The sequence below is a fragment of the Domibacillus sp. A3M-37 genome (assembly GCF_024213455.1).
Lineage (GTDB): Bacteria > Bacillota > Bacilli > Bacillales > Domibacillaceae > Domibacillus > Domibacillus tundrae.
In genome coordinates, this window is record NZ_JANAVL010000019.1 from 1 (window position 1) to 54,801 (window position 54,801).

Consider the following 54,801-nt stretch of genomic DNA (forward strand, 5'->3'; position numbering starts at 1 on the left):
AGCGCCGATGGTAGTTGGGGGTTTCCCCCTGTGAGAGCAGGACGCCGCCTGGCACGACAGGACAACTTGAATATTCAAGTTGTCTTTTTTGTGTTTAAAAGCAAAATCATTGCAATGAATACATACTTTCCTTTATAATTATCGTCAAATATAGTCAAGGTCAAGGTGGGGAAACCAATGAGAAACGTTTCTGATATTATTGAACAGTATTTGAAACAAGTACTCGCACTTAATGGAAGCGAAATCGTGGAAATTAAAAGAAGCGAAATCGCTGATAAATTTCAATGTGTCCCTTCTCAAATCAATTATGTCATTAATACCCGCTTTACTATTGAACGTGGATATGTAGTTGAAAGCAAAAGGGGCGGCGGTGGCTACATCCGGATTATTAAAGTGACGGTCCATGAACAAAGTGACTTACTCGATCAGTTGCTGGCACTTGTAGGCACAAGGCTTTCACAAGCCAGCGCGGAAAATTTTGTTTATCGCCTTCTTGAAGAAGAGGTAATTTCTACTCGTGAAGCGAAGTTAATGGTAGGAGTAATGGAACGTTCTGTGCTCAATACTGAATTGCCTGAACGGGATGACTTGAGGGCGAGAATGATGAAGTCGTTTTTAGTATCACTTAAATATGTGTAAAGCAGGTGAGCAAGTTGATATGTCAAGAATGCCATGAGCGGCCGGCGGCCCTTCATTTCACCAAAACGGTGAATGGAAAAATGACGGAAGTTTACTTGTGCGAACATTGTGCACATGAAAAAGGAGAGCACTTATTTAGTGGGCATCCAGCTTTTTCTTTGAACAACTTACTAGGTGGATTATTTAACCCTGAGCCTCATTTTGCTACAAACCCTCCATTTCAGGAACAAGAAACGCATTGCGAAAAATGTCATATGACATTTCAGCAGTTTTTGCAAAGTGGCAAGTTTGGCTGTGCTCAATGTTACAAATCATTTGATTCAAAGCTGGCATCTATTTTAAAACGTCTCCATGGTGGCAATACTGTCCATCAAGGAAAGATTCCGGCACGTATGGGCGGCGCTCTTCATTTACAAAAAGAGCTGCAGGAATTACGTGAAAAGCTTCAGGAAATGGTGACAAGCGAACATTTTGAACAAGCGGCAAATGTTCGCGATCAAATTCGTGCTCTAGAAAAGAAACAGCTGGATGAAGGAGGCGTTCAGTAATGTCTCTTGAGCGGTTTATAAATCAACAAACGAGTGCATGGATGAGCGGGACGGGTCCTGATTCGGATGTCGTGCTCAGTACTCGTGTGAGGCTGGCTCGTAATTTAAATAACGTTATGTTTCCAACAATCTTGCCGGTAGAAGAAGCGAAAGCAGTCGTGACGCAAATGGTTGAAGCTGCTGCTGATAAATTATCTCTTGAGCTTTTAAAAATGGAAGATTTATCTTCGCTTCAAAAAAGAGTCCTTGTGGAAAAGCATTTAATAAGCCCCTTTTTAGCGGAAACATCTTTTTACGGTGCAGCGCTTATTTCGGAACAAGAAGACGTGAGTATTATGGTGAATGAAGAAGACCACTTGCGTATTCAGTGTATGGCTTCAGGTTTGCAGTTACATGAGACGCTGGATAAGGCAAATCGGATCGACGATGTGATTGAACAACAAGTACAATATGCATTTGATGAAAAAAAAGGTTATTTAACGGCGTGCCCGACAAACGTTGGGACAGGGCTTCGCGCATCGGTGATGATCCACTTACCCGGTTTAGTGCTGACGCGTCAGATGAACCGGATTATCCCGGCAATTAGCCAATTGGGACTTGTTGTTAGAGGGATTTATGGGGAAGGCAGCGAAGCTTTAGGGAACATCTTTCAAATTTCAAACCAGCTGACACTTGGCAAATCTGAAGAAGATATTATTAATGATCTTGATAGTATCGTCCATGAGTTAATGTCTCGTGAGCAATCTGCTCGTGATGCATTAATGCAGACGTCCCCTACTCAGCTGGAAGACCGTATTTTTCGGTCGTATGGAATTTTGTCCAACAGCCGTGTTATCGAAACAAGTGAAGCATTTCAATGTTTGTCAAATGTTAGATTAGGGATTGATTTGGGGTATATTACTCATATATCAAAAAGCATTTTAAATGAGTTAATGTTTTTAACACAGCCGGGCTTTTTGCAGCAGTATGCAGGAGGGCCACTTAAGGCGGAAGATCGGGATATTCGCCGGGCAGCGTTAATTCGTGAACGGCTTGAATTGGAAGAAACGAATTGAGATAAGGGGGAAATGGATATGATGTTTGGACGTTTTACAGAGAGAGCACAAAAGGTATTGGCACTGGCGCAGGAAGAAGCAATTCGTCTCGGCCATAATAACATTGGAACAGAGCACATCTTACTCGGCCTCGTTCGTGAAGGCGAAGGAATCGCCGCCAAAGCACTGTATGGTTTAGGTCTTAGCGCAGAAAAGATCCAGGAAGAAGTAGAAGAACTGATTGGAAAAGGCGACGGTGCTTCTAAAACCGTTCATTATACACCGCGTGCGAAAAAAGTCATCGAGCTTTCAATGGATGAAGCGCGGAAATTAGGTCACTCTTATGTAGGTACAGAGCACATCTTGCTTGGTCTTATTCGTGAAGGCGAAGGTGTGGCGGCGCGGGTACTTGGCAATCTCGGTGTCAGTTTGAACAAAGCGCGCCAGCAAGTGCTGCAGCTGCTTGGAAGCAGTGAATCTGGCGGAAGCCAAGGAGGTCAGGCTTCGAATGTCAGCACACCGACACTGGATGGTCTTGCCCGTGATTTAACGGTCATTGCTCGTGAGGGAAGCCTTGATCCGGTCATTGGACGCAGCAAAGAAATTCAGCGTGTCATTGAAGTATTAAGCCGCCGCACAAAAAACAATCCTGTTTTAATCGGTGAGCCGGGGGTCGGTAAAACAGCGATTGCTGAAGGTCTGGCCCAACAGATTATTAACAATGAAGTACCGGAAACACTTCGCAACAAACGAGTGATGACACTTGATATGGGAACAGTTGTAGCGGGAACGAAATATCGCGGTGAATTTGAAGACCGTCTTAAAAAAGTAATGGATGAAATTCGCCAGGCAGGCAACATTATTTTGTTCATTGATGAACTGCACACATTGATTGGTGCTGGTGGAGCAGAAGGCGCAATTGATGCGTCAAATATTTTAAAACCATCGCTTGCACGCGGGGAGCTTCAATGCATCGGGGCAACAACGCTCGATGAGTATCGGAAATACATTGAAAAAGATGCCGCGCTGGAGCGCCGGTTCCAGCCGATTCAAGTGGATGAACCAACGCTTGACGAATCTATTCAAATTTTAAAAGGGCTGCGTGACCGCTACGAGGCGCATCACCGTGTAGCGATTTTAGACGAAGCGATTGAAGCAGCTGTTAAAATGTCTGACCGTTATATTTCTGACCGGTTTCTGCCGGATAAAGCGATCGATTTAATTGATGAAGCTGGCTCAAAAGTCCGTCTTCGCTCGTTTACAACACCGCCGAACTTAAAAGAGCTGGAAGTGAAGCTTGAAGCATTAAAGAATGAAAAAGATTCTGCGGTTCAAAGCCAGGAATTTGAAAAAGCAGCGTCGTTGCGTGATTCAGAGCAAAAACTTCGTGAAGAACTTGAGCAAACAAAAAATAGCTGGAAAGAAAAACAAGGCACAGAAAACAGTGAAGTGACGATGGAAGATATCGCGATGGTAGTCTCAAGCTGGACCGGAATTCCGGTGTCGAAGCTTGCACAAACGGAAACCGACCGCTTGCTAAACTTGGAAGAAATTCTTCATTCCCGTCTAATTGGCCAAGAAGAAGCGGTCACGTCCATTTCAAAGGCAGTCCGCCGCGCACGTGCCGGACTCAAAGATCCAAAACGTCCAATTGGTTCCTTTATTTTCCTTGGACCTACAGGCGTCGGGAAAACGGAACTCGCTAAAGCGCTCGCTGAATCAATGTTTGGCGATGAAGATGCGATGATCCGTATTGATATGTCTGAGTATATGGAGAAACATTCAACGTCACGTTTAGTCGGCTCGCCTCCGGGTTATGTAGGATACGAAGAAGGCGGTCAGCTGACGGAGAAAATCCGCCGCAAGCCTTATTCAGTGGTGCTGCTTGATGAGATTGAAAAAGCACACCCGGATGTATTCAACATTTTGCTTCAAGTGCTTGAAGACGGCCGCTTAACAGATTCCAAAGGCCGGACCGTTGATTTCCGCAATACGGTGCTCATTATGACATCAAATGTTGGCGCGCAATCGCTGCAAAAAAATAAATATGTTGGCTTTAATATTCAAGACGCAACGCAGGATCATAAAGATATGAAAGGAAAAGTGATGGAGGAATTGAAACGCGCATTCCGCCCAGAATTCCTGAACCGTATCGATGAAATTATTGTGTTCCATGCGCTTGAAAAGAAACATTTAAAAGAAATCGTTACGCTTATGGCAGATCAACTGACGTCACGCTTGAAAGAGCAAGACATCAATGTCGAGCTGACAAATAAAGCGAAAGAAAAGATTGCGGATGAGGGGTACGATCCGGAATACGGTGCACGTCCACTTCGCCGGGCGCTTCAAAAGCAAGTAGAAGACCGGTTATCAGAAGAATTGCTAAAGGGCAATGTGTTAACCGGGCAGCAAGTTGTCGTTGATATAGATGAGAAAGGTGAATTTATCGTTCGCACAGCAGCTGGCTCAGCTTCGTAATGTAAGACAAATGGTTCAGCGGGTCTATTATGGACCCGCTGTTTTTTATGGAAAGGAGCAGGAATTTGGCTAAAGCAAAAACGAAATTTGTCTGTGGGTCTTGTGGATATGAATCACCTAAATGGATGGGGAAATGCCCAGGCTGCGGTGAGTGGAATCAAATGGTCGAAGAAACAGAAATCACGGGGAAGCCGAAGCGGACCTTTATGCATTCAGACACCGTCATGTCCAAGCCATCCCGGCTGATTGACGTAGAAACGTCCCAGGAGCCGCGGGTGGAAACGGACTTAAAAGAATTAAACCGAGTACTGGGCGGCGGTGTTGTACCCGGCTCACTTGTTTTAATTGGCGGTGATCCAGGTATTGGAAAATCCACTCTTCTTTTGCAAGTTTCTTCTCAGCTTTCCTCAAAAGGAAGCAACGTGTTGTATATATCCGGTGAGGAGTCGGTAAAGCAAACAAAAATGCGGGCGTCCCGTATGGATATTAATGATAAGAGTTTATACATTTATGCGGAAACAAACTTACAGCTTATTCATTCAGCGATTGAGAACATGAAGCCGGAATTTGTTATCATTGATTCGATTCAAACCGTCCATCATCCGGAAGTAACGTCTGCACCGGGGAGTGTATCGCAAGTGCGTGAATGTACGGCCGAATTAATGCGCATCGCGAAAATGAATAACATTGCCATTTTCATTGTCGGGCACGTTACCAAAGAGGGAGCTATTGCCGGACCTCGTCTGTTGGAGCATATGGTCGACACAGTCCTTTATTTTGAAGGGGAGCGCCATCATACGTATCGTATTTTGCGGGCGGTGAAAAACCGGTTCGGCTCGACAAATGAAATGGGTATTTTTGAAATGAAAGAAGCCGGTCTTGAAGAAGTAGCGAATCCATCCGAAATTTTTTTAGAAGAACGGACGAAGGGCACATCTGGTTCAACAGTTGTAGCCTCCATGGAAGGAACACGGCCAGTGCTCGTGGAAATACAAGCGCTCATTTCGCCAACCGTATTCGGCAATCCGCGGCGGATGGCAACGGGCATTGATCATAACCGGGTGACGCTTATTATGGCGGTGCTTGAAAAGCGGGTGGGTCTTCTTCTGCAAAATCAAGATGCTTATTTAAAGGTGGCAGGCGGTGTAAAACTTGATGAACCAGCGATTGACTTAGCTGTGGCGGTAAGTATTGCCTCCAGTTTTCGTGATGAGCCGACGGGTGCGTCCGACTGTTTAATCGGTGAAGTTGGCCTGACTGGTGAAGTGCGGCGCGTTTCACGGATTGAGCAGCGCGTGAATGAAGCAGCAAAACTTGGGTTTACCCGCATTATTGTCCCAGCCAATAATATCGGCGGCTGGATAGCACCCGCAGGCATAGAAATCATTGGTGTTTCAACGGTGAATGAAGCGCTAAAAACTGTGTTTGGCAAATAGAAACTGAAACAAAACGTATTCGAGTCTCGTATTAATAGCGCGAGACTCGAAACGTGTTTATAATAAAAAGAATAGGGAGGTGAAACAAACATGTTGAAGCGTCTTGTACAAGGTGGGTTCATTATTTTAGGCGGTACGCTTGGCGTATTTCTTCTTTCGGACTTATTCCTTTATCTTCATTTTGATTATCCATTTATTAATAACCCATATGTAACAGCGCTTTTAGGGGTACTCCTTTTCTACTTGCTTACCTTTTGGGCAGTAGACTACATCGTGGAGTTTATTAAGTGGATTGAAGATCGGATTGTAAATGCGCCGCTGACGGATATCGTCACAGGCGGCCTTGGTTTGTTGATCGGCCTTCTTGTAGCTATGCTGGTTGGCATCCCGCTCTCACAGCTCCAGCTGCCAATTGTCAATACAGTCGTTCCCATTCTGCTGACCATTGGCCTTGGATATCTGGGCTTTCAATTCGGGTTTAAGCGCCGGGATGAGCTGACGTCTCTTTTTTCATCCAGCAAAGCATCAAAGCGGAAAGAAGTTCAGACAGAAGAAGTATTGCCTGCGCTGCCAGCCAAGTCGTTTAAAATCTTGGATACAAGCGTCATTATTGACGGACGGATTGCTGATATTTGTGAGACAGGCTTTTTAGATGGAACGATTATCATCCCGCAATTTGTTCTAGAAGAATTACAGCATATCGCTGATTCTTCTGATACACTGAAGAGAACGAAAGGACGCCGCGGCCTTGATATTTTAAACCGCATGCAAAAAGACGTCCCGATTGATGTGGAAATGACGGAAAAAGATTACGAAGACGTTCATGAAGTGGATTCAAAGCTTGTGAAGCTGGCAAAAGATATTGGCGGCATCGTCGTGACGAATGATTTTAATTTAAACAAAGTGTGTGAATTTCAAAAAGTGCAGGTGCTCAATATAAACGACCTTGCGAACGCGGTAAAACCGGTCGTGATTCCGGGAGAAGAAATGCACGTACTGGTCATTAAAGATGGAAAAGAGCAGCGTCAGGGCATTGCGTATCTTGATGATGGAACGATGATCGTCGTAGAAGACGGCCGTGATTTTATCGGCAAACAAATTGACGTAATTGTTACAAGTGTTCTGCAGACATCTGCCGGGCGAATGATTTTTGCCAAACCGAAGCATGCATGATGAGAAAGGAAAGGTTTAAACGAATGGACTATTATGTCGTGATCCCGGCAGCTGGAAAAGGAAAGCGCATGAAAGCAGGCATGAACAAAGTGCTGCTTGAGCTTGAAGGACGGCCGCTTATTATTCATACGCTCGCTGTGTTTGAAATGGACACTTCCTGCAAAGGAATCGTGTTGTCCGTTCATCCGGATGAACGGCCGGAATTTAAGCAGCTTTTGACTGCGCACCGGATTACAAAAGTATACGCATTCGCTGATGGCGGCAAGGAGCGTCAGCACAGTGTCTACAGCGGCTTAAAAGCGCTCCCGCCGGAATCAGACATCGTCCTCGTTCATGATGGGGCAAGGCCGTTTATTACAAAAGAAACGATCACCATGCTCGTCGACAGTGCTCAAAACACCGGGGCCGCTATCGCGGCTGTTCCGGTGAAAGATACGATTAAAAAAGCGGAAAGCGGCACAGTGTCTAAGACGGTGGACCGGGCGAGCCTCTGGTCTGTACAGACACCGCAAGCTTTTCAAAAAGAAGTTCTGCTTGCCGCACAGCGAAAAGCGGAAGAAGAAGAATTTTTAGGAACAGACGAATCATCGCTTGTTGAAAGGACAGGTTATCCTGTACAAATTGTTGAAAGCAATTATGACAATATTAAATTGACGACGCCGGAGGATTTATATTTTGCCCGGGCGATCATAGCGAAAAGAAACGAAAGTCAGGTGTGAATAAAATGTTTCGAATTGGACAAGGATTTGATGTACACCAGCTGACAGAAGGGCGGCCGCTTATTATTGGCGGTGTAACGATTCCTCATGAAAAAGGATTGCTCGGCCACTCGGATGCAGATGTACTCCTTCATACTGTAGCGGATGCCTGTCTCGGCGCGATTGGCGAAGGTGATATCGGCCGTCACTTTCCGGATACAGACGAAGCGTTCAAAGACGCGGATTCCGCAAAGCTGCTTGAGCATGTCTGGAAGCTCGTAAAAGAAAAAGGCTATGAGCTCGGTAATATTGACTGTACGATCATTGCCCAAAAGCCGAAAATGGCGCCTTACATTGGCTCGATGCAGGAACGGATTGCCGAGCTGCTTGAAGCACAAACAGACCAAGTGAATGTAAAAGCAACAACGACCGAAAAACTTGGATTCCCGGGACGGGGCGAAGGGATTGCTTCGCAGGCCACTGTCCTATTGGTGAAAAAACAAAGGTAAAAAAGCATCGGAGGAAAAAAGCTATGACAAATAACGTGCGTGTTCGTTACGCGCCGAGCCCGACTGGTCATTTACATATCGGGAACGCGCGGACGGCGCTTTTTAATTATTTATATGCCCGCAATCTTGGGGGAACATTCATTATCCGTATTGAAGATACGGATCAAAAGAGGAATATTGAAGGCGGCGAAAAAAGCCAGCTGGATTATTTAAAATGGCTTGGTGTTGATTGGGATGAAGGCCCGGATGTTGGCGGCGATTATGGACCATACCGCCAATCGGAGCGTAACGATTTATATAAAAAATATTACGAACAGCTTTTAAAAGAAGGCAAAGCGTATAAATGCTACTGCACAGCGGAAGAGCTTGAAGCAGAGCGTGAGGCACAGCAGGAACGGAACGAAATTGCCGGCTACTCCGGAAAATGTCGTCATTTAACGAAAGAAGAGCAAGCTGCATTAGAAGCGGAAGGACGTCGTCCAAGCATCCGTTTCCTCGTTCCGTCAAGTGAAACCATTTCCTTTAACGATGTGGTCAAAGGGAACGTATCATTTGACTCTGATGGCATCGGCGGTGATTTTGTCATTGTAAAGCAGGATGGGATCCCGACGTATAACTTCGCAGTAGCGGTGGACGATTATTTAATGAAAATGACACATGTTCTTCGCGGTGATGATCACATTTCCAATACACCAAAGCAGTTGCTTATTTATAAAGCGCTTGGCTTTGAACCGCCAGTATTCGGCCATATGACGTTGATTGTCAATGAAAGCCGGAAGAAATTAAGCAAGCGTGACGAGTCGATTATTCAATTTATCGAACAATATAAAGAACTCGGTTATTTACCGGAAGCACTCTTGAATTTCATTACGCTGCTCGGCTGGTCGCCGAAAGAAGAAGAGGAAATTTACACGAAAGAGCAGTTTATCGAACAGTTTGACGCGGACCGCCTATCAAAATCGCCGGCATTCTTTGATAAACAAAAGCTTCTTTGGATGAACAATCAGTACATGAAAGAGCAGTCGGTAGAACGCGTCGTTGAGCTTGCCCGCCCGCACCTTTTAAAAGCAGGCTTGATTGAAGAAATCCTTTCTCCTGAGCAGGAAGAATGGGTAACAAACTTAATTACGCTATACCAGGAAAAAATGAGCTATGGTGCGGAAATTGTCGAATTGTCTACGCTGTTCTTTAAAGAAGATGTTTCTTATGAAGGCGAAGCGAAAGATGTTCTGGCAGAAGAGGAAGTACCGGAAGTGCTTCGGTCTTTTGCAGACAAAGCGGCTGTTCTTGAACCGTTTGAAGCAGACGGTGTGAAGAAAGCAATGAAGGACGTGCAAAAAGAGACTGGTCATAAAGGGAAAAAACTATTTATGCCGATTCGAGCTGCGGTCACCGGGCAAACGCATGGACCGGATCTTCCAAAAGCGATCGAACTGCTGGGCCGGGAAAAAGTACTGCAAAGACTAAATGCCGTTCTTGATTAAACGGCTGTTCGGTATATAATAGAGTATATATACAAAAAACGTTGAAGAGGAAAAGTAAGCGGGCAGATGCCTTTCAGAGAGAACCGCCACGGCTGCAAGCGATTCAGGCCTCTCTGTCCGCAGAAGTGCCCCTCTGAGTCTGCGGCTGAACAAAAGTAAGCGGCAGCGGGTACATCCCGTTATCAATTTGGAGTTGGGAAAATGGCGCTGCCGTTTTTCAAACAGAGTGGAACCGCGTGTACAAAACGTCTCTGTCTTTCAGAGGCGTTTTTTTATATGTCTAAAAAAGGGTTTGAGAGGAGTGGCAAGGCAATGTTTAAGGTGTTAAAGCAAGATATTGATACAATTTTTGAGCAGGATCCGGCAGCGAGAAGCTACCTGGAAGTGATTTTAACGTATTCAGGCCTCCACGCTATTTGGTCGCACCGGCTTGCGCACGGATTTTACAAACGGAAATTTTATTTTATTGCCCGGGTCATTTCACAGATCAGCCGCTTTTTTACGGGCATCGAAATTCATCCCGGCGCCCGGATTGGCCGCGGTCTTTTTATTGACCATGGCATGGGTGTCGTTATTGGTGAAACATGTGAGATCGGTGATAATGTGACGCTGTATCAAGGGGTCACGCTTGGCGGAACTGGTAAAGAAAAAGGGAAACGCCACCCGACTGTTCTTGACGGGGCATTAATTGCAACGGGTGCTAAAGTACTTGGTTCAATTACCGTTGGAGAATGTGCTCGGATTGGCGCCGGATCAGTTGTTCTAAAAGATGTCCCGCCGAATTCAACGGTCGTTGGCATTCCGGGAAGAATCGTCGTACAAAATGGAAAAAAGGTGGAGCCAACCGTGAAAGACTTGAACCACAGCAACATGCCCGATCCGGTGGCCGACCGCTTGAAAAGCCTGGAAGCAGAAATTGTTCGATTAAAAGAAGAAATCAAGAGAGGGGAACACACAAATGTCCGTTAAATTGTACAATACGCTGACGCGCAGTAAAGAAGAATTTGTCCCAATTGAAAAGGGAAAAGTAAAAATGTATGTGTGTGGTCCAACCGTTTACAATTACATTCATATCGGCAATGCGCGGCCGGCGATCGTGTTTGATACGGTACGCCGCCACCTTCAATACCGGGGATATGACGTCACGTACGTATCGAATTTTACGGATGTCGATGACAAGCTGATCCGGGCAGCAAATGAACTTGGAGAAGAAGTTCCAACTGTTGCAGAACGATTCATCAATGCGTATTTTGAAGACACGCATGCGCTCGGCTGCCAAAAAGCGGACGTACATCCGCGCGTGACAGAAAATATTGAGCTGATCGTTGATTTTATTTCAGAACTGGTCAACAAAGGATTCGCATATGAGTCCGGCGGGGATGTTTATTACCGGACGCGTAAATTTAACGGCTACGGAAAGCTGTCCCACCAATCGGTTGACGAATTGAAAGTTGGCGCCCGCATTGGCGCCGGAGAAAAGAAAGATGATGCGCTCGATTTTGTTTTATGGAAAGCGGCAAAAGAAGGAGAGATTTCATGGAACAGCCCATGGGGGAAAGGACGCCCGGGCTGGCACATTGAATGCTCCGCGATGGCACGCAAATATCTTGGTGACTCTATCGATATTCATGCCGGCGGCCAGGATCTCACATTCCCGCATCATGAAAATGAAATCGCCCAATCAGAAGCACTGACAGGCAAGCCATTCGCCCGTTACTGGCTGCATAATGGATACATTAACATCGACAACGAAAAAATGTCGAAATCACTCGGCAACTTTGTCCTTGTGCATGACATTATTAAAGAAATCGACCCGCAGGTGCTTCGTTTCTTCATGCTTTCTGTTCACTATCGCAATCCGGTTAATTACAACAAAGAATTACTCGACAGTGCGGCTGCGTCGCTTGACCGGCTGAAAATTGCCTATAAAAACTTGAAGCACCGGAAAGAATCAAGCACCAATTTAACAGAATATGACGATCAGTGGCTTCAAAAAACAGCGGCACATCATACCCGCTTTTTGCAGGAGATGGATGATGACTTTAATACGGCCAATGCCATTTCTGTTCTGTTCGATTTATCGAAAGACGCCAATGTGTATTTGCTCCAATCGCATACGTCAGCTGTCGTTATTGATGCTTTTTTGTCGAAATTTGAAGATATGTTTTTTGTGCTCGGTTTGCAGGTGCAGCAGGAAGAATTGCTTGATGAGGAAATTGAAGCATTGATTGAACAGCGGAACGAGGCACGTAAAAATCGAGATTTTGCCCGCGCAGACAGCATTCGCGATCAGCTGAAAGACTTAAATATTATCCTTGAAGATACGGCGCAGGGAATTCGGTGGAGACGCGGATGATGAAACAATTAGCAGAACCGTTAAAAGACGCAAGACAGCTGAATGGGCTGGCACTTGCGTATATGGGAGATGCTGTATACGAAGTATATATACGCAAATTTTTGCTGGAATCAGGCCGGGTAAAACCGAATGACCTGCATCGGGCTTCGACAAAATTCGTATCAGCGAAAGCGCAGGCAGCTCAGCTTCACCGCTTGCGCGAAAATAATTTTTTAACCGAAGAAGAAGTAACGGTGGCAAAACGCGGCCGTAATGCAAAATCAGGTCATATTCCTAAAAACACCGATGTACTGACATACAATCACAGCACTGCGTTTGAAGCGGTCATCGGTTTTTTGTTTTTGACCGGTCAGCTTGAACGAATGGAAATCATCATATACGACATCTTAGAGAACGGAGGGACCAAAGGATGACACAGGAACAGGAACAGGAATGGATCGGGGGCCGGAACCCCGTCATGGAAGCGCTGCGTGCCGGTCGAGATATTAATAAGCTATGGGTGCAGGAAGGTGCGCAAAAAGGGTCGATTCAGCAAATTTTAACGAAAGCAAAAGAGCTGGGCATTCCGGTACAAGTTGTGCCAAAGCGGAAAATTGAGCAAATGGTGCCGGAAAATCATCAAGGGGTTGCAGCTTCAGTGGCGGCGTATCAATACGCAGAATTGGATGACTTGTTTGTAAAAGCGGAAGAAAGCGGCGAACTGCCATTTTTTCTTCTGCTGGATGAACTGGAAGATCCGCATAATCTCGGTTCGATTATGCGGACAGCTGATGCTGTGGGTGCGCACGGTATTATTATTCCGAAACGCCGGTCGGTCAGTTTAACCGCAACAGCTGCAAAAGCATCTACGGGCGCAATTGAATACGTCCCGGTTGTGCGCGTGACAAATCTTGCCCGCACGATAGAAGAATTAAAAGAGCGGGGTGTTTGGATTGCTGGAACAGATGCCTCGGGGGCCGATGATTACCGCCGTTTTGATGGAACGATGCCGCTTTGTCTCGTTATTGGCAGCGAAGGCCGCGGTGTAAGCCGTCTCGTCAAAGAAAAATGTGATTTTCTCATTCAGCTGCCAATGAGTGGTCACGTTACGTCACTAAATGCTTCAGTGGCGGCGGCCTTGCTCATGTACGAGGTATACCGGAAGCGTCATCCGCTGGGGGACTGACGATGGATATTCTCCTCATCGATGGCTATAACATGATCGGTGCGTGGCCTGAGCTTCGCCAGTTGAAAGACACAGACTTTGCCGGCGCCCGTGACCGCCTTGTCACACTAATGGCAGAATATCAGGGCGTGCATGGCTGCCGGGTTATCATTGTGTTCGATGCGCATTTCGTTAAAGGAACGGAAAAAAAATACCGGGATGCCAAAGTGGAGGTCATTTTCACGCGCGAAAATGAAACGGCGGATGAACGAATCGAAAAAATGGCGATTGAATTAAATAACGTGCGTGATCAAGTGACGGTAGCCACATCTGACTTTACAGAGCAATGGGCTGTGTTCGGACAAGGGGCTCTTCGAGTCTCAGCGCGGGAACTTTTAACAGAGCTGTCGATCACACAAAAAGCGATTCGGAAAAACCTCGGTGAGATCAGTCATGTCAAGCCGCAGGCAAGAATTCCGCTCAGCAAGGAAACCGCAGAAACATTTGAGAAGTGGCGCAGAGGAAAAAAATGAAAGATTGACGAAGAAAAAAATGGTACTGTATACTAATCCTAGCGAAGATTGCCAGGCGGAGGGATGTGTAGCATGAACCGTTCGATAACTGCAGAGATGGATATGCTTATTCTTAGTGACGAACAAATAGTAGAGCTTGTGCACAACGGAAACAGCGAAGCCCTCGATTTTGTCATTCATAAATATAGGAATTTTGTCAGGGCAAAAGCCCGTTCTTATTTTTTAATTGGAGCCGACAAAGAAGATATTGTGCAAGAAGGCATGATCGGGTTGTATAAAGCCGTCCGCGATTTTAAAGGGGACAAGCTCAGCTCGTTCCGGGCTTTTGCAGAACTGTGCATTACCCGGCAGATTATTACCGCTATTAAAACGGCGACCCGCCAGAAACATATCCCGCTTAATTCCTATGTATCGCTCGATAAGCCGATTTATGATGAAGAATCAGACCGGACGCTTATGGACGTGCTGACGGGAACAAAAGTGAGCGACCCGCAGGAATTAATTATTAATCGCGAGCAATTTTCAAGCATTGAAGGAAAGGTGAACGAGCTTTTAAGCGATTTAGAGCGGCAAGTGCTCGCTCTTTACCTCGATGGCCGTTCGTACCAGGAAATTTCAGAAGAGTTGAACCGTCATGTGAAATCAATCGATAATGCCCTGCAGCGAGTAAAGCGAAAGCTGGAACGGTATTTGGAGTTTAAAGAAATTACCATCCAATGAAACTTGACGAAAGACCGCTTTCAATGATACGTTTTAAGAATTGAAATGGTAAGGTGATGAACATGGCGAAAAAAGTGCCGCTTGCGTGTTCTGTATGCGGATCACGCAATTACTCGACGACGGTGAATACAACCGGCGGCGAGCGCCTTGAAATAAAAAAATTTTGCGGTGTCTGCAATCAGCATACTGGGCATAAACAGACGAAATGACACCGGCGCATTTCTTTTGGAGGTTTCAGCAAATGTCACGCATTACGCAGTTTTTCCGTAACGTGCGCTCTGAAATGGCCAAGGTCAGCTGGCCGAAACGAAAAGAGCTTACGACATATACGATTACCGTCATTTCGACAGTAATTTTTCTTGCTCTTTTTTTCTCGGTCGTCGATCTTGGTATTTCAACGCTCGTCCGCTGGGTTTTAGAAATGTAACAGCTGTCTAAAAAATTACTTGAATACACAGTGTTTTTTCCGTGGTATAATGGATAATATGATTAAGAGGCTAGGAACGCCGCATCTTGCGGCAGTGCCTTTATGACCCGCATCATGCGGACCTGAAAAGCCCGTTTAACGGGTTTTTTCATTTGGTTTGAAAAAATGTCTAGCTCCAGGTGCCATCAGCTCGAGGGCCCACACGATGTGGGTCACAAAGACGTTGCGGCACGATGCCGCGATCTTAGTTTTTGCTCTAAGACAGCTCGTCTTATGCTTGTCGCTGATAAACGGGCGCCTTGCGCTTTTCATTTAAATGAAAAGGAGGGAAGGACACAAGTCCCTTTCTATGGAAAAAAATTGGTATGTCGTTCACACGTATTCAGGATATGAGAATAAAGTAAAAGCAAATTTAGAAAAACGCGTTGAGTCGATGGCGATGCAGGATAAAATTTTTCGCGTCATCGTACCAGAAGAAGAAGAGCGCGATATAAAAAACGGGAAAGAAAAAATCACGAAACGTAAAGTGTTTCCCGGTTACGTGCTTGTTGAAATCGTCATGACGGACGATTCGTGGTATGTTGTCCGGAACACACCGGGTGTCACAGGCTTTGTAGGCTCATCCGGCCATGGTTCTAAACCAACCCCGCTTCTTCCGGATGAAGTAACATCCATCCTAAAACAAATGGGGATGGAAGAGCGCCGTCATGAAGCGGATTACGAGCTTGGCGAAACCGTCATCGTTAAAGACGGTCCATTTGCAGACTTTGAAGGCACTGTAGAAGAAATTGATCAGGATAAAGGCAAGCTGAAAGTGCTCGTCAATATGTTTGGCCGTGAAACGCCAGTAGAACTTGATTTTGATCAAGTGAATAAAATATCCTGAAAAACAGGTTGAAATCTTGCGTGAAAAGTGGTACTATTTTTTAGGTCAGTATGTATTGTACTGCCTAAGACTCATTTTATAATCATCTTTATTTAAATAAAGATAGACAGAGTGGGAGGGGCAAAGCCCCATGTACCACATCACGGACTTAAGGAGGTGTGTCTCGTGGCTAAAAAAGTAATTAAAGTTGTAAAACTGCAAATTCCTGCAGGTAAAGCAAACCCTGCGCCGCCGGTTGGTCCGGCACTCGGTCAAGCTGGTGTTAACATCATGGGATTCTGTAAAGAATTCAATGCACGCACAGCAGATCAAGCAGGATTGATCATTCCGGTTGAAATCTCGGTTTTTGAAGACCGTTCATTTACATTCATCACAAAAACTCCGCCTGCAGCTGTTCTTTTGAAAAAAGCAGCTGGTATCGAATCAGGATCTGGAGAACCGAACCGCAATAAAGTTGCAACGGTTAAACGTGATAAAGTGCGTGAAATTGCTGAAACAAAAATGCCTGACTTAAATGCAGCTGACGTTGAATCGGCTATGCGTATGGTTGAAGGTACTGCCCGCAGCATGGGTATTGTGATCGAAGACTGATCAGTTGTCTGTTTTTTGGAGGTTGCGAGTGAAGTAGCGATACTTCATCCGCAGCCTTTATTCGTGGGAGGTAAATTCCGCTAAAACCACATAAGGAGGAAATAAAACATGGCTAAACAAGGTAAAAAGTTTCAAGATGCGACGAAACTCGTTGATCGCACGAAACAATATTCAGTAGAAGAAGCAATTGAACTTGTAAAACAAACAAGTACAGTGAAATTTGATGCAACAGTTGAGGCGGCATTCCGTCTTGGTGTTGACCCGAAAAAAGCGGATCAACAAATCCGCGGTGCGCTTGTTCTTCCAAATGGAACAGGTAAAACACAACGCGTTCTTGTATTTGCAAAAGGCGAAAAAGCAAAAGAAGCGGAAGCTGCGGGTGCAGACCACGTAGGCGACAGCGAATTCATCACTAAAATCCAACAAGGCTGGTTTGAATTTGATGTGATCGTGGCAACACCTGACATGATGGGTGAAGTTGGTAAATTAGGTCGTGTTCTCGGACCAAAAGGCTTGATGCCGAACCCGAAAACAGGAACAGTTACATTCGACGTTACAAAAGCCATTCAAGAAATCAAAGCAGGTAAAGTGGAATACCGTGTAGATAAAGCCGGTAACGTTCACGTACCAGTTGGTAAAGTTTCATTCGAAAGCAGCAAGCTGATCGAAAACTTTACAGCGATTTTTGATACAATGATGAAAGTAAAGCCTTCTGCAGCAAAAGGCATTTACATGAAAAACATTGCTATTACGTCAACAATGGGTCCTGGCGTAAAAGTAGATGCTTCATCTTTCGTAGCAGTTAAAAACTAAGTTGACAACGTAAAGATTTTCTGTTAAAGTAAAATTCGTTGAGCTTACGAAGGTGAGTAACAAGAGTTTTTAAGCTCTTGAACAACTTATTAACCACATATGTACATTTGTACCGTAGACAGCAGGGGCTCACGCTTAATCATCCTGCCGAGGACTTGCGAAATAGATTGCGCGGCGTTTCGTCCGCTTTTCTTGCCTCCATGTCTTTCGGGATATGGAGGCTTTTATGTTTCCTGGGGGGCCGCCGCAGGACGCGGCATAGTTAACCTCGATCCTTTAACGGTATTAAATGATGAGCGAGTTCCGCTCGTACAAATTCTACAGGAGGTGTAGCAGATGAGCAGCGTTATCGAGAAAAAGCAAGCACTTGTTGGTGAAATCGCCGACAAACTAAAAAACAGCCCATCGACAGTTATCGTTGACTACCGCGGACTTTCCGTGGCACAAGTAACGGAACTTCGTAAGCAGCTTCGTGAAGCAGGCGTTGAGTTCAAAGTATACAAAAATACAATGACTCGCCGTGCAGCTGAGCAGGCAGGCATTGAAGGACTTCAAGAGTTCCTTACAGGTCCAAACGCAATCGCATTCGGTGCTGAGGATGTTGTCGCTCCAGCGAAGATCTTGAATGAATTCGCGAAGAAAAACGAAGCGCTTGAAATCAAAGCGGGTGTTCTTGAAGGCAACTTCGTATCTGTTGAGGAAGTTAAAGCACTTGCAGAACTTCCATCACGCGAAGGACTTCTTTCGATGGTACTCAGCGTTCTTCAAGCGCCAATCCGCAACTTCGCTCTTGCAGCGAAAGCAGTGGCCGACCAAAAAGAAGAACAAGGCGCGTAATAGTAAGACAAGCCGCGTAGCGGTTTAACGAATAAAAAAACATTTTTAAAACACACTAAGGAGGAAACACAAAATGTCTAAAGAGCAAATCATTGAAGCAATCAAAGAAATGTCCGTTCTTGAATTGAACGACCTTGTAAAAGCAATCGAAGAAGAATTCGGCGTAACAGCAGCAGCACCAGTTGCAGCAGCAGGTGCTGGCGGCGGCGAAGCAGCAGCAGAACAAACTGAATTCGACCTTATCCTTAATGGAGCAGGCGACCAAAAAATCAAAGTTATCAAAGCAGTTCGCGAAATCACAGGCCTTGGCTTGAAAGAAGCGAAAGAGCTAGTTGATAACACACCAAAAGCGCTTAAAGAAGGTATCGCGAAAGAAGAAGCTGAAGAGCTGAAAGCGAAACTTGAAGAAGTTGGCGCTTCTGTAGAAGTGAAGTAATTCTTTGATACAATGACACAAAAGTCCGCTGGTTTTGCAGCGGGCTTTTGTTTATTGAAAGGGGAAATAGATCGTGGGAGACCATTATTTTTCCAAAAACCCTAACAGCGAGCATCGTCCGCAGCACTTCACATTTGCATTGCGTGGCAAATCATATACATTTGAAACAGATGCCGGTGTTTTCTCGAAATCAGAAGTGGACTTTGGTTCAAGGCTGCTTATTGAAACATTTGAATGGCCGGAAGTAGATGGACCAATATTGGATGCTGGCTGCGGTTATGGTCCAATCGGTCTTTCGATCGCATCCGAACAGCCGGATCGAATCATTCATATGATTGATGTGAATGACAGGGCACTGACGCTGGCGCGTGAAAATGCAAAGCGAAATAATGTTGACAATGTGCTCATTTACGAAAGTGATCGTCTGCAAAATGTGTCGGAAGAAGGTTTTGCGGCAGTGCTGACAAACCCGCCGATCCGCGCGGGCAAGCAAGTTGTTTTTGATATAGTACAAACTGGCTTTGCAAAACTTTCAGAAGGCGGCGAACTATGGGTTGTTATTCAGAAAAAACAGGGAGCGCCATCTGTCATAAAAGAAATCGAACGGCTGGCCGGTTCATGTGAAGTTGCAGCGAAAGTTAAAGGCTATTTTATTTTGCGTGCGAAAAAATAATTGACCCTAAAAAAACCGTATGCTATTATTGTAAAATGCCAATATAATATTTGTGCCCGTTTGTCAATGAGAATATTTTTTTGCCGAAATGGGAACAATGACAACAAAATAGGGCCAATCGTGATAAAAATAAGGTTTTCTTTGACAAAACCTTTTTCTTTTTGTCTTGTTGAGTATGAAAATACTCCGCTTAAAGATAAATTATAGGCAATAATAACGCTTGATTTGAGGGGTGAATCAGTTGACAGGTCAACTAGTTCAGTATGGACGACACCGCCAGCGCAGAAGCTATGCGCGCATTAGTGAAGTATTAGAGTTACCGAATTTGATTGAAATTCAAACAGCCTCCTATCAATGGTTTCTTGATGAGGGTCTGCGTGAAATGTTCCAGGACATTTCTCCGATTGAAGATTTCACAGGTAATCTGGCACTGGAATTTATTGATTACAGTTTGGCAGAACCAAAATATCCCGTGGATGAGTCGAAAGAGCGTGATGTTACATACTCTGCGCCGCTCCGTGTGAAAGTCCGTCTTTTAAACAAAGAAACGGGCGAAGTGAAAGATCAAGAAGTTTTCATGGGTGATTTCCCGCTTATGACTGAAACAGGAACATTCATTATTAACGGTGCAGAGCGCGTTATCGTTTCTCAGCTCGTTCGTTCTCCAAGTGTGTATTACAACGGAAAATTGGACAAAAATGGAAAGCGCGGCTTCACTGCGACTGTTATTCCAAACCGTGGTGCGTGGCTCGAATACGAAACAGATGCCAAAGATATCGTATATGTCCGTATCGACCGGACGCGTAAATTACCGATTACGGTTTTATTACGTGCGCTCGGGTTTGGCACTGATCAAGAAATCATCGACTTGCTTGGTGATAACGAATATTTGCGCAATACGCTTGAAAAAGATAATACAGAAACAACGGAAAAAGCGCTGATTGAAATTTATGAGCGTCTTCGCCCGGGTGAACCGCCGACAGTTGACAACGCGAAAAGTCTTTTGGTTTCCCGTTTCTTTGACCCGAAACGGTACGATCTTGCCAGTGTAGGCCGTTATAAAATGAACAAAAAGCTTCACACGAAAAATCGTTTATTCGGACAGCGTCTGGCTGAACCGCTGGCAGATCCGGAAACAGGTGAAATTATTGCAGAAGCAGGTACGGTGCTAGACCGCCGCACACTCGATAAAGTCATTCCGTATCTTGAAAAGGGTGCTTCATTTAAATCATACCGTCAAACAGGCGGCGTAATTGAAGATGACATGACCGTTCAAACGATTAAAGTATACGCACCAAACAGCGAAGAAGAGCAGGTAATTAATCTTATCGGCAACGGCTTCCCAGAAATGAACGTGAAGAACATCACACCGGCAGACATTATCGCGTCAATAGGCTATTTCTTCAACCTTCTTTACGGGGTAGGCGACACAGACGATATTGATCATCTCGGCAACCGTCGTCTTCGTTCAGTTGGAGAACTTTTGCAAAACCAATTCCGTATTGGGTTGTCTCGTATGGAACGGGTTGTTCGCGAGCGTATGTCGATTCAAGACACGCAAACGATCACACCGCAGCAGCTTATTAACATCCGTCCGGTGATTGCATCAATTAAAGAGTTCTTTGGAAGCTCTCAGCTTTCGCAGTTCATGGATCAGACGAATCCGCTTGGCGAATTAACGCATAAACGCCGTCTGTCCGCACTCGGACCGGGTGGTTTAACACGTGAGCGCGCGGGCTTTGAAGTGCGTGACGTTCATTACTCCCACTATGGCCGTATGTGTCCGATTGAAACTCCTGAGGGACCAAACATCGGGCTGATCAACTCCTTGTCATCGTTTGCGAAAGTAAACCGTTTCGGCTTTATTGAAACACCGTATCGCCGTGTCGATCCGGATACAGGCTCTGTAACGACGCGCATCGATTATTTGACAGCCGATGAAGAAGATAACTACGTTGTCGCACAGGCGAATGTACCCCTGAACGATGACGGATCATTTGCGGAAGAAGAAGTCGTTGCCCGTTTCCGTGGTGAAAATACCGTGGTTAAACGTGAGCGTGTGGATTATATGGACGTATCGCCGAAACAGGTTGTATCGGCTGCAACAGCATGTATCCCATTCTTAGAAAACGATGACTCCAACCGTGCCCTCATGGGAGCGAACATGCAGCGTCAGGCTGTGCCGTTAATGCAGCCGGAAGCGCCAATTGTCGGAACAGGTATGGAATATGTATCTGCAAAGGACTCTGGGGCTGCTGTTATTTGCAAACACGAAGGAATTGTTGAACGAGTAGAAGCCCGCCAAATTTTTGTCCGCCGTATTCAAGAAGTAGATGGACAGGAAGTAAAAGGCGACCTTGATAAATATAAATTGCAAAAGTTTATTCGTTCTAACCAAGGAACGTGCTATAACCAGCGTCCAATCGTTGCAGTGGGCAACCGTGTGACAAAAGGCGAGATTTTAGCAGATGGCCCGTCAATGGAGCTCGGCGAACTTGCCCTTGGCCGTAACGTCCTTGTTGGGTTCATGACATGGGACGGCTACAACTATGAAGATGCAATTATTATGAGTGAGCGTCTTGTGAAAGATGACGTGTATACATCGATTCATATTGAAGAATACGAGTCAGAATCACGTGATACAAAGCTCGGACCGGAAGAAATTACGCGTGATATTCCAAACGTCGGTGAAGATGCACTTCGCAATCTTGATGATCGTGGGATTATTCGTGTCGGTGCTGAAGTAAAAGACGGTGATTTGCTTGTAGGGAAAGTAACGCCTAAAGGTGTAACAGAACTAACAGCAGAAGAACGTCTGCTTCATGCGATCTTCGGTGAAAAAGCACGCGAAGTTCGTGATACGTCATTACGTGTTCCCCACGGCGGAACCGGAATTGTCCTTGATGTAAAAGTCTTCAACCGTGAAGATGGAGACGAACTGCCGCCGGGTGTGAATCAGCTCGTACGTGTTTACATTGTTCAGAAGCGGAAGATTTCTGAAGGGGATAAAATGGCTGGTCGTCACGGTAATAAAGGGGTAATCTCCCGTATTTTGCCAGAAGAAGACATGCCGTTCCTGCCAGATGGCACACCGGTTGATATTATGCTTAACCCACTTGGCGTACCATCCCGTATGAACATCGGACAGGTGCTTGAGCTTCACTTAGGTATGGCTGCACGCTATCTTGGCATTCACGTTGCATCACCGGTATTTGATGGTGCATCCGAGGATGATGTGTGGGAAACAATTGAAGAAGCCGGCATGAGCCGTGATGCGAAAACTGTCTTGTATGATGGCCGCAGCGGCGAGCCATTCGACAACCGCGTATCTGTTGGAATCATGTACATGATCAAACTTGCGCATATGGTTGATGATAAACTTCACGCGCGTTCTACAGGTCCATACTCACTCGTTACGCAGCAGCCACTTGGCGGTAAAGCTCAGTTTGGCGGACAGCGTTTCGGTGAGATGGAAGTATGGGCACTTGAAGCATACGGTGCTGCTTATACGCTGCAGGAAATCTTAACTGTTAAATCCGATGACATTGTCGGTCGTGTGAAAACATACGAAGCAATCGTTAAAGGTGAAAATGTTCCAGAACCAGGTGTCCCTGAATCATTCAAAGTATTGATTAAAGAGCTTCAAAGCCTTGGTCTTGACGTGAAAATGATGTCAGGCGACGATAAGGAAATTGAATTGCGTGATCTTGAAGACGAAGAGGATGTGCAGCAGGCCGATACATTAAACATCGCTCCTGAAGCCGCTGGAATTGAACCAATCGGATCAAAAGACTGAACCATATTTACAAATAGCATTTCGTCCAAAAAGCGCTCTTAGCGCTTTTTGGGCGCTTTCAAGGAAATCGGTAAAAAGAAAAGGGAGGTAGGCCCCTTGCTGGATGTCAATAATTTTGAGTATATGAAGATTGGTCTTGCTTCACCTGATAAGATTCGTTCTTGGTCTTATGGAGAAGTCAAAAAACCTGAAACAATTAATTACCGTACACTCAAGCCAGAAAAAGACGGCTTGTTCTGCGAACGGATTTTTGGCCCTACGAAAGATTGGGAGTGCCATTGTGGCAAATATAAACGTGTCCGCTATAAAGGTGTCGTCTGTGACCGCTGTGGCGTTGAAGTAACAAAAGCGAAAGTACGCCGTGAACGTATGGGCCACATTGAGCTGGCAGCACCAGTTTCGCATATTTGGTATTTCAAAGGAATCCCAAGCCGCATGGGTCTCGTTTTGGACATGTCTCCGCGTGCTTTAGAAGAAATCATTTATTTCGCTTCATACGTGGTTACGGAGTCAGGTGATACAGCACTTGAGAAGAAGCAGCTTCTTTCTGAAAAAGAATTCCGCACGTACCGCGATAAATACGGTAATAAATTCCAGGCGGCTATGGGAGCAGAAGCGATCAAAAAGCTTCTCCAAGATATTGACCTTGATAAAGAAACAGAACAGCTAAAAGAAGAATTAAAATCAGCACAGGGACAGCGTCGGACACGTGCGATTAAACGTCTTGAAGTGATCGAAGCATTCCGTCATTCGGGCAACCATCCGGACTGGATGGTTTTAGATGTGCTGCCGGTCATTCCGCCAGAACTTCGCCCGATGGTACAGCTGGACGGCGGTCGTTTTGCAACATCTGATTTGAATGATTTGTATCGCCGTGTGATTAACCGGAACAACCGTTTAAAACGTCTTTTAGACCTTGGTGCCCCAAGCATTATCGTTCAAAATGAAAAACGGATGCTGCAAGAAGCCGTTGATGCATTGATTGATAACGGCCGTCGCGGCCGCCCTGTTACAGGTCCGGGTAACCGTCCATTGAAATCACTTTCGCATATGCTGAAAGGGAAACAAGGCCGTTTCCGTCAAAACTTGCTCGGAAAACGGGTCGATTATTCTGGTCGTTCTGTAATCGTCGTCGGTCCAAACTTAAAGATGTATCAATGTGGTCTTCCAAAAGAAATGGCGCTTGAGCTTTTTAAGCCGTTCGTGATGAAAGAACTCGTTGAACGTGGTCTTGCACACAACATTAAAAGTGCAAAGCGTAAAATTGAGCGCGTGCAGTCCGATGTATGGGATGTACTTGAAGAAGTCATCCGTGAGCATCCTGTTTTATTGAACCGGGCACCGACGCTTCACCGTCTCGGTATCCAGGCATTTGAACCAACATTGGTTGAAGGACGCGCAATTCGTCTTCACCCGCTCGTATGTACAGCATACAATGCGGACTTTGATGGTGACCAAATGGCCGTTCACGTGCCGCTTTCTGCTGAAGCGCAAGCGGAAGCCCGCATGCTGATGCTGGCTGCACAAAACATTTTGAATCCGAAAGACGGAAAGCCAGTTGTTACACCGTCACAGGATATGGTTCTTGGAAACTATTACTTAACGCTTGAGCGTGAAGATTCAATAGGAGAAGGGGCTATCTTTAAAGATACAAATGAGGCGATTTTGGCTTATCAAAACGGATATGTTCACTTACACACACGTGTAGCAGTGGCGGCATCATCCCTTGAAAACCAAACATTCACAGAAAAACAAAATAAGCAGCTTCTTATCACAACGGTTGGCAAATTGATCTTTAATGAAATTTTGCCGGATACATTCCCGTACATCAACGAACCGACAAGCAGCAACCTTGAAGTGAAAACGCCAGAGAAATATTTTGTTGATGCGGGTGTGAACGTGCCTGAGCATATTGCCAAGCAGGAAGTTATTGAGCCGTTTAAAAAGAAAATTCTCGGTAACATTATCGCGGAAGTGTTTAAACGCTTTAAGATTACTGAAACATCTAAAATGCTTGACCGTATGAAAGACCTTGGCTTTAGACACTCGACAAAAGCGGGTATTACAGTAGGGGTTGCGGACATCGTCGTTTTAAGTGAAAAAGAAGGAATCCTAAAAGAAGCACAAGCAAAAGTGGACAATGTTATGAAGCAGTTCCGCCGCGGTTTAATTACCGAAGAAGAACGCTACGACCGTGTCATTTCTGTTTGGAGTGCGGCGAAAGATGTTATTCAAGGTAAATTGATGGCGTCTCTTGATAAACGCAACCCAATCTTTATGATGAGTGATTCAGGAGCCCGTGGTAATGCTTCCAACTTTACACAGCTTGCTGGTATGCGCGGACTCATGGCCAACCCGGCTGGGCGTATTATCGAACTTCCGATCAAGTCATCGTTCCGTGAAGGTCTGACGGTACTCGAGTACTTTATTTCAACACACGGTGCACGTAAAGGTCTTGCCGATACGGCTCTGAAAACAGCCGATTCTGGTTACTTAACACGTCGTCTTGTTGACGTAGCGCAAGATGTCATCGTCCGCGAAGATGATTGTGGAACAGACCGCGGCCTGGAAATCGGCTCGATTAAAGACGGCACTGAAATTATTGAAGCGCTCGAAGAACGTCTTGTCGGCCGTTATTCACGCAAAGCAATCAAACATCCTGAAACAGGTGAAGTGATTCTCCGTGAAAACGAACAAATTGATGAAGACTTGGCGAAAATCATTGTAGAAGCGGGCGTGGAAACAGTTTGGATCCGCTCTGCCTTTACATGTAATACGCGCCACGGCGTATGTAAAAAATGCTATGGACGCAACTTGGCAACCGGCCAGGAAGTGGAAGTCGGTGAAGCAGTTGGTATTATCGCTGCCCAGTCGATCGGGGAACCAGGAACACAGCTTACAATGCGTACGTTCCATACAGGCGGCGTAGCTGGAGACGATATTACACAGGGTCTTCCGCGTATTCAGGAAATTTTCGAAGCGCGTAACCCGAAAGGTCAGGCAATTATCTCGGAAATCAACGGCACGATTGCGTCGATTACAGAAGGCCGCGACCGTCAGCAGGAAATTACGATTCAAGGAGACGTGGAAACACGTTCTTACACAGCTCCATACACGGCTCGCTTGAAAGTAGCGGTTGGTGATCAAATTGAACGGGGTCAAGTATTAACAGAAGGTTCGATTGATCCGAAAGAATATTTGAAAATCAAAGACGTGGCCTCTGTACAGGAATATTTATTGCGCGAAGTGCAAAAAGTATACCGTATGCAAGGGGTAGAAATCGGCGATAAGCACGTCGAAGTAATGGTCCGCCAGATGCTTCGCAAAGTGCGCGTACTTGAAGCGGGAGACACTGATGTTCTTCCAGGCAGCCTGCTTGAAATTCATCAGTTCCGTGACGCAAACGAAAAAGCCCTTCTTGAAGGCGGAATCCCGGCAACGGGGCGTCCGATTCTTCTCGGTATTACAAAAGCATCGCTTGAAACGGATTCTTTCTTGTCTGCTGCATCCTTCCAGGAAACAACTCGTGTTCTGACGGATGCTGCAATCAAAGGGAAACGTGACGAATTGCTCGGTTTGAAAGAAAACGTCATTATCGGAAAACTCGTTCCAGCGGGTACCGGCATGCAGCGTTATCGCCAATCTGAAGCAAATTTGAAGCAGGAAGCACCTGTTACAGCCGAATAATCTTTTATCGGCGCCTTGATCGCAAGGGCGCCGATAAATTTTTTTTGAAAAGAACAGTTGACACTAAAAAACGAAAATGTTACTATGATCAAGGTGCTCCTATACGACCTTACCTTATGTCTGGATATAGGAACAAAACAATCATTGCCACTATTCGCAAAGGACGTTTTTGCAGGCTTTCTGCAAGAACTTTGTTTTTGCCCAAAAATGACCCACCTGGAAGTGTGGGCTTAGAAAAAAAGGAAGGGAGGATCTTTACATGCCTACAATTAATCAGTTAGTACGTAAGCCTCGTAAATCAAAGATCACTAAATCGAATTCTCCGGCGCTTAATAAAGGATTCAACAGCTTTAAGAAAGCCCAAACGAATGTACTTTCTCCGCAGAAACGCGGTGTTTGCACACGTGTTGGTACAATGACGCCGAAGAAACCAAACTCAGCGCTTCGTAAATATGCACGTGTGCGTTTGAGCAACGGTATTGAAGTAACAGCTTATATCCCAGGTATTGGCCATAACCTTCAAGAGCATAGTGTTGTTTTGATTCGCGGCGGACGTGTAAAAGACTTACCGGGAGTACGTTACCACATCGTTCGTGGTGCGCTTGATACTGCCGGCGTTGAAACTCGTCGCCAAGGCCGTTCTAAATACGGTACAAAACGCCCTAAAGCTCCTAAAGCATAAAAAACTTATAAACTCAATTTCCGAAAGGAGGAAAAAATATGCCACGTAAAGGCCCAGTAGCAAAAAGAGATGTATTGCCTGATCCGCTTTACAACTCAAAACTCGTTTCTCGTCTTATTAACAAAATGATGGTTGACGGTAAAAGAGGAAAATCCCAAGCAATTCTTTACGCAGCTTTTGAAACGATCCGTGAACGTACGGGTAATGATCCAATGGAAGTATTTGACCAGGCAATGAAAAACATCATGCCAGTACTAGAGGTGAAAGCACGCCGTGTCGGCGGTGCTAACTACCAGGTGCCAATTGAAGTTCGCCCGGAACGCCGTACAACACTCGGTCTCCGCTGGTTGGTGAATTATGCGCGTCTTCGCGGTGAAAAAACAATGGAAGAACGCCTTGCAGCGGAAATTATGGATGCTGCAAACAATAGCGGTGCTTCTGTGAAAAAACGCGAAGATACACACAAAATGGCGGAAGCAAACAAAGCGTTTGCTCACTACCGCTGGTAATCTTTAAACTAAACCTAACCTCATTCAGGAAGGAGAAAGACATAGATGGCAAGAGAGTTCTCCTTAAATAACACTCGTAACATCGGCATCATGGCTCACATCGACGCTGGTAAAACAACGACGACTGAGCGTATCCTGTATTACACAGGACGCATTCACAAAATTGGTGAAACGCATGAAGGCGCTTCTCAAATGGACTGGATGGAGCAGGAACAGGAGCGTGGTATTACAATCACTTCTGCTGCAACAACTGCTTCTTGGAAAGGCCATCGCGTTAACATCATTGATACACCAGGACACGTAGACTTCACTGTAGAAGTTGAACGTTCTTTGCGTGTTCTTGATGGTGCTGTAACGGTTCTTGATGCTCAATCAGGGGTAGAACCACAAACGGAAACAGTATGGCGTCAAGCGACAACATACGGTGTTCCACGTGTCGTATTCGTCAACAAAATGGACAAATTGGGTGCAGACTTTCTTTACTCTGTCCGCACAATCCATGATCGTCTAATGGCGAACGCACATCCAATTCAATTGCCAATCGGTGCTGAAGACGAGTTCTCAGGCATCATTGACTTAATTGAAATGAAAGCAACATTCTATGGAAATGACCTTGGAACTGAAATTGAAGTAGGGGATATTCCAGCAGAATACAAAGACCAAGCAGACGAATACCGTGAAAAGCTAATCGAAGCTGTAGCGGAACTTGACGAAGAACTAATGGAGAAATACCTTGGCGGCGAAGAATTGACGAATGACGAAATCAAAGCTGCGATCCGTAAAGGTGTTATCAACGTAGAATTTTTCCCTGTAATGGTTGGTTCAGCATTTAAAAACAAAGGTGTTCAGCTTATGCTGGATGCTGTTATCGACTACCTTCCAGCGCCAACGGATGTACCAGCAATTAAAGGTACACTTCCAGACAGCGATGAAGAAGTGGAACGTGCAGCAAGCGACGAAGCGCCATTCTCGGCTCTTGCGTTTAAGGTTATGACGGATCCTTATGTCGGTAAATTAACATTCTTCCGTGTTTATTCGGGTGTTCTTCAATCCGGTTCTTACGTGCAAAACTCGACAAAAGGAAAGCGCGAGCGTGTAGGACGTATCCTGCAAATGCATGCCAATTCCCGTGAAGAGATTTCACAAGTATACGCAGGCGATATCGCTGCTGCTGTTGGCTTGAAAGATACAACGACTGGCGATACACTTTGCGAAGAAAAGAATCTTGTTATTCTTGAATCTATGGTGTTCCCTGATCCAGTTATCTCTCTATCAGTTGAGCCGAAATCAAAAGCCGACCAAGATAAGATGACGATCGCACTTCAAAAACTTCAAGAAGAAGATCCAACATTCCATGCGCATACTGACCAGGAAACTGGGGAAGTTATTATCGCAGGTATGGGTGAGCTTCATCTTGATATTCTCGTTGACCGTATGCGTCGCGAATTTAAGGTAGAAGCAAACGTTGGTGCACCACAAGTATCTTACCGTGAAACATTCCGTTCAAGTGCTCAGGTTGAGGGTAAATTTGCCCGTCAATCCGGTGGACGCGGACAGTTTGGCCACGTTTGGATCGAATTCTCTCCGAACGAAGAAGGAGCAGGTTTCGAATTCGAAAATGGCATCGTCGGTGGTTCTGTACCACGTGAGTACGTTCCAGCTGTTCAAGCAGGTCTTGTAGATTCTATGAAAAATGGTGTTCTTGCCGGCTATCCATTGATCGATGTTAAGGCTCGTCTGTTTGACGGTTCTTACCATGATGTCGATTCATCTGAGATGGCATTTAAAATCGCTGCGTCAATGGCGCTTAAAAATGCGATTTCTAAATGTAACCCGGTACTTCTTGAACCGCTTATGAAAGTTGAAGTTGTTATTCCGGATGAATATCTTGGCGACATCATGGGTGATATTACATCACGTCGTGGACGCGTAGAGGGTATGGAAGCTCGCGGTAATGCGCAAGTTGTTAAAGCGTTCGTTCCGCTTTCTCAAATGTTCGGTTACGCAACGTCACTTCGTTCTAACACGCAAGGACGCGGTAACTACTCTATGCACTTCGATCATTACGAAGAAGTTCCTAAGAGTGTTATGGAAACAATCATCAAAAAAAATAAAGGCGAATAATTGATTTATACTCGTTAATCAAGTATAAATACTATTGTAAGCTTTCCCTTCTTTCGGAAAAGGTTTATTTTCCGAAAGAAGACCAATATAAAAAACAACTAATTTCTATATTTTGAAGGAGGACTTCCTAATGGGAAAAGCAAAATTCGACCGTTCAAAACCACACGTTAACATTGGTACAATTGGCCACGTTGACCATGGTAAAACAACTCTAACAGCTGCAATCACAACTGTTCTTGCAAAAACTGGTGGTGCGGAAGCACGTGCATACGATCAAATCGATGGTGCACCAGAAGAGCGCGAGCGCGGTATCACAATCTCAACTGCACACGTTGAGTATGAAACTGAAACTCGTCACTATGCACACGTTGACTGCCCAGGACATGCTGACTATGTTAAAAACATGATCACTGGTGCAGCACAAATGGATGGCGGTATCCTAGTAGTATCTGCTGCTGATGGTCCAATGCCACAAACACGTGAGCATATCCTTCTTTCACGTCAAGTAGGTGTTCCATTCCTAGTAGTATTCATGAACAAATGTGATATGGTTGATGACGAAGAGCTTCTTGAACTTGTTGAAATGGAAGTTCGCGATCTTCTTTCTGATTATGACTTCCCTGGCGATGACATTCCTGTTATCAAGGGTTCTGCTCTTAAAGCACTTGAAGGCGATGCTGCATGGGAAGAAAAAATCCATGAGCTTATGGCTGCTGTGGATGAGTATATCCCAACGCCAACACGCGATACTGATAAGCCATTTATGATGCCTGTTGAGGATGTTTTCTCAATCACTGGCCGTGGTACAGTAGCAACAGGACGCGTTGAGCGTGGACAAATCAAAGTTGGTGACACAATCGAAATCATCGGTTTCACTGAAGAGCCAAAAACAACAACTGTAACAGGTGTTGAAATGTTCCGTAAGCTTCTTGATTATGCTGAAGCTGGCGACAACATCGGCGCACTTCTTCGCGGTGTAGCTCGTGAAGATATCCAACGTGGTCAAGTATTGGCTAAACCAAGCACAATCACGCCACATACAACGTTCAAAGCGGAAGTTTATGTTCTTTCTAAAGAAGAGGGTGGACGTCACACTCCATTCTTCACAAACTACCGTCCACAATTCTACTTCCGTACAACTGACGTAACGGGTATCTGCAACCTTCCTGAAGGCGTAGAAATGGTTATGCCTGGTGACAACGTAGAAATGTCAGTAGAATTGATTGCTCCAATCGCGATTGAAGAAGGTACTAAATTCTCAATCCGTGAAGGCGGCCGTACAGTAGGCGCTGGCGTTGTAGCATCAATCCAAAAATAAGTTTTCACCCCGAAACAGTCCGGTTCCGGCCGGGCTGTTTTTTGTTTGTAAAAAACTTTCTTTATGGTGTTGCATTCAAAGGAGAAAGCATGTATAATAATAAATGTTGGTTTTTGACAGCGTTGATGCGGAAGGTTGCTGACACACCCGGCCGCTTTGCCATGGCGGTGTCGTCAGGGAAAAATTTTCGCGGAGTATGTCTATTAGCTAAATAGGCGATAAAGGAGGGAAAATAATGGCAAAACAAAAAATTCGTATTCGTTTGAAAGCATATGATCATCGTATTCTTGATCAATCAGCGGAGAAAATCGTTGAGACAGCAAAACGTTCTGGTGCAAGTGTATCCGGTCCGATCCCGCTTCCAACTGAGAAATCTATCTACACGATTCTTCGTGCGGTTCATAAGTACAAAGATTCTCGTGAACAGTTCGAAATGCGTACTCATAAACGTTTAATCGATATCGTGAACCCAACTCCAAAAACAGTTGATTCATTGATGCGTTTAGACTTGCCGTCAGGCGTTGACATCGAAATTAAACTTTAATAAATAAATACATTAATAAAAAATCAGGAGGTGTAACTCATGACCAAAGGAATCTTAGGAAGAAAAATCGGTATGACGCAAGTGTTTGCTGAAAACGGTGAACTGATCCCAGTAACTGTAATCGAAGCAGCACCGAACGTTGTACTTCAGAAAAAATCAGTCGAAAGCGACGGCTACTCAAGCGTTCAACTAGGTTTTGAAGACAAGCGTGAAAAGCTTGCAAACAAACCATTACTTGGACACGTGAAAAAAGCAGGCGAAGGCATCGCACCTAAGCGCTTCATTCGTGAGTTTCGTAACATCGACATCGATCTTGAAATTGGTCAAGAAGTCAAAGTTGATATTTTTGCAGAAGGCGACATCGTCGACGTAACAGGAATTTCAAAAGGGAAAGGCTTCCAGGGTGCTATTAAGCGTCACGGACAAAGCCGCGGACCTATGTCCCATGGTTCCCGCTACCATCGTCGTCCAGGTTCAATGGGACCTGTAGCGCCAAACCGCGTATTTAAAAACAAACTACTCCCTGGCCGTATGGGTGGAGAGCAAGTAACAGTACAAAACCTACAAGTCGTAAAAGTGGACGCTGAGCGCAACGTTCTTCTTATTAAAGGTAACGTTCCAGGATCCAAAAAAGCCTTGATCCAGGTTAAAACTGCGGTTAAAGCAAACTAATCAACTTTTACAAGAAAGGAGGAAACAGAAATGGCTAAAGTTAAAGTATTAAACCAAACTGGTTCTGAAGTCGGCGATATCGAACTAAACGACGCTGTATTCGGAATCGAACCAAATGAACACGTCGTATTTGAAGCGGTGATTATGCAGCGCGCATCTTTGCGTCAAGGTAATCACAAAGTTAAAAATCGTTCGGAAGTTCGCGGCGGCGGTCGTAAGCCTTGGAAACAAAAAGGAACTGGACGTGCGCGTCAAGGTTCTATCCGTTCTCCACAATGGCGCGGCGGTGGTGTGGTCTTCGGTCCGACTCCACGCAGCTACAGCTACAAATTGCCGAAAAAGGTACGTCGTCTTGCATTGAAATCTGCTTTGTCATCAAAAGTACAAGAGCAAAACATTCTTGTGTTGGAAGCTTTGTCATTCGACGCGCCAAAAACAAAAGAATTCACTGCAGTGTTGAAAAACTTGTCTGTTGACTCAAAAGCATTGATCGTAACAGATACAGTAAATGAATTCGTTGCATTGTCAGCGCGCAACATCCCTGGTGTAACAGTGGTTGAAGCATCTGGCATCAACATCCTTGACCTGCTTGGACATGATAAACTTATCATTACTAAAGCGGCGGTTGAAAAAGTAGAGGAGGTGCTTGCATAATGGATGCACGCGATGTGATTAAGCGCCCCGTTATTACTGAACAATCTATGGCTGTAATGGCTGAGAAAAAATACACTTTCGAAGTGGACGTACGTGCGAACAAAACGCAAGTCAAGACTGCTGTTGAAGCGATCTTCGGCGTTAAAGTCAAAAACGTGAACGTCATGAACTACAAAGGTAAATTTAAGCGTATGGGACGTCATGCCGGCTATACAAACAAACGCCGTAAAGCAATCGTTACATTGACGCAAGACAGCAAAGAAATCGAACTTTTCGAAGCGTAATAAACGCATAAAATAGAAGAGGAGGGACACGAAATGGCGATTAAAAAGTACAAACCGACCACAAATGGTCGTCGTAACATGACGACTTTGGATTATGCTGAAATTACAACAAGCACACCTGAGAAATCATTGCTTGAGCCGTTGAAAAAGAAAGGCGGCCGTAATAACCAAGGTAAAATCACAGTCCGTCATAGAGGCGGCGGTCACAAGCGTCAATACCGTATTATCGACTTCAAACGTGATAAAGATGGCATTCCAGGACGCGTTGCTACGATCGAATATGATCCGAACCGTTCCGCTAACATTGCACTCGTGAACTACGTTGATGGAGAAAAACGCTATATCTTAGCACCAAAAAACCTCGTAGTTGGAACAGAAATCGTGTCTGGACCGGAAGCAGATATTAAAGTAGGAAACGCACTTCCTCTTGTTAATATTCCGGTTGGTACAGTGATTCACAACATTGAATTGAAACCAGGCAAAGGCGGACAGTTAGTTCGTTCTGCAGGAACTTCAGCTCAAGTACTTGGTAAAGAAGGCAAATATGTACTCGTTCGCTTGAACTCAGGTGAAGTGCGCATGATTCTTGCAACATGCCGTGCTACAATCGGTCAAGTTGGTAATGAGCAGCATGAACTTGTTAACATTGGTAAAGCAGGACGTTCACGCTGGTTGGGCAAACGCCCTACTGTTCGTGGTTCTGTAATGAATCCGAACGACCATCCACACGGTGGTGGTGAAGGACGCGCGCCAATCGGTCGTAAAGGCCCTGTTACACCTTGGGGCAAACCAGCTCTTGGGTACAAAACACGTAAAAAAGTTAACAAATCAGATAAATTTATCGTTCGTCGTCGCAAAAAATAACGTAATTGACCTACGGTTCCAAGTGCGAACCGTAGACCAATCACGAAGGGAGGTACACAAATGGGCCGCAGCTTGAAAAAAGGACCTTTTGTTGATGATCATTTATTCAATAAAGTTGAAAAACTGAATGAAACTGAAAAAAAACAAGTTATTAAAACTTGGTCACGCCGTTCTACGATTTTCCCGACATTCATCGGACACACAATCGCTGTATACGATGGTCGTAAACACGTACCTGTATACGTTACTGAAGACATGGTTGGTCATAAACTTGGTGAATTCGCGCCAACGCGTACGTATAAAGGACACGTTGCTGACGATAAGAAAACAAGACGTTAATTGAGAGGAGGATATCCCAATGGAAGCTAAAGCTGTCTTAAGAACAGTCCGCATTGCTCCTCGTAAGGTGCGTCTAGTGATTGACCTGATCCGAGGCAAGCAAGTGGGAGAAGCAGTGGCGATCTTGAAACACACGCCAAAAACGTCATCTCCTGTAATTGAAAAATTATTAAACTCTGCTATCGCAAATGCAGAACATAACTATGATCTTGATGTAAACAACCTTGTTGTTACACAAGCTTTTGTAGACGAAGGACCAACATTGAAACGTTTCCGTCCACGTGCAATGGGACGTGCAAGCGCAATTAACAAACGCACTAGCCACATCACAATCGTCGTGGCAGAAAAAAAGGAGGGATAATTCGTGGGTCAAAAAGTACATCCTCATGGACTGCGCGTCGGGATCATTCGCGACTGGGATTCTAAATGGTACGCTGAAAAAGACTACGCAAATCTTCTTCATGAAGATTTGAAAGTACGCGGATACATCGAAGAGCGCCTTAAAGATGCTTCTCTATCCCGTGTTGAAATTGAACGTGCTGCGAACCGTGTTAACGTTACTGTTCATACTGCTAAACCTGGTATGGTTATTGGTAAAGGCGGTTCTGAAGTAGAAGCACTTCGTAAAGCTTTAAATGAAATTACAGGCAAACGTGTTCACATTAACATCGTTGAAGTGAAACGTGCTGACCTTGATGCAAAACTAGTAGCGGAAAACATCGCTCGCCAGCTTGAAAACCGTGTATCATTCCGCCGCGCTCAAAAGCAGGCTATCCAGCGGACAATCCGTTCTGGTGCAAAAGGGATTAAAACACAAGTTTCAGGACGTCTTGGCGGAGCTGAGATTGCCCGTGCTGAACATTACAGTGAAGGATCAGTTCCACTTCATACTCTTCGCGCCGACATCGACTATGCAAATGTTGAGGCAAATACAACATACGGCAAGCTTGGCGTAAAAGTATGGATCTACCGTGGAGAGGTTCTTCCAACGAAGAAGCAAACTCAGGAAGGAGGCAAATAATATGTTGTTGCCAAAACGCGTAAAATATCGTCGTGTACACCGCGGCAAGATGCGCGGTCAAGCGAAAGGCGGAACAGAAATAGCATTTGGTGAGTATGGTCTTCAAGCAGTTGAAGCTTCTTGGATCACAAATCGTCAAATCGAATCTGCCCGTGTCGCGATGACTCGTTACATGAAACGTGGCGGTAAAGTTTGGATTAAAATTTTCCCTCACAAACCATATACGAAAAAACCTCTTGAAGTACGGATGGGTTCCGGTAAAGGTGCTCCTGAAGGCTGGGTAGCGGTCGTGAAACCAGGCAAGATCATGTTTGAAATTGCCGGCGTTCCTGAAGATGTTGCACGTGAAGCACTACGCCTTGCAGCGCATAAGCTTCCTATTAAATGCAAGATCGTAAAACGTGAAGAAATTGGTGGTGAATCAAATGAAAGCTAATGAAATCCGTGAACTTACCACTGCTGAAATTGAACAACAAGTAAAGTCGCTCAAAGAAGAACTCTTCAACCTTCGCTTTCAATTGGCGACGGGACAGCTTGAGAATACTGCCCGTATTCGTGAAGTACGTAAAGCGATCGCCCGCATGAAAACCGTGATTCGTCAACGGGAAATTGATAATCGATAATTGAAAGGAGGTTTGCACGATGAGCGAACGCAATCAGCGCAAAGTTTACACGGGCCGTGTTGTTTCTGACAAAATGGATAAAACAGTAACGGTTCTTATTGAAACATATAAAACACACAAGCTTTATGGCAAACGCATAAAGTACACTAAAAAGTTTAAGGCTCATGATGAGAACAACGAAGCGAAAATCGGTGACGTAGTCCGCATCATGGAAACACGGCCGCTTTCTGCAACAAAACGTTTCCGCCTTCTCGAAGTAGTGGAAAAAGCAGTCATCATCTAATTTATGTTCGGATAAATGTTAAAGTCCGAAAGGAGGTAACCTAAATGATCCAGCAAGAATCACGTTTAAAAGTAGCTGACAATTCTGGTGCACGTGAAGTATTAACGATCAAAGTCCTCGGTGGTTCCGGTCGTAAGACAGCTAATGTCGGTGATGTAATCGTGTGTACAGTAAAACAAGCAACACCAGGTGGCGTTGTCAAAAAAGGTGAAGTGGTAAAAGCGGTTATCGTTCGTACAAAGCGTGGAGTCAGCCGTAATGACGGTTCCTACATCCGCTTCGACGAAAACGCGTGCGTTATCATTCGTGACGATAAGAGCCCGCGTGGCACACGTATTTTCGGCCCGGTTGCCCGCGAACTTCGCGACAGCAATTTCATGAAGATTGTTTCCCTAGCTCCGGAAGTAATCTAATTGAACTGAATAAATAAAAGGCCCATCAAGGAGGTGCGCAACATGCACGTGAAAAAAGGCGATAAAGTGATGGTCATCACAGGCAAAGATAAAGGCAAAACAGGCGTTATTCTTGCAGCTTTCCCTAAAAAAGACCGTGTGCTTGTTGAAGGTATTAACATCGTGAAAAAACATGCGAAACCTTCACAATTAAATCCGCAGGGCGGCATCCTAAGCCAGGAAGCAGCTATTCACGTATCCAACGTAATGCTGTTGGATCCGAAAACAAATGAACCTACTCGCGTAGGTTACAAAGAAGTGGATGGCAAAAAAGTCCGCGTAGCAAAAAAATCCGGTGAAACTCTAGATAAATAAAAAGTTCAAGAAGGGAGGTATTCTAAGTGAACCGCCTTAAAGAAAAATATCAAAAAGAAATTACACCTGCTCTTGTGAGCAAGTTCAATTATACGTCAGTAATGCAAGTACCTAAAGTTGAAAAAATCGTCGTAAATATGGGTGTTGGTGAAGCAGTCCAAAACGCTAAAGTATTGGATACAGCTGTTGAAGAACTTACTCAAATCACTGGTCAAAAGCCAATGGTTACAAAAGCGAAAAATTCAATCGCAGGATTCCGTCTTCGTGAAGGTATGCCAATCGGTGCGAAAGTAACTCTTCGCGGCGAGCGCATGTACGAATTCCTTGATAAACTTGTTTCTATTTCACTTCCACGTGTACGTGACTTCCGCGGCGTTTCTAAAAAAGCGTTTGACGGTCGTGGCAACTACACTCTTGGTGTGAAGGAACAACTAATCTTCCCTGAGATTGATTACGATAAAGTATCAAAAGTACGCGGCATGGACATCGTTATCGTCACTACTGCCAACACGGACGAAGAAGCTCGTGAGTTGTTAACACAAATTGGAATGCCGTTCCAAAAGTAATCGCTATATAAGGGAGGCGAAAACGTGGCTAAAAAATCAATGATTGCGAAACAAAAGCGTACACAAAAGTTTCAAGTGCAAGAGTACACACGCTGCGAACGTTGCGGACGTCCACACTCTGTATTACGCAAATTTAAACTTTGCCGTATTTGTTTCCGTGAACTAGCTTATAAAGGTCAAATTCCTGGCGTTAAAAAAGCCAGCTGGTAATACACTGATTCCGGAAGGAGGTAATTATAAATGGTTATGACAGATCCGATTGCTGACTTGCTGACTCGCATCCGTAATGCGAACATGGTTCGTCATGAAAAACTGGAAGTACCTGCTTCCAAAATTAAACGTGAAATCGCTGAAATCTTGAAACGTGAAGGATTCGTCCGTGACGTTGAGTTCATCGAAGACGACAAACAAGGTGTTATCCGTATTTTCTTGAAATATAGCGGCAATGAGCGTGTAATCACAGGCTTGAAGCGTATTTCTAAACCAGGTCTTCGCGTATATGCGAAAGCTGATGAGGTACCACGTGTTCTTAACGGACTTGGTATTGCGATTCTTTCTACATCCACTGGTGTAGTAACTGATAAAGAAGCCCGCGCTAAGCAAGTAGGCGGCGAAGTACTCGCGTACGTTTGGTAATAATCTTTTAAAGAATGGAGGTGCGAAACTATGTCACGCGTAGGTAAAAAAGTAATCGAGCTTCCAGAAGGCGTTACGATTACAAACAATAATAATGAAGTGACTGTCAAAGGTCCTAAGGGAGAATTGACTCGTCGGTTTAATAAAGATTTATCAATTGAAATTGAAGGCAGCAATGTAACAGTCGTTCGTCCTTCAGATTCAAAAGAACACCGTACAATCCACGGAACAACTCGTGCGCTTCTTGCCAATATGGTAGAAGGCGTATCAAAAGGATTTGAACGTAACCTTGAGTTGGTTGGTGTCGGTTACCGTGCACAAAAACAAGGAACAAAACTTGTATTGAGTGTAGGTTTTTCACACCCAGTTGAATTCGAAGCAGAAAATGGCATTGAAATCGATGTTCCTGCAAATACAAAAATCAACATTAAAGGGATCGACAAAGAGCGCGTTGGAGCGATCGCTGCCAACATCCGCCAAGTTCGTCCTCCTGAGCCGTACAAAGGTAAAGGTATTCGTTATGAAGGCGAGCAAGTTCGCCGCAAAGAAGGTAAAACAGGTAAATAATGCCGCGTAGGCATCAGAAAGGAGTGACCTCGGGATGATCACAAAAGCTGATAAGAATAAAACGCGTAAAAGACGCCACGCCCGTGTACGTGCGAAAATCGCCGGTACAGCTGCGCGTCCTCGCTTGAACGTATTCCGTTCAAACAAGCACCTTTACGCTCAATTGATTGATGATGCAAATGGTGTTACACTTGCAAGTGCTTCAACTATTGAAAAAGATTTCGGTCTTGAATCAACAAGCAACCTGGAAGCTGCTGCGAAAGTTGGCGAATTACTCGCTAAACGCGCAACTGAAAAAGGTGTAGCTTCTGTTGTATTCGACCGTGGGGGCTACCTTTATCATGGCCGCGTTAAAGCTTTGGCTGACGCAGCACGTGAAAATGGCCTAGAATTCTAATAAAAGGAGGGACACATTTAATGCGTCGCATTGATCCAAACAAACTCGAACTTGAAGAACGTGTAGTAACGATCAACCGTGTTGCGAAAGTTGTAAAAGGTGGACGTCGTTTCCGCTTTACTGCACTCGTTGTCGTTGGCGATAAAAATGGTAATGTCGGTTTTGGAACTGGTAAAGCACAAGAAGTTCCAGACGCAATCCGTAAAGCAATTGATGATGCGAAGAAAAACCTTGTATTCGTACCGATGGTTGGCACAACATTGCCACACCAAGTAATCGGACACTTTGGTGCGGGTTCAGTCCTATTGAAACCTGCTTCTGAAGGTACAGGAGTTATCGCGGGCGGACCTGTCCGTGCGGTACTTGAACTTGCTGGTGTTGGTGACATTCTCTCCAAATCACTCGGTTCAAACACACCGATCAACATGGTTCGTGCTACAATTGAAGGCTTGAGAGAGCTAAAAACAGCTGAGCAAGTTGCAAAACTTCGCGGCAAATCTGTAGAAGAACTGTTAGGATAAGGGGGGAATCATAATGGCTGAGAAATTAAAAATTACCCTCACTCGCAGCTTGATCGGTCGTACACAAGATCAACGCGAGACTGTTAAGGCACTAGGTCTCCGCAAAATGCATCAAACGGTTGAGCAAAATGACAACACGGCAATTCGCGGTATGATTAAAAAAGTGTCTCATCTTGTGACTGTTACAGAAAAATAATTTTATTTTATAGAATAAGGAGGTGCAAGAGCATGAAACTTCATGAATTGAAACCAGCTGCAGGTTCCCGCAAAGAACGCAACCGTGTTGGACGCGGTACAGGTTCAGGTAACGGTAAAACTGCTGGTAGAGGTACTAAAGGTCAGAAATCACGTTCAGGCGGTGGTGTCCGTCTTGGATTTGAGGGTGGACAAACTCCTTTATTCCGTCGTCTTCCAAAACGTGGCTTTACAAACGTAAACCGTAAAGAATACGCAGTTGTAAACATCGATACATTGAATCGTTTCGAAGAAGGAACAGAAGTTACACCTGAACTTCTTATCGAAAGCGGCATCGTGAAAAGCGAAAAAGCAGGAATTAAAATTCTTGCGAACGGCAACGTAGAGAAAAAGCTTTCTGTTAAAGCGCACAAATTCTCTGCTGCTGCGAAAGAAGCAATTGAAGCGGCTGGCGGTAAGATTGAGGTGATCTAATGTTTCGCACAATCTCCAATTTTATGCGTGTGGGTGATATAAGAAACAAAATTATATTCACCCTCCTTATGTTAATCGTGTTCCGGATCGGCACATTCATTCCTGTTCCTTATGTTAATGCGGATGTTCTCCGCATGCAGGAGCAGGCTGGACTGATTGGATTCCTTAATACGTTCGGCGGAGGAGCGCTTCAAAACTTCTCGATTCTCGCGATGGGGATTATGCCTTACATTACAGCGTCCATTATCGTGCAGCTTTTGCAAATGGATGTTGTTCCTAAATTTACTGAATGGTCGAAGCAAGGTGACGTTGGACGGCGCAAACTGACTCAGTTTACCCGCTATTTCACAATCGTGCTCGGCCTCATTCAAGGTTTTGGAATGTCATATGGATTTAACCGTTTATATGGCGGATTACTTGTCGAAAACAGCAGCGTTGGCGGCTATATGCTTATTGCATTAGTGTTGACCGCGGGTACTGCTTTTCTTATGTGGCTTGGTGAACAAATCACAGCAAAAGGAGTCGGCAACGGAATTTCGATTATCATTTTCGCCGGAATTGTGGCGGCCATTCCAGGAGCAGTAAACCAAATTTACGCACAGCAAATTGAAGGGGCGGGCGATCAGCTCTTCCTGCGTATTGTTGTTCTTCTTTTGATTTTACTTGCGGTACTGGCGATTGTCGTTGGGGTTATTTTCTTCCAGCAGGCGCTGCGGAAAATCCCGATTCAATACGCGAAACGCGTTGGGGCAGGTGGCGGCATGGCACCGGTTGGCGGCCAGTCGACTCATCTTCCATTGAAAGTAAACGCAGCGGGTGTTATTCCGGTTATCTTTGCGATCTCGTTCTTGATCACACCGCAGACTATTGGTTCGTTTTTTGGTTCAAATGATGTGACGACAACCATTCAGAATATCTTTGACTATACGAAACCGGTCGGCATGGCGATCTACGTTGCATTGATTGTTGCGTTTACCTATTTCTATGCTTTCATTCAAGTAAACCCTGAACAAGTTGCTGATAACTTGAAAAAACAGGGTGGATATATTCCGGGCATTCGCCCCGGGAAGAACACACAGGATTATTTGACAAACGTGCTTTACCGTCTGACTTTTGTCGGTGCAATTTTCCTTTCAGCCGTTGCTGTGCTGCCTGTTTTCTTCATTCAATTCGCGGGTCTTCCACCAGCGGCACAAATCGGCGGTACTAGTCTTTTGATCGTCGTCGGTGTGGCACTTGAAACAATGAAGCAGCTTGAAGCACAACTTGTAAAGCGTCATTATAAAGGCTTTATGAAGTAAGCAAGGTGAGAAGTGTGATTCACTTCACTCAATCAGACTGAGGGGGTATATCGATGAATCTCGTGTTAATGGGATTGCCTGGTGCCGGTAAAGGGACTCAGGCAGAGAAAATTGTTGAAAAGTACGGCGTGCCGCACATTTCAACAGGGGACATGTTCCGTGCTGCAATGAAGGATGAAACAGAGCTTGGCTTAAAAGCAAAATCATTTATGGACAAAGGTGAACTCGTTCCGGATGAAGTGACGATTGGCATTGTCAACGAACGTCTTGCAAAAGCGGACTGTGCAGAAGGCTTTCTTTTAGACGGCTTCCCACGTACAGTAGCGCAGGCAGAAGCGCTCGAAGATATTCTTGCCGGCCTTAACCGTAAAATTGATTACGTCATTAATGTTGAGGTTGACCAAAATATTTTGATGGGCCGCCTAACAGGCCGCCGCATTTGCAAAAGCTGTGGTGCAACATATCATCTGGAATTCAATTCGCCATCTCAGGAAGATAAATGCGACCGTTGCGGCGGAGAATTATATCAACGTGCAGATGATAATGCGGAAACGGTTCAAAACCGCCTTGACGTGAATTTAAAACAAACAGCACCATTGCTTGCTTTCTATCGCGAAAAAGGTTATTTGAAAAACATTAACGGCCAGAAGGACATCAATATTGTTTTTGAAGACATTGAAGCACTCCTGAAAGGTCTTCGTAACTAATGATCATTTGTAAAACCCCTCGTGAACTGGAGATTATGAAAGAAGCGGGGCGTATTGTCGCGCTTACACATCAGGAACTGCAAAACCATATCTCTCCCGGGATAAGTACGATGGAGCTGGATGCTGTTGCGGAAACGTTCATTCGAAGCATGGAGGCAGCACCTTCTTTTAAAGGGTATAATGGTTTTCCCGGCAGCATTTGCGCTTCGGTTAATGAAGAGCTTGTGCACGGGATTCCCGGCAGCCGCACATTAAAAGAAGGCGACATTATCAGCATTGATATCGGCGCTTATTATAAAGGGTATCATGGCGACTCGGCCTGGACATACGCTGTCGGCCGGATTGCACCTGAGACGGAGAAGCTTCTCGACGTAACAGAGGAATCGCTTTACATCGGACTCAATGAAGCGAAACCGGATGAACGTCTTTCAACCATCTCCCATGCGATTCAAACGTATGTGGAATCGAATGGCTTTTCAATCGTTCGTGAGTATGTTGGGCATGGTGTCGGGCAGAACCTCCATGAGGCACCACAAATTCCTCATTACGGTCCGCCGGGAAAAGGACCGGTACTAAAACCCGGTATGGTGCTCGCGATCGAACCGATGGTCAATGCCGGTCGTCGTTACGTAAAAACACTTGAGGATAATTGGACTGTCGTTACACAGGATGGAAAAATGTGTGCTCATTTTGAACATACAATTGCGATAACCGAAACGGGCTTCGACATTTTGACGAAAGTCTAGGCATCCGCCAGACGGGATGAAAAGTGAAGGGAGACGAACTAAATGGCGAAAGACGATGTAATTGAAATTGAAGGTAAAGTCACTGAAACTTTGCCAAACGCCATGTTTAAGGTAGAATTGGAAAATGGGCATACTATTTTAGCGCATGTTTCAGGCAAAATCCGTATGCACTTTATCCGTATCTTGCCTGGTGATAAAGTAACAGTAGAACTTTCACCGTATGACTTAACACGCGGACGGATCACGTACCGTTACAAATAACATATATGGCGCTCCGGACTATGAAGGAGGTTGGAGAAATGAAAGTAAGACCATCAGTTAAGCCAATCTGTGAGAAATGCAAAGTCATTCGCAGACGCGGCAAAGTTATGGTTATTTGTGAAAACCCTAAGCATAAACAAAAACAAGGCTAATATTAAAGGGAGGTGCACATTTTATGGCACGTGTAGCAGGTGTTGATATTCCACGCGAAAAGCGTGTAGTTATCTCGTTAACTTATATTTTTGGAATTGGCAGACCAACTGCTGAACAAATTCTTGAAGAAGCAGGCGTTTCTCAAGACACTCGTGTACGCGATTTAACGGAAGATGAATTAAACAAAATCCGTGAAATCGTTGACCGCTTGAAAGTAGAGGGTGACCTTCGTCGTGAAGTATCTCTTAACATTAAACGTTTGATGGAAATCGGTTCATTCCGTGGTATCCGTCATCGCCGTGGACTTCCAGTACGTGGACAGAACACGAAAAATAACGCGCGTACTCGTAAAGGCCCGCGTAAAACTGTAGCTAACAAGAAAAAATAATTGGTAAAGGAGGCAGAATTAAGACATGGCTCGTAAACAACAAACTCGTAAGCGTCGTGTGAAAAAGAATATCGAATCTGGTATTGCTCACATCCGCTCAACGTTCAACAACACAATTGTCACTATTACAGACGTTCACGGTAACGCTCTATCTTGGTCAAGTGCAGGTTCCCTTGGTTTCAGAGGATCACGTAAATCCACTCCGTTTGCTGCTCAAATGGCTGCTGAAACAGCTGCTAAAGCATCAATCGAACATGGTATGAAAACTCTTGAAGTAACAGTAAAAGGTCCTGGTTCAGGCCGTGAAGCTGCTATTCGTGCGCTTCAAGCAGCAGGTTTGGAAGTTACTGCAATTAAAGATGTAACACCTGTACCTCACAATGGCTGCCGTCCTCCAAAACGTCGTCGTGTTTAATCTTCCTGCATAAAGGAGAACTATTCCGGTTATAATGGAAAATTGACTGTTTTGATTCAGGAATTGACCACTTGCTTTGTAAAATCGGGAATGGTAAACATGGGGAATTTCGGGTTACCGGAATTTCGACGTATTCAAGGAGGGAAAATGGAATGATCGAAATTGAAAAGCCAAAAATCGAAACGGTTGAGATCAGCGATGATGCTACGTTTGGAAAGTTCGTCGTGGAACCACTTGAACGCGGATATGGTACAACTCTAGGGAACTCCTTGCGTCGTATTTTATTATCTTCACTTCCGGGTGCCGCAGTGACAGCCATTCAGATTGATGGTGTACTTCACGAATTCTCAACAATTGAAGGCGTCGTAGAAGATGTTACGTCGATCATTTTGAACATTAAAAAATTAGCGCTTAAGATTTATTCCGATGAGGAAAAAACGCTTGAAATTGATGTTCAAGGTCCAGGAACGGTAACGGCTGCCGACATTACTCATGACAGCGATGTGGAAATTTTAAATCCTGATCTGCATATTGCGACATTGGGCGAAAACGCCAATTTCCGTATGCGCTTGACGGCACAACGCGGCAGAGGGTACAACCGGGCTGATCACAACAAAAAAGAAGATCATCCAATCGGCGTCATTGCGATCGACTCCATCTATACACCTGTATCGCGTGTGAACTTCCAAGTGGAAAACACTCGTGTCGGGCAGCTTTCAAACTTTGATAAATTGTCACTGGACGTTTGGACAGATGGCAGCATCGGACCGAAAGAAGCGATTTCTTTAGGTGCAAAAATTTTAAATGAACATCTTAACATTTTCGTAGGATTAACAGATGAAGCACAGCATGCGGAAATTATGGTAGAAAAAGAAGAAGATCAGAAAGAAAAAGTACTTGAGATGACGATCGAAGAACTTGATCTATCTGTCCGTTCTTACAACTGCTTAAAACGCGCTGGTATTAATACTGTTCAAGAACTTGCGAACAAGAGCGAGGACGACATGATGAAAGTCCGCAACCTTGGCCGTAAATCACTTGAAGAAGTAAAAGCGAAACTGGACGAGCTTGGCCTCGGCTTACGAAAAGAAGATTGATTGACTAAACGACATCAATAAAGGAGGGTATCTTCATGGCTTACAGAAAGCTAGGACGTACAAGCGCTCAGCGCAAAGCGATGCTTCGTGATTTGACAACAGATCTTATCATCAGCGAACGCATTGAAACGACTGAAGCACGTGCAAAAGAATTGCGCTCAGTTGTAGAAAAAATGATTACACTCGGTAAACGTGGTGACTTGCATGCCCGCCGTCAGGCTGCTGCATTCATTCGTCACGAAGTCGCTTCTACTGTAGAAGTAGAGAAAAAAGGCAAAATGAAAGAGCAGCCTGTATACGCTCTTCAAAAATTGTTTGATGATGTAGCTCCACGCTATACAGAGCGTCAAGGTGGCTATACTCGTATTATGAAAGTCGGTCCACGCCGCGGCGATGGTGCACCAATGGTGATTATTGAGCTAGTATAAGCCAATAAGACCGCGAAATGGGCAGAACAAAACGAACGTTGCTTTGTTTTGCCCTTTTTTTATACTCAAATAAAGCGTATTTTTTGGGACATTGTCCAGCTTCAGGCAAGCCAGTCCCTCGACCATACGCGGTCCTGGGCGGCCGCCTTGCGCTTTTCTATCAACAAGCTTAGAGCGTTACGATGGGCGTACCTTTTTTACGCTTCACGTGCGTCCCGTCTAGCTCATGCACCCCCTGCCACGCTGCGGACAGCAGCAAGCAAGAAGAGAACGTTTCTTCGGCTCGGGGTGCGGGCTTTTTTTGTTTTTGCCGAAAATAGGAGGGGTCAGCTTGGGTGAAATTGTGATTTCCATTCAAGACGTATCATTTCAATATCCGGATCAAACAGCTTTTGCACTTCAAGACGTATCATTGCGTGTACAGCGCGGCGAATGGCTGGCAATCGTCGGTCATAATGGGTCAGGAAAGTCGACGCTGGCAAAGATGCTGAATGGACTTCACTATCCGCAAACAGGACAGGTTACAATTGGTGGATTGACACTCTCAGAAGATAACGTTTGGGCGATACGTGAAAAGCTCGGAATGGTTTTTCAAAATCCAGATAATCAATTCGTCGGCACAACGGTGCAGGATGATGTGGCTTTTGGGTTAGAAAACAACGGTGTTGAACAGACGAAGATGAAGGAACGTGTGCTGACGGCACTCCAAAAAGTCGGCATGACGGCCTTTCTGAATCAAGAGCCCCATCATCTATCCGGCGGCCAAAAGCAGCGGGTGGCGATTGCGAGCGTGATCGCACTGCGCCCGGACATTATTTTGCTTGATGAAGCAACCTCGATGCTTGATCCGCTAGGACGTGATGAAGTAATGGACACGATTCGTGAACTAAAAGAAAAAGAAGGATTGACTGTGATTTCGATTACACATGATCTTGAAGAAGCGGCAAAAGCGGATCGGGTTGTTGTGCTGAACGAAGGCAGCGTATACACGGAAGGGACACCACAAGAGATTTTTCAGATGGACCAGGAATTGCTTCAACTTGGCCTTGGTGTGCCGTTTTCAGTTCGGATGAGTCAGCTGCTGGCGGATGAAGGACTGTTGCTGACGCAGCGACATTTTAATGAAGAAGAGCTGGTGAGAGACGTATGGACATTAAACTTCGCGAAGTAGAATACCGGTATGCAGCAGGTACGCCGTTTGAACGGATGGCTATAACAGATGTTTCATTTCACATTCCGTCTGGTGAATATGTGGCGATTATCGGCCATACAGGCTCCGGCAAATCAACCGTTCTTCAGCATTTAAACGTACTGTTAAAACCGCTAAAAGGTGAAATAGATATTGGTAGCCGAACCATTGCTACCGGCCGGAAAGAAAAAAACTTAAAAGAGATCCGACGCCGCGTTGGCATTGTTTTTCAATTCCCGGAGCATCAGCTGTTTGAAGAAACAGTTGAGAAAGATATTTGTTTTGGCCCGATGAATTTTGGTGTACAGGAAGAACAGGCGAAGCAGCGTGCCCGTGATGCTATTCGTCTCGTTGGACTGCCGGAGAATGTCCTGGAGCGGTCCCCCTTTGACCTGTCAGGCGGACAAATGAGACGTGTGGCGATCGCCGGCGTACTGGCGATGAAACCGGATGTGCTCGTCCTGGATGAGCCGACAGCAGGACTTGATCCTCGCGGCCGGTTAGACATGATGGAAATGTTCGCTTCACTTCAAAAGAAAAATGGACTGACGTGTGTTCTTGTCACGCACAGTATGGAAGACGCCGCCCGTTATGCGGATCGCATTGTCATGATGCATAAAGGGCGTGTGTATAAAACGGGCACACCCCGTGATATTTTCAGCAACCGTGACAGTTTAACAGCGATTGGACTCGATGTGCCGGAAACAATCCGCTTCCAGCATTTATTTGAAGAAAAACTGGGTTATCCACTGAAGCATCTTTGTTTGACTCCAGAAGAATTGGCACAAGAAATCCGCCGTCTGCGTGGTGATCGCCAATGATGGAGAAAATAATTTTAGGGCGCTATTTGCCGGCGGATTCGGTTGTGCACCGGATGGACCCACGGGCAAAGCTGTTATTTATTTTTGGTTTTGTTTTAATTGTCTTTGTGGCTAACAACGTCGCAACATATGCGCTGCTGGGCGCTTTTACACTTTTAATTGTTTTTTTATCGAACGTAAAGCTCCGGTTTTTAATTGCCGGTTTAAAGCCGGTGATTCTGCTTATTTTATTTACTTTTTTTCTGCATGTGTTTTTTACGAAAGAAGGAGAGATTCTGGCGCAGGTTGGCTTTTTAAGCATTTACGAAGGCGGCGTCATCAAAGGGGTTTTTATTTCATTACGGTTTTTCCTATTGATTCTGGTGACCTCTCTTTTGACGCTGACGACACCGCCCATCTCAGTCACAGATGGAATTGAGTCATTATTCGGTCCGCTTAAAAAAATCAAAGTGCCGGTCCATGAGCTTGCGCTGATGATGTCAATCTCACTTCGGTTCATTCCAACGCTTCTGGATGAAACGGATAAGATTATGAAAGCGCAAATGGCCCGTGGTGCTGATTTTACGAGCGGTTCGATAGCCAATCGGGTAAAGGCGGTTATTCCACTTTTAATTCCCCTTTTTGTCAGTGCGTTTAAGCGGGCGGAGGAGCTCGCGGTCGCAATGGAAGCCCGTGGTTATAAAGGCGGCGAGGGCCGAACGAAATACCGCGTTTTGGCGTGGCATGTGCGTGATACAGGGGCGCTGCTGCTTCTTGCTGTGCTGGCCGGCGCATTATTTATGCTGAGAAGCTGATAGGAGGATGAGCGTGAAACGAATTAAATGTGAGCTTATGTATGACGGATCGCGCTTCTCTGGCTATCAGTCGCAGCCGAAAGACCGGACTGTGCAACAGGAGTTAGAGAAGGCGCTCTGGAAGATTCATAAAAAAGTGCCGGTTAAAACGCATGCCTCTGGCCGGACAGACGCCGGTGTGCACGCGATGGGACAGGTCGTTCATTTTGATACACTCATTACGATGCCGGCGGAGCGGTGGGCCCGTGCATTGAACGGCGAGCTGCCAAGCGATATATCGGTTAAGCGGACGGAAGAAGTGCTTGAGGAGTTTCATGCCCGTTATTCGGTTACGGGCAAGGAATATCGGTATCGTATTTACCGCACGCGCTACCGCGATCCATTCCGTACGGTATATGCACACCATTATCCGCACCAGCTTGAGGTGGAGCGGATGAAAAAAGCAGCTGTTCACTTACTGGGAGAGCATGATTTTACGTCTTTTTGTTCCACGAAAAGCGATAAAGAAAACAAAGTACGGACTGTCACAGATATTTCATTTTTCGAACAGGGTGACGATCTTGAAATTCGGTTCAAAGGCACGGGTTTTTTATACAATATGGTCCGGATCATGGTTGGAACACTTATTAAAGTGGGCAACGGCCGGCTGGAGCCGGAAGACGTCGCGCGTATTTTAACGGAGCGTGACCGGAACCGTGCTCCCCAGACCGCACCTGCCGAAGGGCTTTATCTTTGGGAAGTATTCTATGAATAATCACTTTACGGATTTGCCGGCAGGCAGCATGAGAGAATGTCTTTTTAACGCCAAAAGTTGTTTCTCTTAGAACTTCTTCGTGACAACTTCACCAAGTGTTGCATTTTGTCTTGACATTGACTAGCAGGCGGTATATTATAGCATATGGTATGTTATTTGACCCCACGATCAGCCCCGGAAAGTTAATCGTGATATAAATACATGGAACCGTAAAACATAAACAAATCAGGAGGGTAAATAATGCGTACGACTTATATGGCTAAAGCAAGCGAAATCGAGCGTAAATGGTTCGTGATCGATGCTGAAGGCAAAACATTGGGCCGGCTTTCAAGCGAAGTAGCATCTATTTTGCGCGGCAAACATAAACCAACTTTCACACCACACGTTGACACTGGCGATAACGTTATTATTCTTAATGCGTCTAAAATCGAATTAACAGGCAACAAACTTCAAGGGAAAATTTACTACCGTCACAGCATGTATCCAGGTGGTTTGAAAACAACTACTGCAGGTCAAATGCGTGATAAAAACCCTGAAAGAATGCTTGAGCTTGCTATCAAAGGCATGCTTCCAAAAGGTTCTTTAGGCCGTCAAATGTTCAAAAAACTTCACGTTTACGCTGGAGCAGAACATAAACATGAAGCACAACAACCAGAAGTTTACGAACTTCGCGGATAATTTTAATTATTAAAAGGAGGAAATGACATTGTCACAAGTTCAATACTTAGGCACAGGACGCCGTAAAAGTTCAGTAGCCCGCGTACGTCTCTTACCAGGCGAAGGTAAAATCATCATCAACGGCCGTACTGCTGAAGATTATATCCCATTCGAAGCGCTGCGCACTGTGATCAACCAGCCGCTCGTTGCGACTGAAACAGTAAACAGCTATGATGTACACGTAAATGTAAACGGAGGCGGCTACACAGGCCAGGCAGGAGCGATCCGTCACGGTATCGCCCGCGCTCTTCTGCAAGCTGATCCGGAATTCCGTTCAACACTTAAACGTGCTGGCTACCTTACTCGTGATGCACGTGCGAAAGAACGTAAAAAATACGGTCTTAAAGGCGCTCGTCGCGCACCTCAGTTCTCAAAACGTTAATAGTACGTTTGAAAATCCTTTCTCCATTTGGAGAGAGGATTTTTTTCATTTGTGGAGCTGTTCACTCATATAGTGGTTGTGACAGGAGGCGAGACGATGAAAAAGATCTTGTTCATTGTCATACTCGCGGCAATTGCCGCTTTTGTATATAACGATGTGAAGCCAGCTTTTAATGCGTGGCGTCCGCCGCTTGCCGGCATGACGATTATGATTGATCCGGGGCATGGGGGCATAGATGGGGGTGCAGGAAGTGAACCGGCGCTTGAAAAAGATATCGCGCTATCCGTATCAGAAAAGCTGCGGGAGTTTTTAAACGGGCAGGGGGCAGTCGTGTTAATGACGAGGGAAGAAGATAAAGATTTGGCACAGGACGAAACGAAAATCATTCGGACCCGCAAAACAGAAGATTTGAAAAAAAGAAAGCAGCTCATTAATGATTCGGATGCAGATTTATTTATCAGCATTCATCTAAATGCGATTCCGACAGAACAGTGGCGGGGTGCGCAAACCTTTTATTCTCCCCATCTGCCGGATAATAAACAGATTGCGGTGGATATACAAAAAGAACTAACCGGCAATTTGGAAAACACAGACCGGCAGCCGGCTGAGATCGGCCACGTTTATATTTTAAAAGAAGCAGATGTGCCAGGTGTACTTGTTGAGATCGGCTTTTTATCTAATCCCGCTGAACGTCGGCTGTTAGAAAGTGCAGACTATCAAGAGAAAACAGCAGCCTCCATTTCTCGTGGAATCCTGCGCTATTTAACCCGGGAGTAACCGTTTTCCATCCTTCTCTGAAATGAGTATGTTATACTAAATAACGAGAATAATACAGACGAAGGATGGTGCTCCCCATGATTACAGAAGCGCAGGTACGCGAAATCGTGAATGCCCTTGAAGACCCATTTTTACATAAAAAACTTGCGGAAACGGGCGGCATTGAAGAAGTATCAATCAAAGAAGAAAAAAACCATGTTAGTGTGAAAATTGCCATCGCGCAAACAGGCACGCCGGAACAGCTCCAGCTGCAAATGCGCATTGTCAATTCGCTAAAAGAAGCGGGTGTAGATACAGTTGGAATCCGTTTTAAAGAGCTGTCTGAAGAAGCGGTTGCTAAATTTCGTGGGGCAGATGCTGCAGGAAATGACAAAGGTCTTCTGTCGCCAAACAGCGAAACGACCTTTTTGGCGATTGCGAGCGGAAAAGGCGGCGTCGGTAAATCAACCGTATCGGTCAACCTCGCCGTATCTCTTGCGCGTCTTGGCAAAAAAGTCGGACTTGTCGATGCCGATATTTATGGGTTTAGCGTGCCAGACATGATGGGCATTACAACGCGTCCTGTTGTACGCGGTGAAAAGATTTTTCCAGTTGACCGCTTTGGTGTCAAAGTCATTTCAATGGGCTTTTTCGTTGATGATAACGCACCGGTCATTTGGCGTGGTCCAATGCTTGGCAAAATGCTGAATAACTTTTTCTCAGAAGTAGAGTGGGGTGATCTGGACTATTTGCTTCTTGATTTGCCTCCAGGCACAGGTGATGTGGCACTTGATGTACATACGATGCTGCCGCATTGTAAAGAAGTCATTGTGTCAACGCCACATCCGACTGCCGCCTTTGTTGCAGCCCGTGCCGGTGCAATGGCGCTTCAAACAGACCATGAAGTTATTGGCGTCATTGAAAACATGGCGTACTTCGAAAGCAAAACAACAGGAGAAAAAGAATATATTTTTGGACGCGGGGGCGGTGACAAGCTGGCCGATGAACTGCGTACGGAGGTACTGGGCCGGCTGCCGCTTCAGCAGCCAGACTGGAACGAAGAAGACTTTGCTCCATCGGTTTATGCAGAAGATCATCCACTCGGGACTATTTATCAGGATATAGCAAAAAAACTGGATGAAAAAATTTCATCGAACTAAAAGCTCCCGGGCAGCAGCCCGGAAGCTTTTTTCATGAATATACAAAAAATGTCCATAGCACATGAAAGTGCGTATTGGTACAATCGAAACAGAAGAATATACAGGGGGATTTTTGCGTGGGTATACGAAATTGGATCCGCTTTTTTACACATACATTGCTGATTGGCGGAGCAGTGACCGGCATTTTAGGCTTTATCATCCGCTGGAATGAATTTTCTCCACTGTTTGCGAATGGGGAATGGAAAGAAGTATTATCTGTTCTAACCTGGCTCATTGGAGTGGGGTTTACATTTAGTGTCATCAGCCAGATGGGCTTTTTTGCGTATTTGACGATTCATCAATTTGGTCTTGGCTTATTCCGGTCTTATTGGACCTTTATCCAGCTCGCACTAATCGTCGTTGTTTTGTTCGATCTTGTTTATTTCCGCTTTAAGGCATTCAGTAATGGAGAAGACCTCGGCTCATACTTAATGCTAGCTGCGATTTTACTTGTTTTCGGATTTTTAACAGCCTACATAAAAGCGAAAGGAAAAAGCAAAAACATCTTTATCGCTGCTCTTTTCTTTATGGTCGTCGTGACAACACTAGAGTGGCTTCCTGTCCTGCAGGCAAATGAAAAAAGCTGGCTGTACTTAATGCTTTTCACACTGCTGCCCTGCAACGCCTTCCAGCTGCTCATGCTTCCTAAATACAATCAAAAAACCTCGAAAGCAGGGTAACTTCCTGTTTTTGAGGTTTTTTCATGGAATGTACTCAATTCGTGTCTCTCCACCTGCCATTTCCGATAAGCTGACTGTTTCTTCCTTTTTTATTAAAAGAGACAGCCATTTCTCTGTAATGCGCAAATCTTCTTTCGGATTTAGCAGCACGATATCTCCTTTTTCAACGTGACGGATAAAATCAGTGGGAGTCCGCTTTGCTAAATCAACACTCCATTGGACTGTCAAATAGCCACGTGAAGCAGTAACTTCCGATAATTCCCCGTCATTCTCAGCCGCCCGTATATAAAGATTTCCTTCTTTATGATAAGCACCGAGTATTTTTTGGACAGAAGCAATTTCCTTTTCAACCGCTTTGTCGTCCGAAACATCCGTCAGCAGGACACCGATATCAAATGCCCGGTCAACAAGAAGCTTGGTTGTTTTAGGGTGTTTCTCAAGCCAGGAAGAGGTCACAAAAAAAGAAGCAGTTACCTTGTGCTTAATGAATAGTTTCGCGAGTTTCGCTGCATTCTTTTGAGAATCATCTGCATTTACAGTTAGCGCGATATGCTTGTCCCCTTTGTAAATAGCGGCAGGACGATCAACAAATGAAACAACTGGCTGTTCAGCAGAAGGAGGAATCATCATTAAAAAAAAGATTGCGGAGCAAAGGAAAAGAGCGGTCCATTTCAACTGTTTTATTCGAATAAATAACCAAGGCATCAGGGCTTCAGCCTCCGTTTTAAAGTGGTTTGAAAAAGTATATGAAAAAAAATAAAAAAAAGAAGAAAAAGTATTGACCTTTTGTTCTAATGCATGGTAAATTAAATCTTGCCCGTTACGAGAAGTACACGAATGAAAACATTTTGAAAAGATGTTGACATTCATAACGGCGAATGGTATTATATAAGAGTTGCCGCTGAGCAACAAATTGAACATTGAAAACTGAACAAAATCAATAAAAACGTCAACGTTTTAAGCAAGAAACTTCTACTATAAGATGCTTGTCATCTTAGGTGGAAACAATTGAGCAATCAAACACTTTTTGGAGAGTTTGATCCTGGCTCAGGACGAACGCTGGCGGCGTGCCTAA

At 45.0% G+C, this 54,801-nt stretch carries 69 protein-coding genes and 2 other annotated features; of the genes, 68 read left to right on the plus strand and 1 reads right to left on the minus strand.

The features are described 5' to 3' along the window. Positions 1–177: 177 nt before the first annotated feature. The 68 genes from NLX67_RS18885 (at position 178) to NLX67_RS19220 (ending at position 53,726) form a co-directional block, all read left to right on the plus strand. Positions 178–639: a CtsR family transcriptional regulator gene (locus NLX67_RS18885; RefSeq protein WP_254312993.1), complete on the plus strand. Its 462-nt coding sequence runs from the start codon at positions 178–180 to the stop codon at positions 637–639. Positions 640–644: 5 nt separating this feature from the next. Next, complete coding sequence (gene mcsA, locus NLX67_RS18890; RefSeq protein ID WP_309143155.1) at positions 645–1,187, plus strand: protein-arginine kinase activator protein McsA; 543 nt, start codon at positions 645–647, stop codon at positions 1,185–1,187. Then, complete coding sequence (gene mcsB / locus NLX67_RS18895; protein WP_046180716.1) at positions 1,187–2,242, plus strand: protein-arginine kinase McsB; 1,056 nt, start codon at positions 1,187–1,189, stop codon at positions 2,240–2,242. The genes mcsA and mcsB overlap by 1 nt, the downstream gene beginning before the upstream one ends. Positions 2,243–2,260: 18 nt before the next feature. Beyond that, positions 2,261–4,699 carry an ATP-dependent protease ATP-binding subunit ClpC gene (clpC, locus tag NLX67_RS18900; protein WP_254312995.1) on the plus strand — a complete coding sequence of 813 codons (2,439 nt, stop codon included), beginning with the start codon at positions 2,261–2,263 and terminating at the stop codon, positions 4,697–4,699. A gap of 65 nt (positions 4,700–4,764) precedes the next feature. After that, positions 4,765–6,135: a DNA repair protein RadA gene (radA, locus tag NLX67_RS18905; protein ID WP_046180719.1), complete on the plus strand. Its 1,371-nt coding sequence runs from the start codon at positions 4,765–4,767 to the stop codon at positions 6,133–6,135. 90 nt (positions 6,136–6,225) lie between these two features. Next, positions 6,226–7,308, plus strand: a complete 1,083-nt coding sequence (locus tag NLX67_RS18910; RefSeq protein ID WP_254312997.1) for a PIN/TRAM domain-containing protein — start codon at positions 6,226–6,228, stop codon at positions 7,306–7,308. 23 nt (positions 7,309–7,331) lie between these two features. Beyond that, on the plus strand, positions 7,332–8,027 hold the full coding sequence (ispD, locus tag NLX67_RS18915; RefSeq protein WP_254312998.1) for a 2-C-methyl-D-erythritol 4-phosphate cytidylyltransferase: 696 nt from the start codon (positions 7,332–7,334) through the stop codon (positions 8,025–8,027). Between the two features lie 5 nt (positions 8,028–8,032). Beyond that, positions 8,033–8,515, plus strand: coding sequence for a 2-C-methyl-D-erythritol 2,4-cyclodiphosphate synthase (ispF, locus tag NLX67_RS18920; protein ID WP_254312999.1), 483 nt, complete (start codon positions 8,033–8,035; stop codon positions 8,513–8,515). A gap of 23 nt (positions 8,516–8,538) precedes the next feature. Then, positions 8,539–9,999 (plus strand): glutamate--tRNA ligase, encoded by a 1,461-nt coding sequence (gene gltX, locus NLX67_RS18925; protein ID WP_254313000.1) that lies wholly within the window; start codon positions 8,539–8,541, stop codon positions 9,997–9,999. Between the two features lie 32 nt (positions 10,000–10,031). Beyond that, positions 10,032–10,255, plus strand: a binding site (T-box leader). Between the two features lie 20 nt (positions 10,256–10,275). Then, positions 10,276–10,968, plus strand: coding sequence for a serine O-acetyltransferase (gene cysE / locus NLX67_RS18930; protein WP_256519998.1), 693 nt, complete (start codon positions 10,276–10,278; stop codon positions 10,966–10,968). After that, positions 10,958–12,355, plus strand: coding sequence for a cysteine--tRNA ligase (gene cysS / locus NLX67_RS18935; RefSeq protein WP_046180709.1), 1,398 nt, complete (start codon positions 10,958–10,960; stop codon positions 12,353–12,355). Before cysE ends, cysS begins: the two co-directional genes overlap by 11 nt. Continuing rightward, entirely contained in the window at positions 12,355–12,768 is a 414-nt protein-coding gene (locus NLX67_RS18940) for a Mini-ribonuclease 3 (RefSeq protein ID WP_281175935.1), read from the plus strand. The genes cysS and NLX67_RS18940 overlap by 1 nt, the downstream gene beginning before the upstream one ends. Beyond that, complete coding sequence (rlmB, locus tag NLX67_RS18945) at positions 12,765–13,520, plus strand: 23S rRNA (guanosine(2251)-2'-O)-methyltransferase RlmB (protein WP_046180707.1); 756 nt, start codon at positions 12,765–12,767, stop codon at positions 13,518–13,520. The genes NLX67_RS18940 and rlmB overlap by 4 nt, the downstream gene beginning before the upstream one ends. Positions 13,521–13,522: 2 nt before the next feature. Beyond that, complete coding sequence (locus tag NLX67_RS18950; protein ID WP_046180706.1) at positions 13,523–14,032, plus strand: NYN domain-containing protein; 510 nt, start codon at positions 13,523–13,525, stop codon at positions 14,030–14,032. A gap of 72 nt (positions 14,033–14,104) precedes the next feature. Continuing rightward, the gene (gene sigH, locus NLX67_RS18955) at positions 14,105–14,752 is read left to right on the plus strand and encodes an RNA polymerase sporulation sigma factor SigH (RefSeq protein ID WP_082091575.1); all 648 of its coding nucleotides are present in this window, start codon (positions 14,105–14,107) and stop codon (positions 14,750–14,752) included. 62 nt (positions 14,753–14,814) lie between these two features. Then, complete coding sequence (gene rpmG, locus NLX67_RS18960) at positions 14,815–14,961, plus strand: 50S ribosomal protein L33 (protein WP_046180704.1); 147 nt, start codon at positions 14,815–14,817, stop codon at positions 14,959–14,961. Positions 14,962–14,993: 32 nt separating this feature from the next. Continuing rightward, the gene (secE, locus tag NLX67_RS18965) at positions 14,994–15,179 is read left to right on the plus strand and encodes a preprotein translocase subunit SecE (RefSeq protein WP_046180703.1); all 186 of its coding nucleotides are present in this window, start codon (positions 14,994–14,996) and stop codon (positions 15,177–15,179) included. Positions 15,180–15,528: 349 nt separating this feature from the next. Continuing rightward, the gene (gene nusG, locus NLX67_RS18970; RefSeq protein ID WP_046180701.1) at positions 15,529–16,065 is read left to right on the plus strand and encodes a transcription termination/antitermination protein NusG; all 537 of its coding nucleotides are present in this window, start codon (positions 15,529–15,531) and stop codon (positions 16,063–16,065) included. Between the two features lie 165 nt (positions 16,066–16,230). Beyond that, complete coding sequence (gene rplK, locus NLX67_RS18975) at positions 16,231–16,656, plus strand: 50S ribosomal protein L11 (protein ID WP_046180700.1); 426 nt, start codon at positions 16,231–16,233, stop codon at positions 16,654–16,656. A gap of 108 nt (positions 16,657–16,764) precedes the next feature. Further along, on the plus strand, positions 16,765–17,469 hold the full coding sequence (gene rplA, locus NLX67_RS18980; RefSeq protein ID WP_254313002.1) for a 50S ribosomal protein L1: 705 nt from the start codon (positions 16,765–16,767) through the stop codon (positions 17,467–17,469). Positions 17,470–17,563: 94 nt separating this feature from the next. Then, positions 17,564–17,705 (plus strand) — a sequence feature (ribosomal protein L10 leader region). Between the two features lie 100 nt (positions 17,706–17,805). Continuing rightward, complete coding sequence (rplJ, locus tag NLX67_RS18985; protein ID WP_046180698.1) at positions 17,806–18,306, plus strand: 50S ribosomal protein L10; 501 nt, start codon at positions 17,806–17,808, stop codon at positions 18,304–18,306. Positions 18,307–18,379: 73 nt separating this feature from the next. Beyond that, positions 18,380–18,742, plus strand: coding sequence for a 50S ribosomal protein L7/L12 (gene rplL / locus NLX67_RS18990; protein ID WP_046180697.1), 363 nt, complete (start codon positions 18,380–18,382; stop codon positions 18,740–18,742). A 73-nt stretch (positions 18,743–18,815) separates the two neighbouring features. After that, a complete protein-coding gene (locus tag NLX67_RS18995) occupies positions 18,816–19,415 on the plus strand; it encodes a class I SAM-dependent methyltransferase (protein ID WP_254313003.1) in 600 nt (199 codons plus the stop codon). Between the two features lie 241 nt (positions 19,416–19,656). Continuing rightward, positions 19,657–23,211 (plus strand): DNA-directed RNA polymerase subunit beta, encoded by a 3,555-nt coding sequence (gene rpoB, locus NLX67_RS19000; protein WP_254313004.1) that lies wholly within the window; start codon positions 19,657–19,659, stop codon positions 23,209–23,211. A 96-nt stretch (positions 23,212–23,307) separates the two neighbouring features. Continuing rightward, on the plus strand, positions 23,308–26,898 hold the full coding sequence (gene rpoC / locus NLX67_RS19005; RefSeq protein WP_254313006.1) for a DNA-directed RNA polymerase subunit beta': 3,591 nt from the start codon (positions 23,308–23,310) through the stop codon (positions 26,896–26,898). 259 nt (positions 26,899–27,157) lie between these two features. Beyond that, complete coding sequence (gene rpsL, locus NLX67_RS19010; protein ID WP_046180693.1) at positions 27,158–27,580, plus strand: 30S ribosomal protein S12; 423 nt, start codon at positions 27,158–27,160, stop codon at positions 27,578–27,580. Positions 27,581–27,618: 38 nt separating this feature from the next. Further along, entirely contained in the window at positions 27,619–28,089 is a 471-nt protein-coding gene (gene rpsG, locus NLX67_RS19015; protein ID WP_046180692.1) for a 30S ribosomal protein S7, read from the plus strand. Positions 28,090–28,134: 45 nt separating this feature from the next. Continuing rightward, the gene (fusA, locus tag NLX67_RS19020; RefSeq protein ID WP_254313007.1) at positions 28,135–30,213 is read left to right on the plus strand and encodes an elongation factor G; all 2,079 of its coding nucleotides are present in this window, start codon (positions 28,135–28,137) and stop codon (positions 30,211–30,213) included. 130 nt (positions 30,214–30,343) lie between these two features. Beyond that, positions 30,344–31,531 (plus strand): elongation factor Tu, encoded by a 1,188-nt coding sequence (gene tuf / locus NLX67_RS19025; protein WP_046180690.1) that lies wholly within the window; start codon positions 30,344–30,346, stop codon positions 31,529–31,531. A 235-nt stretch (positions 31,532–31,766) separates the two neighbouring features. Then, entirely contained in the window at positions 31,767–32,075 is a 309-nt protein-coding gene (rpsJ, locus tag NLX67_RS19030; protein WP_018395154.1) for a 30S ribosomal protein S10, read from the plus strand. Positions 32,076–32,114: 39 nt separating this feature from the next. Next, positions 32,115–32,747: a 50S ribosomal protein L3 gene (rplC, locus tag NLX67_RS19035; protein ID WP_046180689.1), complete on the plus strand. Its 633-nt coding sequence runs from the start codon at positions 32,115–32,117 to the stop codon at positions 32,745–32,747. Positions 32,748–32,777: 30 nt separating this feature from the next. Continuing rightward, the gene (rplD, locus tag NLX67_RS19040) at positions 32,778–33,401 is read left to right on the plus strand and encodes a 50S ribosomal protein L4 (protein ID WP_046180688.1); all 624 of its coding nucleotides are present in this window, start codon (positions 32,778–32,780) and stop codon (positions 33,399–33,401) included. Beyond that, a complete protein-coding gene (rplW, locus tag NLX67_RS19045) occupies positions 33,401–33,685 on the plus strand; it encodes a 50S ribosomal protein L23 (RefSeq protein ID WP_046180687.1) in 285 nt (94 codons plus the stop codon). The genes rplD and rplW overlap by 1 nt, the downstream gene beginning before the upstream one ends. 33 nt (positions 33,686–33,718) lie before the next feature. Beyond that, on the plus strand, positions 33,719–34,549 hold the full coding sequence (gene rplB / locus NLX67_RS19050; protein ID WP_254313008.1) for a 50S ribosomal protein L2: 831 nt from the start codon (positions 33,719–33,721) through the stop codon (positions 34,547–34,549). A gap of 60 nt (positions 34,550–34,609) precedes the next feature. Next, positions 34,610–34,888, plus strand: a complete 279-nt coding sequence (gene rpsS, locus NLX67_RS19055) for a 30S ribosomal protein S19 (protein ID WP_018395159.1) — start codon at positions 34,610–34,612, stop codon at positions 34,886–34,888. A gap of 19 nt (positions 34,889–34,907) precedes the next feature. Next, entirely contained in the window at positions 34,908–35,249 is a 342-nt protein-coding gene (gene rplV, locus NLX67_RS19060; protein WP_045851857.1) for a 50S ribosomal protein L22, read from the plus strand. 3 nt (positions 35,250–35,252) lie between these two features. After that, positions 35,253–35,909, plus strand: coding sequence for a 30S ribosomal protein S3 (gene rpsC, locus NLX67_RS19065; protein WP_046180685.1), 657 nt, complete (start codon positions 35,253–35,255; stop codon positions 35,907–35,909). 1 nt (position 35,910) lies between these two features. Next, a complete protein-coding gene (rplP, locus tag NLX67_RS19070; RefSeq protein ID WP_046180684.1) occupies positions 35,911–36,345 on the plus strand; it encodes a 50S ribosomal protein L16 in 435 nt (144 codons plus the stop codon). Further along, positions 36,335–36,532, plus strand: a complete 198-nt coding sequence (gene rpmC / locus NLX67_RS19075) for a 50S ribosomal protein L29 (protein ID WP_045851860.1) — start codon at positions 36,335–36,337, stop codon at positions 36,530–36,532. The genes rplP and rpmC overlap by 11 nt, the downstream gene beginning before the upstream one ends. Before the next feature lie 19 nt (positions 36,533–36,551). Continuing rightward, positions 36,552–36,815, plus strand: coding sequence for a 30S ribosomal protein S17 (gene rpsQ, locus NLX67_RS19080; RefSeq protein ID WP_045851861.1), 264 nt, complete (start codon positions 36,552–36,554; stop codon positions 36,813–36,815). A 44-nt stretch (positions 36,816–36,859) separates the two neighbouring features. Next, entirely contained in the window at positions 36,860–37,228 is a 369-nt protein-coding gene (gene rplN / locus NLX67_RS19085) for a 50S ribosomal protein L14 (RefSeq protein ID WP_046180683.1), read from the plus strand. Between the two features lie 42 nt (positions 37,229–37,270). Continuing rightward, positions 37,271–37,582: a 50S ribosomal protein L24 gene (gene rplX, locus NLX67_RS19090; protein ID WP_254313010.1), complete on the plus strand. Its 312-nt coding sequence runs from the start codon at positions 37,271–37,273 to the stop codon at positions 37,580–37,582. A gap of 26 nt (positions 37,583–37,608) precedes the next feature. Further along, positions 37,609–38,148: a 50S ribosomal protein L5 gene (gene rplE / locus NLX67_RS19095; protein WP_046180681.1), complete on the plus strand. Its 540-nt coding sequence runs from the start codon at positions 37,609–37,611 to the stop codon at positions 38,146–38,148. 24 nt (positions 38,149–38,172) lie between these two features. Then, entirely contained in the window at positions 38,173–38,358 is a 186-nt protein-coding gene (locus NLX67_RS19100) for a type Z 30S ribosomal protein S14 (protein ID WP_046180680.1), read from the plus strand. Between the two features lie 30 nt (positions 38,359–38,388). After that, positions 38,389–38,784: a 30S ribosomal protein S8 gene (rpsH, locus tag NLX67_RS19105; protein ID WP_046180679.1), complete on the plus strand. Its 396-nt coding sequence runs from the start codon at positions 38,389–38,391 to the stop codon at positions 38,782–38,784. Positions 38,785–38,814: 30 nt separating this feature from the next. After that, a complete protein-coding gene (gene rplF / locus NLX67_RS19110) occupies positions 38,815–39,351 on the plus strand; it encodes a 50S ribosomal protein L6 (RefSeq protein ID WP_254313011.1) in 537 nt (178 codons plus the stop codon). A gap of 34 nt (positions 39,352–39,385) precedes the next feature. After that, a complete protein-coding gene (gene rplR / locus NLX67_RS19115) occupies positions 39,386–39,748 on the plus strand; it encodes a 50S ribosomal protein L18 (RefSeq protein ID WP_046180677.1) in 363 nt (120 codons plus the stop codon). A gap of 20 nt (positions 39,749–39,768) precedes the next feature. Next, entirely contained in the window at positions 39,769–40,269 is a 501-nt protein-coding gene (rpsE, locus tag NLX67_RS19120; protein WP_046180676.1) for a 30S ribosomal protein S5, read from the plus strand. Positions 40,270–40,282: 13 nt separating this feature from the next. Continuing rightward, a complete protein-coding gene (gene rpmD, locus NLX67_RS19125) occupies positions 40,283–40,465 on the plus strand; it encodes a 50S ribosomal protein L30 (RefSeq protein ID WP_046180675.1) in 183 nt (60 codons plus the stop codon). 32 nt (positions 40,466–40,497) lie between these two features. Continuing rightward, on the plus strand, positions 40,498–40,938 hold the full coding sequence (gene rplO / locus NLX67_RS19130) for a 50S ribosomal protein L15 (RefSeq protein WP_046180674.1): 441 nt from the start codon (positions 40,498–40,500) through the stop codon (positions 40,936–40,938). Beyond that, positions 40,938–42,239 carry a preprotein translocase subunit SecY gene (gene secY, locus NLX67_RS19135; protein ID WP_046180673.1) on the plus strand — a complete coding sequence of 434 codons (1,302 nt, stop codon included), beginning with the start codon at positions 40,938–40,940 and terminating at the stop codon, positions 42,237–42,239. The genes rplO and secY overlap by 1 nt, the downstream gene beginning before the upstream one ends. A 53-nt stretch (positions 42,240–42,292) precedes the next feature. Continuing rightward, complete coding sequence (locus tag NLX67_RS19140) at positions 42,293–42,946, plus strand: adenylate kinase (RefSeq protein ID WP_254313012.1); 654 nt, start codon at positions 42,293–42,295, stop codon at positions 42,944–42,946. Then, positions 42,946–43,692: a type I methionyl aminopeptidase gene (gene map, locus NLX67_RS19145; RefSeq protein ID WP_046180671.1), complete on the plus strand. Its 747-nt coding sequence runs from the start codon at positions 42,946–42,948 to the stop codon at positions 43,690–43,692. Before NLX67_RS19140 ends, map begins: the two co-directional genes overlap by 1 nt. A 42-nt stretch (positions 43,693–43,734) precedes the next feature. Then, positions 43,735–43,953 (plus strand): translation initiation factor IF-1, encoded by a 219-nt coding sequence (infA, locus tag NLX67_RS19150; protein WP_046180670.1) that lies wholly within the window; start codon positions 43,735–43,737, stop codon positions 43,951–43,953. Positions 43,954–43,991: 38 nt separating this feature from the next. Further along, positions 43,992–44,105: a 50S ribosomal protein L36 gene (rpmJ, locus tag NLX67_RS19155; protein WP_000868344.1), complete on the plus strand. Its 114-nt coding sequence runs from the start codon at positions 43,992–43,994 to the stop codon at positions 44,103–44,105. Positions 44,106–44,128: 23 nt separating this feature from the next. Continuing rightward, positions 44,129–44,494: a 30S ribosomal protein S13 gene (gene rpsM, locus NLX67_RS19160; protein ID WP_046180669.1), complete on the plus strand. Its 366-nt coding sequence runs from the start codon at positions 44,129–44,131 to the stop codon at positions 44,492–44,494. A 25-nt stretch (positions 44,495–44,519) separates the two neighbouring features. Continuing rightward, a complete protein-coding gene (gene rpsK, locus NLX67_RS19165; protein WP_046180668.1) occupies positions 44,520–44,909 on the plus strand; it encodes a 30S ribosomal protein S11 in 390 nt (129 codons plus the stop codon). 152 nt (positions 44,910–45,061) lie between these two features. Continuing rightward, positions 45,062–46,006, plus strand: coding sequence for a DNA-directed RNA polymerase subunit alpha (locus tag NLX67_RS19170; protein ID WP_046180667.1), 945 nt, complete (start codon positions 45,062–45,064; stop codon positions 46,004–46,006). Positions 46,007–46,041: 35 nt separating this feature from the next. Then, positions 46,042–46,434: a 50S ribosomal protein L17 gene (rplQ, locus tag NLX67_RS19175; protein WP_046180666.1), complete on the plus strand. Its 393-nt coding sequence runs from the start codon at positions 46,042–46,044 to the stop codon at positions 46,432–46,434. Between the two features lie 331 nt (positions 46,435–46,765). Next, entirely contained in the window at positions 46,766–47,605 is an 840-nt protein-coding gene (locus NLX67_RS19180; RefSeq protein WP_254313014.1) for an energy-coupling factor ABC transporter ATP-binding protein, read from the plus strand. Further along, the gene (locus tag NLX67_RS19185; protein WP_254313015.1) at positions 47,581–48,444 is read left to right on the plus strand and encodes an energy-coupling factor ABC transporter ATP-binding protein; all 864 of its coding nucleotides are present in this window, start codon (positions 47,581–47,583) and stop codon (positions 48,442–48,444) included. Before NLX67_RS19180 ends, NLX67_RS19185 begins: the two co-directional genes overlap by 25 nt. Beyond that, positions 48,441–49,238, plus strand: coding sequence for an energy-coupling factor transporter transmembrane component T family protein (locus NLX67_RS19190; RefSeq protein ID WP_046180663.1), 798 nt, complete (start codon positions 48,441–48,443; stop codon positions 49,236–49,238). Before NLX67_RS19185 ends, NLX67_RS19190 begins: the two co-directional genes overlap by 4 nt. A gap of 13 nt (positions 49,239–49,251) precedes the next feature. Next, positions 49,252–49,992 carry a tRNA pseudouridine(38-40) synthase TruA gene (gene truA / locus NLX67_RS19195; RefSeq protein WP_254313016.1) on the plus strand — a complete coding sequence of 247 codons (741 nt, stop codon included), beginning with the start codon at positions 49,252–49,254 and terminating at the stop codon, positions 49,990–49,992. A 240-nt stretch (positions 49,993–50,232) separates the two neighbouring features. Beyond that, complete coding sequence (gene rplM / locus NLX67_RS19200) at positions 50,233–50,670, plus strand: 50S ribosomal protein L13 (RefSeq protein WP_046180661.1); 438 nt, start codon at positions 50,233–50,235, stop codon at positions 50,668–50,670. Positions 50,671–50,698: 28 nt separating this feature from the next. Further along, a complete protein-coding gene (gene rpsI, locus NLX67_RS19205; protein ID WP_046180660.1) occupies positions 50,699–51,091 on the plus strand; it encodes a 30S ribosomal protein S9 in 393 nt (130 codons plus the stop codon). 96 nt (positions 51,092–51,187) lie between these two features. Continuing rightward, positions 51,188–51,868 (plus strand): N-acetylmuramoyl-L-alanine amidase CwlD, encoded by a 681-nt coding sequence (gene cwlD / locus NLX67_RS19210; RefSeq protein ID WP_046180659.1) that lies wholly within the window; start codon positions 51,188–51,190, stop codon positions 51,866–51,868. A 77-nt stretch (positions 51,869–51,945) separates the two neighbouring features. Then, a complete protein-coding gene (locus tag NLX67_RS19215) occupies positions 51,946–53,007 on the plus strand; it encodes a P-loop NTPase (protein WP_254313017.1) in 1,062 nt (353 codons plus the stop codon). Between the two features lie 116 nt (positions 53,008–53,123). Further along, on the plus strand, positions 53,124–53,726 hold the full coding sequence (locus NLX67_RS19220) for a KinB-signaling pathway activation protein (protein WP_254313019.1): 603 nt from the start codon (positions 53,124–53,126) through the stop codon (positions 53,724–53,726). A gap of 21 nt (positions 53,727–53,747) precedes the next feature. Here NLX67_RS19220 and NLX67_RS19225 read toward each other — a convergent pair whose 3' ends face one another. Next, on the minus strand, positions 53,748–54,431 hold the full coding sequence (locus NLX67_RS19225) for a polysaccharide deacetylase family protein (protein ID WP_254313021.1): 684 nt from the start codon (positions 54,429–54,431) through the stop codon (positions 53,748–53,750). Positions 54,432–54,801 lie beyond the last annotated feature (370 nt).

What these genes read in the sequence shown, in the direction of transcription:
- NLX67_RS18885 (WP_254312993.1), top strand. Translation starts at nt 178, where the DNA reads ATGAGAAACGTTTCTGATATTATTGAACAGTATTTGAAACAAGTACTC.
- mcsB (WP_046180716.1), top strand. Translation starts at nt 1,187, where the DNA reads ATGTCTCTTGAGCGGTTTATAAATCAACAAACGAGTGCATGGATGAGC.
- clpC (WP_254312995.1), top strand. Translation starts at nt 2,261, where the DNA reads ATGATGTTTGGACGTTTTACAGAGAGAGCACAAAAGGTATTGGCACTG.
- NLX67_RS18910 (WP_254312997.1), top strand. Translation starts at nt 6,226, where the DNA reads ATGTTGAAGCGTCTTGTACAAGGTGGGTTCATTATTTTAGGCGGTACG.
- ispD (WP_254312998.1), top strand. Translation starts at nt 7,332, where the DNA reads ATGGACTATTATGTCGTGATCCCGGCAGCTGGAAAAGGAAAGCGCATG.
- ispF (WP_254312999.1), top strand. Translation starts at nt 8,033, where the DNA reads ATGTTTCGAATTGGACAAGGATTTGATGTACACCAGCTGACAGAAGGG.
- gltX (WP_254313000.1), top strand. Translation starts at nt 8,539, where the DNA reads ATGACAAATAACGTGCGTGTTCGTTACGCGCCGAGCCCGACTGGTCAT.
- cysE (WP_256519998.1), top strand. Translation starts at nt 10,276, where the DNA reads ATGTCTAAAAAAGGGTTTGAGAGGAGTGGCAAGGCAATGTTTAAGGTG.
- cysS (WP_046180709.1), top strand. Translation starts at nt 10,958, where the DNA reads ATGTCCGTTAAATTGTACAATACGCTGACGCGCAGTAAAGAAGAATTT.
- NLX67_RS18940 (WP_281175935.1), top strand. Translation starts at nt 12,355, where the DNA reads ATGAAACAATTAGCAGAACCGTTAAAAGACGCAAGACAGCTGAATGGG.
- rlmB (WP_046180707.1), top strand. Translation starts at nt 12,765, where the DNA reads ATGACACAGGAACAGGAACAGGAATGGATCGGGGGCCGGAACCCCGTC.
- NLX67_RS18950 (WP_046180706.1), top strand. Translation starts at nt 13,523, where the DNA reads ATGGATATTCTCCTCATCGATGGCTATAACATGATCGGTGCGTGGCCT.
- sigH (WP_082091575.1), top strand. Translation starts at nt 14,105, where the DNA reads ATGAACCGTTCGATAACTGCAGAGATGGATATGCTTATTCTTAGTGAC.
- rpmG (WP_046180704.1), top strand. Translation starts at nt 14,815, where the DNA reads ATGGCGAAAAAAGTGCCGCTTGCGTGTTCTGTATGCGGATCACGCAAT.
- secE (WP_046180703.1), top strand. Translation starts at nt 14,994, where the DNA reads ATGTCACGCATTACGCAGTTTTTCCGTAACGTGCGCTCTGAAATGGCC.
- nusG (WP_046180701.1), top strand. Translation starts at nt 15,529, where the DNA reads ATGGAAAAAAATTGGTATGTCGTTCACACGTATTCAGGATATGAGAAT.
- rplA (WP_254313002.1), top strand. Translation starts at nt 16,765, where the DNA reads ATGGCTAAACAAGGTAAAAAGTTTCAAGATGCGACGAAACTCGTTGAT.
- rplJ (WP_046180698.1), top strand. Translation starts at nt 17,806, where the DNA reads ATGAGCAGCGTTATCGAGAAAAAGCAAGCACTTGTTGGTGAAATCGCC.
- rplL (WP_046180697.1), top strand. Translation starts at nt 18,380, where the DNA reads ATGTCTAAAGAGCAAATCATTGAAGCAATCAAAGAAATGTCCGTTCTT.
- rpsL (WP_046180693.1), top strand. Translation starts at nt 27,158, where the DNA reads ATGCCTACAATTAATCAGTTAGTACGTAAGCCTCGTAAATCAAAGATC.
- rpsG (WP_046180692.1), top strand. Translation starts at nt 27,619, where the DNA reads ATGCCACGTAAAGGCCCAGTAGCAAAAAGAGATGTATTGCCTGATCCG.
- fusA (WP_254313007.1), top strand. Translation starts at nt 28,135, where the DNA reads ATGGCAAGAGAGTTCTCCTTAAATAACACTCGTAACATCGGCATCATG.
- tuf (WP_046180690.1), top strand. Translation starts at nt 30,344, where the DNA reads ATGGGAAAAGCAAAATTCGACCGTTCAAAACCACACGTTAACATTGGT.
- rpsJ (WP_018395154.1), top strand. Translation starts at nt 31,767, where the DNA reads ATGGCAAAACAAAAAATTCGTATTCGTTTGAAAGCATATGATCATCGT.
- rplC (WP_046180689.1), top strand. Translation starts at nt 32,115, where the DNA reads ATGACCAAAGGAATCTTAGGAAGAAAAATCGGTATGACGCAAGTGTTT.
- rplD (WP_046180688.1), top strand. Translation starts at nt 32,778, where the DNA reads ATGGCTAAAGTTAAAGTATTAAACCAAACTGGTTCTGAAGTCGGCGAT.
- rplW (WP_046180687.1), top strand. Translation starts at nt 33,401, where the DNA reads ATGGATGCACGCGATGTGATTAAGCGCCCCGTTATTACTGAACAATCT.
- rplB (WP_254313008.1), top strand. Translation starts at nt 33,719, where the DNA reads ATGGCGATTAAAAAGTACAAACCGACCACAAATGGTCGTCGTAACATG.
- rpsS (WP_018395159.1), top strand. Translation starts at nt 34,610, where the DNA reads ATGGGCCGCAGCTTGAAAAAAGGACCTTTTGTTGATGATCATTTATTC.
- rplV (WP_045851857.1), top strand. Translation starts at nt 34,908, where the DNA reads ATGGAAGCTAAAGCTGTCTTAAGAACAGTCCGCATTGCTCCTCGTAAG.
- rplP (WP_046180684.1), top strand. Translation starts at nt 35,911, where the DNA reads ATGTTGTTGCCAAAACGCGTAAAATATCGTCGTGTACACCGCGGCAAG.
- rpmC (WP_045851860.1), top strand. Translation starts at nt 36,335, where the DNA reads ATGAAAGCTAATGAAATCCGTGAACTTACCACTGCTGAAATTGAACAA.
- rpsQ (WP_045851861.1), top strand. Translation starts at nt 36,552, where the DNA reads ATGAGCGAACGCAATCAGCGCAAAGTTTACACGGGCCGTGTTGTTTCT.
- rplN (WP_046180683.1), top strand. Translation starts at nt 36,860, where the DNA reads ATGATCCAGCAAGAATCACGTTTAAAAGTAGCTGACAATTCTGGTGCA.
- rplX (WP_254313010.1), top strand. Translation starts at nt 37,271, where the DNA reads ATGCACGTGAAAAAAGGCGATAAAGTGATGGTCATCACAGGCAAAGAT.
- rpsH (WP_046180679.1), top strand. Translation starts at nt 38,389, where the DNA reads ATGGTTATGACAGATCCGATTGCTGACTTGCTGACTCGCATCCGTAAT.
- rplF (WP_254313011.1), top strand. Translation starts at nt 38,815, where the DNA reads ATGTCACGCGTAGGTAAAAAAGTAATCGAGCTTCCAGAAGGCGTTACG.
- rplR (WP_046180677.1), top strand. Translation starts at nt 39,386, where the DNA reads ATGATCACAAAAGCTGATAAGAATAAAACGCGTAAAAGACGCCACGCC.
- rpsE (WP_046180676.1), top strand. Translation starts at nt 39,769, where the DNA reads ATGCGTCGCATTGATCCAAACAAACTCGAACTTGAAGAACGTGTAGTA.
- rpmD (WP_046180675.1), top strand. Translation starts at nt 40,283, where the DNA reads ATGGCTGAGAAATTAAAAATTACCCTCACTCGCAGCTTGATCGGTCGT.
- rplO (WP_046180674.1), top strand. Translation starts at nt 40,498, where the DNA reads ATGAAACTTCATGAATTGAAACCAGCTGCAGGTTCCCGCAAAGAACGC.
- secY (WP_046180673.1), top strand. Translation starts at nt 40,938, where the DNA reads ATGTTTCGCACAATCTCCAATTTTATGCGTGTGGGTGATATAAGAAAC.
- NLX67_RS19140 (WP_254313012.1), top strand. Translation starts at nt 42,293, where the DNA reads ATGAATCTCGTGTTAATGGGATTGCCTGGTGCCGGTAAAGGGACTCAG.
- map (WP_046180671.1), top strand. Translation starts at nt 42,946, where the DNA reads ATGATCATTTGTAAAACCCCTCGTGAACTGGAGATTATGAAAGAAGCG.
- infA (WP_046180670.1), top strand. Translation starts at nt 43,735, where the DNA reads ATGGCGAAAGACGATGTAATTGAAATTGAAGGTAAAGTCACTGAAACT.
- rpmJ (WP_000868344.1), top strand. Translation starts at nt 43,992, where the DNA reads ATGAAAGTAAGACCATCAGTTAAGCCAATCTGTGAGAAATGCAAAGTC.
- rpsM (WP_046180669.1), top strand. Translation starts at nt 44,129, where the DNA reads ATGGCACGTGTAGCAGGTGTTGATATTCCACGCGAAAAGCGTGTAGTT.
- rpsK (WP_046180668.1), top strand. Translation starts at nt 44,520, where the DNA reads ATGGCTCGTAAACAACAAACTCGTAAGCGTCGTGTGAAAAAGAATATC.
- NLX67_RS19170 (WP_046180667.1), top strand. Translation starts at nt 45,062, where the DNA reads ATGATCGAAATTGAAAAGCCAAAAATCGAAACGGTTGAGATCAGCGAT.
- rplQ (WP_046180666.1), top strand. Translation starts at nt 46,042, where the DNA reads ATGGCTTACAGAAAGCTAGGACGTACAAGCGCTCAGCGCAAAGCGATG.
- NLX67_RS19185 (WP_254313015.1), top strand. Translation starts at nt 47,581, where the DNA reads ATGGACATTAAACTTCGCGAAGTAGAATACCGGTATGCAGCAGGTACG.
- NLX67_RS19190 (WP_046180663.1), top strand. Translation starts at nt 48,441, where the DNA reads ATGATGGAGAAAATAATTTTAGGGCGCTATTTGCCGGCGGATTCGGTT.
- rplM (WP_046180661.1), top strand. Translation starts at nt 50,233, where the DNA reads ATGCGTACGACTTATATGGCTAAAGCAAGCGAAATCGAGCGTAAATGG.
- cwlD (WP_046180659.1), top strand. Translation starts at nt 51,188, where the DNA reads ATGAAAAAGATCTTGTTCATTGTCATACTCGCGGCAATTGCCGCTTTT.
- NLX67_RS19215 (WP_254313017.1), top strand. Translation starts at nt 51,946, where the DNA reads ATGATTACAGAAGCGCAGGTACGCGAAATCGTGAATGCCCTTGAAGAC.
- NLX67_RS19225 (WP_254313021.1), bottom strand. Translation starts at nt 54,431, where the DNA reads ATGCCTTGGTTATTTATTCGAATAAAACAGTTGAAATGGACCGCTCTT.